The 55,626-nt window shown below is 63.8% G+C and carries 58 protein-coding genes (2 of these 58 running past the window's edge); 11 read left to right on the plus strand and 47 right to left on the minus strand.

What is annotated here, in order from left to right:
- The 14 genes from AAHK20_RS01065 to AAHK20_RS01130 all read right to left on the minus strand — a co-directional run.
- A protein-coding gene (locus tag AAHK20_RS01065) for a phage tail protein (protein WP_449179574.1) crosses the window boundary here: on the minus strand, positions 1-763 show its 5' portion. 626 nt of this gene lie to the left of the window's left edge; the window shows 763 of its 1,389 coding nt (coding positions 1-763); its start codon is at positions 761-763; the stop codon falls past the left edge of the window.
- 21 nt (positions 764-784) lie between these two features.
- Positions 785-2,677, minus strand: coding sequence for a hypothetical protein (locus AAHK20_RS01070; protein ID WP_449179575.1), 1,893 nt, complete (start codon positions 2,675-2,677; stop codon positions 785-787).
- 299 nt (positions 2,678-2,976) lie between these two features.
- Positions 2,977-3,225 carry a phage tail assembly protein gene (locus tag AAHK20_RS01075; RefSeq protein ID WP_449179576.1) on the minus strand — a complete coding sequence of 83 codons (249 nt, stop codon included), beginning with the start codon at positions 3,223-3,225 and terminating at the stop codon, positions 2,977-2,979.
- 229 nt (positions 3,226-3,454) lie between these two features.
- On the minus strand, positions 3,455-3,979 hold the full coding sequence (locus tag AAHK20_RS01080) for a phage major tail tube protein (RefSeq protein ID WP_449179577.1): 525 nt from the start codon (positions 3,977-3,979) through the stop codon (positions 3,455-3,457).
- Positions 3,980-3,981: 2 nt separating this feature from the next.
- Complete coding sequence (locus AAHK20_RS01085; protein WP_449179578.1) at positions 3,982-5,409, minus strand: phage tail sheath subtilisin-like domain-containing protein; 1,428 nt, start codon at positions 5,407-5,409, stop codon at positions 3,982-3,984.
- Positions 5,410-5,429: 20 nt separating this feature from the next.
- Entirely contained in the window at positions 5,430-5,642 is a 213-nt protein-coding gene (locus tag AAHK20_RS01090; protein WP_449179579.1) for a hypothetical protein, read from the minus strand.
- Positions 5,639-6,106, minus strand: a complete 468-nt coding sequence (locus tag AAHK20_RS01095) for a Gp37 family protein (protein WP_449179580.1) — start codon at positions 6,104-6,106, stop codon at positions 5,639-5,641. The genes AAHK20_RS01090 and AAHK20_RS01095 overlap by 4 nt, the downstream gene beginning before the upstream one ends.
- A 241-nt stretch (positions 6,107-6,347) precedes the next feature.
- Positions 6,348-6,785 (minus strand): hypothetical protein, encoded by a 438-nt coding sequence (locus tag AAHK20_RS01100; RefSeq protein ID WP_449179581.1) that lies wholly within the window; start codon positions 6,783-6,785, stop codon positions 6,348-6,350.
- Positions 6,786-6,805: 20 nt separating this feature from the next.
- Positions 6,806-7,147: a hypothetical protein gene (locus AAHK20_RS01105; protein WP_449179582.1), complete on the minus strand. Its 342-nt coding sequence runs from the start codon at positions 7,145-7,147 to the stop codon at positions 6,806-6,808.
- On the minus strand, positions 7,144-7,722 hold the full coding sequence (locus AAHK20_RS01110) for a hypothetical protein (RefSeq protein WP_449179583.1): 579 nt from the start codon (positions 7,720-7,722) through the stop codon (positions 7,144-7,146). Before AAHK20_RS01110 ends, AAHK20_RS01105 begins: the two co-directional genes overlap by 4 nt.
- The gene (locus AAHK20_RS01115) at positions 7,719-8,408 is read right to left on the minus strand and encodes a transglycosylase SLT domain-containing protein (protein WP_449179584.1); all 690 of its coding nucleotides are present in this window, start codon (positions 8,406-8,408) and stop codon (positions 7,719-7,721) included. Before AAHK20_RS01115 ends, AAHK20_RS01110 begins: the two co-directional genes overlap by 4 nt.
- On the minus strand, positions 8,409-8,756 hold the full coding sequence (locus AAHK20_RS01120) for a putative holin (protein ID WP_449179585.1): 348 nt from the start codon (positions 8,754-8,756) through the stop codon (positions 8,409-8,411).
- A 96-nt stretch (positions 8,757-8,852) separates the two neighbouring features.
- A complete protein-coding gene (locus AAHK20_RS01125; protein WP_449179586.1) occupies positions 8,853-9,590 on the minus strand; it encodes a DUF1496 domain-containing protein in 738 nt (245 codons plus the stop codon).
- A gap of 15 nt (positions 9,591-9,605) precedes the next feature.
- A complete protein-coding gene (locus AAHK20_RS01130) occupies positions 9,606-10,037 on the minus strand; it encodes a helix-turn-helix domain-containing protein (protein ID WP_449179587.1) in 432 nt (143 codons plus the stop codon).
- A gap of 128 nt (positions 10,038-10,165) precedes the next feature.
- Between AAHK20_RS01130 and AAHK20_RS01135 the strand changes: the two genes are divergently transcribed.
- From AAHK20_RS01135 to AAHK20_RS01170, 8 genes are all read left to right on the plus strand, one after another.
- Positions 10,166-10,405, plus strand: a complete 240-nt coding sequence (locus AAHK20_RS01135) for a DNA-binding protein (RefSeq protein ID WP_449179588.1) — start codon at positions 10,166-10,168, stop codon at positions 10,403-10,405.
- 228 nt (positions 10,406-10,633) lie between these two features.
- Positions 10,634-10,945: a helix-turn-helix domain-containing protein gene (locus tag AAHK20_RS01140; RefSeq protein WP_449179589.1), complete on the plus strand. Its 312-nt coding sequence runs from the start codon at positions 10,634-10,636 to the stop codon at positions 10,943-10,945.
- A gap of 52 nt (positions 10,946-10,997) precedes the next feature.
- Positions 10,998-11,924 (plus strand): DUF3102 domain-containing protein, encoded by a 927-nt coding sequence (locus tag AAHK20_RS01145; RefSeq protein ID WP_449179590.1) that lies wholly within the window; start codon positions 10,998-11,000, stop codon positions 11,922-11,924.
- Positions 11,925-11,927: 3 nt separating this feature from the next.
- Positions 11,928-13,733: a DDE-type integrase/transposase/recombinase gene (locus AAHK20_RS01150; RefSeq protein ID WP_449179591.1), complete on the plus strand. Its 1,806-nt coding sequence runs from the start codon at positions 11,928-11,930 to the stop codon at positions 13,731-13,733.
- Positions 13,727-14,926, plus strand: a complete 1,200-nt coding sequence (locus tag AAHK20_RS01155; protein WP_449179592.1) for an ExeA family protein — start codon at positions 13,727-13,729, stop codon at positions 14,924-14,926. Before AAHK20_RS01150 ends, AAHK20_RS01155 begins: the two co-directional genes overlap by 7 nt.
- A 1-nt stretch (position 14,927) precedes the next feature.
- Positions 14,928-15,233: a hypothetical protein gene (locus AAHK20_RS01160; RefSeq protein ID WP_449179593.1), complete on the plus strand. Its 306-nt coding sequence runs from the start codon at positions 14,928-14,930 to the stop codon at positions 15,231-15,233.
- Positions 15,234-15,314: 81 nt separating this feature from the next.
- A complete protein-coding gene (locus AAHK20_RS01165) occupies positions 15,315-15,665 on the plus strand; it encodes a Mor transcription activator family protein (RefSeq protein WP_449179594.1) in 351 nt (116 codons plus the stop codon).
- 131 nt (positions 15,666-15,796) lie between these two features.
- Complete coding sequence (locus AAHK20_RS01170) at positions 15,797-16,696, plus strand: LysR family transcriptional regulator (RefSeq protein WP_449179595.1); 900 nt, start codon at positions 15,797-15,799, stop codon at positions 16,694-16,696.
- A 14-nt stretch (positions 16,697-16,710) separates the two neighbouring features.
- Here the strand turns inward: AAHK20_RS01170 and AAHK20_RS01175 are convergent, their stop codons facing one another.
- From AAHK20_RS01175 to AAHK20_RS01335, 33 genes are all read right to left on the minus strand, one after another.
- Entirely contained in the window at positions 16,711-17,274 is a 564-nt protein-coding gene (locus AAHK20_RS01175) for a 4-hydroxylaminobenzoate lyase (RefSeq protein WP_449179596.1), read from the minus strand.
- 203 nt (positions 17,275-17,477) lie between these two features.
- Positions 17,478-18,812, minus strand: coding sequence for an LLM class flavin-dependent oxidoreductase (locus AAHK20_RS01180; protein ID WP_449179597.1), 1,335 nt, complete (start codon positions 18,810-18,812; stop codon positions 17,478-17,480).
- A gap of 86 nt (positions 18,813-18,898) precedes the next feature.
- Entirely contained in the window at positions 18,899-21,265 is a 2,367-nt protein-coding gene (locus tag AAHK20_RS01185; protein ID WP_449179598.1) for an eCIS core domain-containing protein, read from the minus strand.
- Positions 21,266-21,353: 88 nt separating this feature from the next.
- Positions 21,354-23,045 carry an eCIS core domain-containing protein gene (locus AAHK20_RS01190; RefSeq protein ID WP_449179599.1) on the minus strand — a complete coding sequence of 564 codons (1,692 nt, stop codon included), beginning with the start codon at positions 23,043-23,045 and terminating at the stop codon, positions 21,354-21,356.
- A 4-nt stretch (positions 23,046-23,049) separates the two neighbouring features.
- Positions 23,050-25,872, minus strand: a complete 2,823-nt coding sequence (locus AAHK20_RS01195) for an eCIS core domain-containing protein (protein WP_449179600.1) — start codon at positions 25,870-25,872, stop codon at positions 23,050-23,052.
- A gap of 59 nt (positions 25,873-25,931) precedes the next feature.
- Positions 25,932-28,220, minus strand: a complete 2,289-nt coding sequence (locus AAHK20_RS01200; RefSeq protein ID WP_449179601.1) for an ATP-binding protein — start codon at positions 28,218-28,220, stop codon at positions 25,932-25,934.
- Positions 28,207-28,716: an aspartyl/asparaginyl beta-hydroxylase domain-containing protein gene (locus AAHK20_RS01205; RefSeq protein ID WP_449179602.1), complete on the minus strand. Its 510-nt coding sequence runs from the start codon at positions 28,714-28,716 to the stop codon at positions 28,207-28,209. The genes AAHK20_RS01200 and AAHK20_RS01205 overlap by 14 nt, the downstream gene beginning before the upstream one ends.
- Positions 28,717-28,730: 14 nt before the next feature.
- Complete coding sequence (locus AAHK20_RS01210) at positions 28,731-29,528, minus strand: hypothetical protein (protein WP_449179603.1); 798 nt, start codon at positions 29,526-29,528, stop codon at positions 28,731-28,733.
- A 15-nt stretch (positions 29,529-29,543) separates the two neighbouring features.
- Complete coding sequence (locus AAHK20_RS01215) at positions 29,544-30,245, minus strand: hypothetical protein (protein ID WP_449179604.1); 702 nt, start codon at positions 30,243-30,245, stop codon at positions 29,544-29,546.
- Positions 30,246-30,257: 12 nt separating this feature from the next.
- Complete coding sequence (locus AAHK20_RS01220; protein ID WP_449179605.1) at positions 30,258-31,205, minus strand: hypothetical protein; 948 nt, start codon at positions 31,203-31,205, stop codon at positions 30,258-30,260.
- Between the two features lie 81 nt (positions 31,206-31,286).
- Positions 31,287-34,511, minus strand: coding sequence for a hypothetical protein (locus AAHK20_RS01225; RefSeq protein ID WP_449179606.1), 3,225 nt, complete (start codon positions 34,509-34,511; stop codon positions 31,287-31,289).
- Complete coding sequence (locus AAHK20_RS01230) at positions 34,508-35,332, minus strand: hypothetical protein (RefSeq protein WP_449179607.1); 825 nt, start codon at positions 35,330-35,332, stop codon at positions 34,508-34,510. The genes AAHK20_RS01225 and AAHK20_RS01230 overlap by 4 nt, the downstream gene beginning before the upstream one ends.
- Positions 35,329-36,378, minus strand: a complete 1,050-nt coding sequence (locus tag AAHK20_RS01235) for a phage tail protein (RefSeq protein WP_449179608.1) — start codon at positions 36,376-36,378, stop codon at positions 35,329-35,331. Before AAHK20_RS01235 ends, AAHK20_RS01230 begins: the two co-directional genes overlap by 4 nt.
- A gap of 7 nt (positions 36,379-36,385) precedes the next feature.
- Positions 36,386-37,531 carry a hypothetical protein gene (locus tag AAHK20_RS01240; RefSeq protein ID WP_449179609.1) on the minus strand — a complete coding sequence of 382 codons (1,146 nt, stop codon included), beginning with the start codon at positions 37,529-37,531 and terminating at the stop codon, positions 36,386-36,388.
- Positions 37,528-40,626, minus strand: coding sequence for a baseplate J/gp47 family protein (locus AAHK20_RS01245; RefSeq protein WP_449179610.1), 3,099 nt, complete (start codon positions 40,624-40,626; stop codon positions 37,528-37,530). The genes AAHK20_RS01240 and AAHK20_RS01245 overlap by 4 nt, the downstream gene beginning before the upstream one ends.
- A 51-nt stretch (positions 40,627-40,677) precedes the next feature.
- Positions 40,678-40,911 (minus strand): hypothetical protein, encoded by a 234-nt coding sequence (locus AAHK20_RS01250; protein ID WP_449179611.1) that lies wholly within the window; start codon positions 40,909-40,911, stop codon positions 40,678-40,680.
- Positions 40,912-40,925: 14 nt separating this feature from the next.
- Complete coding sequence (locus AAHK20_RS01255) at positions 40,926-41,318, minus strand: GPW/gp25 family protein (RefSeq protein ID WP_449179612.1); 393 nt, start codon at positions 41,316-41,318, stop codon at positions 40,926-40,928.
- A gap of 3 nt (positions 41,319-41,321) precedes the next feature.
- Complete coding sequence (locus AAHK20_RS01260; RefSeq protein WP_449179613.1) at positions 41,322-41,735, minus strand: PAAR domain-containing protein; 414 nt, start codon at positions 41,733-41,735, stop codon at positions 41,322-41,324.
- A gap of 19 nt (positions 41,736-41,754) precedes the next feature.
- Positions 41,755-42,381 (minus strand): phage baseplate assembly protein V, encoded by a 627-nt coding sequence (locus AAHK20_RS01265; protein ID WP_449179614.1) that lies wholly within the window; start codon positions 42,379-42,381, stop codon positions 41,755-41,757.
- The gene (locus tag AAHK20_RS01270) at positions 42,378-43,421 is read right to left on the minus strand and encodes a phage late control D family protein (protein WP_449179615.1); all 1,044 of its coding nucleotides are present in this window, start codon (positions 43,419-43,421) and stop codon (positions 42,378-42,380) included. Before AAHK20_RS01270 ends, AAHK20_RS01265 begins: the two co-directional genes overlap by 4 nt.
- Positions 43,414-44,058 (minus strand): CIS tube protein, encoded by a 645-nt coding sequence (locus AAHK20_RS01275; RefSeq protein ID WP_449179616.1) that lies wholly within the window; start codon positions 44,056-44,058, stop codon positions 43,414-43,416. Before AAHK20_RS01275 ends, AAHK20_RS01270 begins: the two co-directional genes overlap by 8 nt.
- Entirely contained in the window at positions 44,058-45,512 is a 1,455-nt protein-coding gene (locus tag AAHK20_RS01280; RefSeq protein WP_449179617.1) for a hypothetical protein, read from the minus strand. The genes AAHK20_RS01275 and AAHK20_RS01280 overlap by 1 nt, the downstream gene beginning before the upstream one ends.
- Positions 45,512-45,970 carry a phage tail protein gene (locus tag AAHK20_RS01285; RefSeq protein WP_449179618.1) on the minus strand — a complete coding sequence of 153 codons (459 nt, stop codon included), beginning with the start codon at positions 45,968-45,970 and terminating at the stop codon, positions 45,512-45,514. Before AAHK20_RS01285 ends, AAHK20_RS01280 begins: the two co-directional genes overlap by 1 nt.
- A gap of 1 nt (position 45,971) precedes the next feature.
- Positions 45,972-46,226: a DUF6760 family protein gene (locus tag AAHK20_RS01290; protein ID WP_449180040.1), complete on the minus strand. Its 255-nt coding sequence runs from the start codon at positions 46,224-46,226 to the stop codon at positions 45,972-45,974.
- Positions 46,148-46,534: a hypothetical protein gene (locus tag AAHK20_RS01295; RefSeq protein WP_449179619.1), complete on the minus strand. Its 387-nt coding sequence runs from the start codon at positions 46,532-46,534 to the stop codon at positions 46,148-46,150. The genes AAHK20_RS01290 and AAHK20_RS01295 overlap by 79 nt, the downstream gene beginning before the upstream one ends.
- A 60-nt stretch (positions 46,535-46,594) precedes the next feature.
- Positions 46,595-47,047 (minus strand): phage tail protein, encoded by a 453-nt coding sequence (locus AAHK20_RS01300; protein ID WP_449179620.1) that lies wholly within the window; start codon positions 47,045-47,047, stop codon positions 46,595-46,597.
- 78 nt (positions 47,048-47,125) lie between these two features.
- Positions 47,126-48,775 carry a phage tail sheath family protein gene (locus AAHK20_RS01305; protein ID WP_449179621.1) on the minus strand — a complete coding sequence of 550 codons (1,650 nt, stop codon included), beginning with the start codon at positions 48,773-48,775 and terminating at the stop codon, positions 47,126-47,128.
- Positions 48,776-48,798: 23 nt separating this feature from the next.
- Positions 48,799-49,374 (minus strand): peptidase associated/transthyretin-like domain-containing protein, encoded by a 576-nt coding sequence (locus AAHK20_RS01310; RefSeq protein WP_449179622.1) that lies wholly within the window; start codon positions 49,372-49,374, stop codon positions 48,799-48,801.
- 10 nt (positions 49,375-49,384) lie between these two features.
- Entirely contained in the window at positions 49,385-49,996 is a 612-nt protein-coding gene (locus AAHK20_RS01315) for a Pvc16 family protein (RefSeq protein ID WP_449179623.1), read from the minus strand.
- Between the two features lie 6 nt (positions 49,997-50,002).
- Positions 50,003-50,920 (minus strand): hypothetical protein, encoded by a 918-nt coding sequence (locus AAHK20_RS01320; RefSeq protein WP_449179624.1) that lies wholly within the window; start codon positions 50,918-50,920, stop codon positions 50,003-50,005.
- 29 nt (positions 50,921-50,949) lie between these two features.
- The gene (locus tag AAHK20_RS01325; protein ID WP_449179625.1) at positions 50,950-51,555 is read right to left on the minus strand and encodes a hypothetical protein; all 606 of its coding nucleotides are present in this window, start codon (positions 51,553-51,555) and stop codon (positions 50,950-50,952) included.
- A gap of 11 nt (positions 51,556-51,566) precedes the next feature.
- Positions 51,567-51,968, minus strand: coding sequence for a hypothetical protein (locus AAHK20_RS01330; protein WP_449179626.1), 402 nt, complete (start codon positions 51,966-51,968; stop codon positions 51,567-51,569).
- Between the two features lie 82 nt (positions 51,969-52,050).
- Positions 52,051-52,485, minus strand: a complete 435-nt coding sequence (locus AAHK20_RS01335; protein ID WP_449179627.1) for a hypothetical protein — start codon at positions 52,483-52,485, stop codon at positions 52,051-52,053.
- Between the two features lie 438 nt (positions 52,486-52,923).
- On the opposite strand from AAHK20_RS01335, the gene AAHK20_RS01340 reads away from it, so the two are divergent.
- From AAHK20_RS01340 to AAHK20_RS01350, 3 genes are all read left to right on the plus strand, one after another.
- Positions 52,924-53,853 carry an ABC transporter ATP-binding protein gene (locus AAHK20_RS01340; RefSeq protein ID WP_449179628.1) on the plus strand — a complete coding sequence of 310 codons (930 nt, stop codon included), beginning with the start codon at positions 52,924-52,926 and terminating at the stop codon, positions 53,851-53,853.
- Positions 53,850-54,611, plus strand: coding sequence for an ABC transporter permease (locus tag AAHK20_RS01345; RefSeq protein ID WP_449179629.1), 762 nt, complete (start codon positions 53,850-53,852; stop codon positions 54,609-54,611). The genes AAHK20_RS01340 and AAHK20_RS01345 overlap by 4 nt, the downstream gene beginning before the upstream one ends.
- Before the next feature lie 235 nt (positions 54,612-54,846).
- Positions 54,847-55,626: the 5' portion of a sensor histidine kinase gene (locus AAHK20_RS01350; protein WP_449179630.1), read on the plus strand. 819 nt of this gene lie beyond the right edge of the window; 780 of the gene's 1,599 nt are visible here — the first part of the coding sequence; it begins with the start codon at positions 54,847-54,849; its stop codon lies off the right edge, out of view.

A 55,626-nucleotide genomic window follows, 5' to 3' on the forward strand; every position in this document is an offset into this window, starting at 1 on the left:
CTTTGTGGACCGCGTCGAGCGATCGGCTCCCGGCTTTGATGAGCGTGGCCGCATCGGGCAGCTTGCTGGTGAACGCGGACAGCGTCGGCGACAGCTTGGCGAGAGGCTCCGTCGCACGCTGGACGCTCGACAGCAGATCGGGCACAACGCTAAGCGCGGCGCTCGGGTTCTCACGCATCTTTTGCGCGACGCGCACGGCGTCCCGCGCCACCGCGATGGCGGCGCTGCCCTGCTTGAGGAGCGTCACCGCCTGCTGCACGGCGGCGCGCAGCGCGGCGTGCGTGGCGGTGCTCGACGCCACGGCAAGCGTCCCGCTTGCCGGCTGCGCAAGCGCCATGGCAGGCGGCACCTTTGGCTGCACGGCGGGCGGCGGCAGCGGGTGGAGCTTGTCGCCGACGTATTCGCGCAGGGTGATGCTCGCCTCCAGGGAGACGAGCGAGCCTGCTTGATCGGTCTGACGGCTCGTCGCTTGCAGCGCGGTCAAAACGAACCAGCCTTTGTAGTCGCCGTTGCCGAGTGAAAAAGACATGGCCTCGTGTGACGCCAGCGCCTTGCGCAGGCGCGTGAGTTCCACCTCGGGGTCGCAAAACCGCCGGTGGAAAGAGAGCTGGATGCGTATTTCGTCAAGCGTGTCGCCAACGAACTGCAAGCGCGGCTTGCCCTCGATTAGCGCATGTTCAGCGTATTGGCTGCCGTATTGCGCTTCATAACCGCTCCAGTAGGCGATGAGATCGAATTTGATCTTGCCAAGAATTGCGTACATATCGAATCCCTTTGTTTAGGCTCAATGGACGTATGCCGTGCGCATGCGCTGGTCGACTACGCGCTCGATCAACTTCTGCAATTCGAACGTCGAGAGCTTCAGTGCTTCGTTCACCGCACCTCTTGTTGAAGCGTCCGTGACATTGATGGTCGGACTGAAGTTGATCGTTACCGGCGCCATTGCCGGAGGACAAGCGCACGCAGCGTCGTTCCCTTGGAAGGATGATTTCGTGCGACCGGGTACAGATGCGTTACTTGCCGTGTTGACGACTGCGGAGCGGCGTTCAGTTGGATTTTCCGGGCGATTCGCCGGAACATTCACCTGCGAAATTGGTTGCGCGGTTGTTGCAACGGGCGTAGGCGCCGGGACTGGACTGAATGGAACTCTGATACGGTTTCGGAGCGCCTCTTTCTCTCTATCACGCTCGGCCATATTGATTGCGGGATTACCGCTGCGCACCAGAGCTTGCTTCGCGTCTTTCTCCGCGTTTTTCCCCGCAAAAATGTCAAGGCCAGTAGTAGCTGCCGAACCAGAAGTCAAAAACGACGAGGTATCGATAGGATTGTCGAGATGAAGACCAAGAGATTTGAGCGAATCTTCTACCACTTGTGGATCAACTGGTTTCTTTTTCGCTAGATCTCTTTCTCTCGGTGCAGGAACTATCGTAATTCCCGAACCCATGTCGGGGGCAAAAGGGTAGCCGTAGGCTATTGCGGGATTACTAAGGGTTTCCAAGAACGTTGCCCAGCCGAAACGCACAGTCTTCGCTACTTCTTCTCTCCACTCACGAGCCCTGTCAATTTTCTCAAGTGTCGGAACCGTGTCAAAGACAAGAGGATAGCCGTAGACCATTTGGGGATGGTTGATAAGGTTTTCCGAGAACGTTTCCGAGGACGTTTTCCCGAACTGACGCCAACCCTCATTAATTCGCCTCTTCCTTGCATTCGGACCATCGCTCAGTTTGAAGTCGCGCTCAAACGCACCCTTGCTGTCCTCATTTGCTATGTTATAGAACTGTTCGAGTTTGTCCGAATTGTTAGTCAGTGTGCGTGCAAACGCCGTTGCTAGAATCTGATCACTCCCCACTCCTGGAATGCCGTCCCATGGAACAGCATTCCCCCCCTTCTTCGCGGCGTAAGCAGCAAGGAGCTTAGAACGCGCTTGCAATGGCGTCATGGTCTTGGTCAATTCAGCCAATTCCGCTTCGAGATTGATACCTACCTTAGCGTAATTCGCCGCCACTGCTTCTGACGAAAACAGAAACGTGAAGGCCTTGACACGTTTCTCTGCCAGGTCTTTTGATATGCCGTCTTGACTAGCTAGTTGGAGCGCCGCAGCGGCGTCCAGGGCGGCAGCCTCACCCTTCAAGTTTCGTCCTGCCATCAACGGCATGATTTCCGCCGCTGGATCAAGCATTTCTTTGAAAGAGAACGAACCCATGCCGCCCTTTCCATGCAGGGCGTATACCTTCTCTAAGGTAGACCTGGCCTGTTCATTCGAAATGTTTGGGTTGGCGCGGATCAACGAAAACAGAAAATTCCCCACACTTTCCCGGCTAGCACCCGTCGTCTCGGTAACTTCGGCGATGATGCTCGTAAGGGCTTCTAGCCTTTCTTTATCGAGAATAAACGCCTCGGCTCCCTGCGTCGCCATCTTCACGACGTCGGCAAAGTTTTGACGATACTGCCACGCGATTTTTCCAAATACATTGGCCAACGACTTCATCTGTTCGTCAGTCCAACCTGTATTTTTCTTGATTACGTATAAGTCATCTTGTACATCGTAGGTCAAGCCGCTCGTGAATTCATCCCAGCTTTGCGTTGGTTCGACGACCATACCCGGAACGGCATTGGGGTTCTTCGCAGCCGCCAAAGCCGCCCCTGCTGCAGCTCCTCCAATAGCCTGTACTACCATTTCGCACCCCCACCAGACTCAGCGCTTACGACCTGAACTAACGCATCGCAGCCGTTCATCATGACAAAACTCCTTCGCTGACATGCAGCGGATGAAATTGAATACGGAAAAAAAGTCAGCGGCCGTCTCCGCTCACGCGGAACGACCGCCAACTAGTTCATGTCTCGCCGTGTTCGCGCCGTATCTGCGCGGCTGCTTCGTCTAGCCATCGCAAGAAGTCTTCGACGCTCAGTGCATCGATTTCACTTGGCTGAAACCGGAACCATCGAGCCAGCGCCGCAGCGCCGACCCATATATCGTTAGGCGATACCCAAGATGTCCAGAAATCGACGCTTCACCGTTTGGTAATCCGCCGCATCCATCTCTTCGAGATCCTCAGGAATCATATCGACCACTCTCGCTACGCCGAGACTCTCCATGCGCGCCGCATCCCCCTGCGATTGCTCACTAATCGCCTTGATATCGCGCACTTTCAATCGGCGCAGCGTAAGCGTCGTGATTTCCTTGCCGGCAGCAGTCTTAAACGGAAAGTTAAGCTTGAGTTCCATCGTGTTCCCCTTCGTTGGTTGATGAATGGTTGCGATGGAATGAGTGTCGGCGATGCGCGCTTTTGCGGCTTTTAGCGCAAATGAAAAAAAAGCCCGCTACAGGGGAGTGAACCTGTAGCGGGCTTGCAAAGCCTGACTCGCGAGTCGCGAGTCAGGCCGCAAAAACCGGCTTAGGCGGATTGCCGCCGCAGCCGGGTTGGGGAGGCAATGGGTATCGGTTGGGTATCGCTTAACCGCCAATGATCGAGCGGTAATCGCTCATCATGTCGTCGCCGTTGACGCGGAAGATGTTCGACATGTAGTCGAGTTCCAGCACGTCCTCGCCGTCGATCACCTGCTTGATGTACGTCGCCGCGAAGCTCGACGCGAAGTCGGCGTTCTCCAACTGCTTGTACGTGCCCAGCGGGTTCTTCTTGAACATCACCGTCAGGTAGGTGACGAGGCTCACCTGCTGGCTGCGGCCTTGCGCGCCGTAGGTCTCGATGCTCGAGCGGCATTGCAGCTGCACGGCGCGAAACGGATTGGCCACGGCGGACGCCACGTCCTTGTAAAGCGAGTTCCACTTGATCTCGCCTTCGAGCTTGTCGAAGCCCGCCGGCAACTCGATCTTGCCGATCATGCCGAGCGCCTTGTGCTCTTGCATGATCGCCGAGACGTCCGGCAGCTTCACTTCATCAGCGCGGCCCAGCAGCGAGGCGCCGTTCACATAGATGTTCGCATTCGTGATGCGGTTGATTTCAATCTTGCCTGCCATGCTTAGTTACCTCCCTTCAGGGTCAGCAGGTATTCCGAAGTAATTTCGGTTTCGAACGTGAGGCGCTCCAGCGGCGGCGGCACGGTGTACTTGTAAGAGATCAACAGGTGACCGTTCGCCATTTCCGTCTCCGGATTGCGCGCCGGATCGAACCACGCCTTAAAGCCCAGCAGCGCACCGTCGCCGATCAGCTTGCGGCCATAGCCGTTCACCGATTCCACCAGCGAGTCGATGGTCGCCTGGTTCAGCGGCATGTCGATGTACTGCTGGCTGAAGTAGCGGATCGATTCGTTGATCACGTCGCCGGTGCGGCGCACGTTCTCGAAGTTGCGCATGTGCGAGACGGTCGGCCATGCCGCCGTGCGGTTGCCCCACAGGCGGAAGCCCGAACCGAAGCTCGAGAACACCGTCGTGATGCCCGCTTCGTTCAGCAGGTTCACTTCCGATTGCGGATCGTCGATCATCGCCGAGAGCTGGCGCTCCACGCCGATCACGCCCGCCAGTTCCTGGTTCGAGCTCGACCACCAGAAGCCATTGTCGAGGTCGACCTTCGCGCGCAGGCCCGCGGCGCGGCTCGACAGTGGCTCGAGGCGTTCGGCGTCGAGCGCGGAATCGTAGACCTTCACGTGCGGATAGCAGAGGCGCGCGCGGTCGCTGGAGGTGTTGAAGTTGATCGTGCTGTTCGGGCCGCGGCCTTCGAGCACTTGCGCGAACGTCGTGCCGATCGGTGCGTCGACGTAGGCGATCGCGTCAAGCTGGTCGGCGACTGAGATCATCTCGGCAGTCACCGCGCTTTGCGTGCAGTACGCCGGCGCGAGCAGGATCTTCGCGAAGAAGCCGAAGCGGTTGTAAGTGTCCTTCAGCGCCTTCAGGCCGGTGCGTACACCAGCGGCGTTCACTGCGCCGATGATGTCGGCGGCGGTGACTTTCGAGGGATCGAGGCCGGTGTAAGTGACATACACAGCTGCCGTGCCGATAGAACCTGTCTTGATGCGCCGCACTTCGCCAGTGCTGGCATCGACGGTATAGTCGACACCTTGGACGAAGGTTTTCGTCCGCGCGTTGTCCTGCACGGTGACGTTCGTCAACCAACGCAGATCGAGCTTGAAGGTCTCCGCTCGATCCGAGAAATAGACACCCTGGATGCCCTTGGTGTGCGTGTGCTTCGCCGGGTCCAACACGTTCACCACAATCACCGTCCCCGCGCCATGCGCATAAATCGCGCTCAACGCCTGCGGAATCGTGAAACCCGCCGCTTGCGGCCCAAACGCCGCCGCATCCTTCTCCGACAACACCAGCGTCGGCTCATTGACCGGCCCCATCGGCGCCGTGCCGATAAGGGCGATCACCGCGCTCTTCACCGTGCGCACCGGCCGCGGCCCGCGCTCGACTTCGATGGTCTCTACGCCATGCAGATAATTTGCTGCCATGCTCTATGCTCCTTCGGCGCTTACGCCGCGTCTTGATTCGTCGCCTGCGCGCTCAGGAGGCCAAGCGCGAGCAGGGTTTGCGTGTATTCGTGCTGCTCCGGCATTTCCACCTCGCTCTCGGGGAACAGCATGATTTCGTATTCGGTATCTCCCACGCGCAGCGTGACGCCGCTGATGGGGCCGTGATAGCGGTAGGTGGCGAATGCCTGGGCATCGGTTGCGCTTGTATTCATCGCGTTTCCTCGTAATTGACTACAGTCAGATTTGCTTCAGGGGTGATGTCGGCCTCTTCGACCACGACGGTCTGCAAGGCGAACTCGACGGCGTACTGCAAGAGGCCCGCAGTCTCGCCAAGGTACTTTTCGGCACTCAGCAACGCCGCGCGGCAGTCCGGCGCGCGAAAGCCCGTGACGCGGCGGCGCACCCGGTCGAGCTCATCGAGCGCCGCGCCCGGCGCAGCGTCGCCGCGAGTGAACACGTTGACGGTGAGCGCAACGGTGCGGGGCTGCATCACATGCCCGGCGTCGACACTCGGGGCGAACGTGCTGCCCACGTATTGCACGAACAGGCCGCCCTCGGGATGCGAGGCGGCGGCGGCGTTAAGGGGGCCGGGAACGAATGCAGCTTGCTGCTTGAGCGCACTACCTTCGTTCAGCCGGCCGATAACCGAGTCGATGATTTGCATGAGCGTGGCCATCAGCGGCTCCTTGCGAAAAAGGCGCAGGCCGTTGCAGGCCGAGAGGCCAGCGCTTCGATGCGATGAGAAGAGGGAGTGGTCGTGAACATGCCGTCATCTTCGGACGGCGCGCGGCGCGGGGCTTTTAATCGACTTTAGAACTGCCCGCGCGAGGCTTCGCGAACCAAGGCCGCACACGTTGCGCGCGCGACCGAAAAGAACACCGGCGTAAAGCCTTTATAAAGCTTTACGCCGGCCGCGTTCAAGGGTTCCAGTACCTGATGGGACGCGCGATGCCCGGCGCGCAGTCGACCGTGTATTCGACGATGTCGATGCCGTGATGCGTGAGATCGCTCCACCATCGCCCCGATGGAGATTTGTGCAGCCGCACGAGCGCGCGCGCCGCAAGGTAGTCGAGCTCGAGCCGCACCTCGATCGAAGTGACGTCAGGATAGATCGAGCGCATCGTCACTTGCACGATGTCTTCGGGCACCGCCTCGGGCCGCGAGTTGTAGACCGTGAGCAGCAGATACCACCGCAAGCTCTCCCTGCGTGTCTTCGCGCGTTCGCACGCGGCAGCGATAGCGCATTCGCAGCTTTCGCCGCAGGGGTCGCCGGGGTCGGCGTGAGCCTTCTCGCCGTCTTCGGCCCCGAGAACCTGCTTGGCAAACACGTCGCGCATCCCGCGAGCCGCGTTCATAAAACCATGTCCATCGAACTTCATCGTTGTGTGTCTTTCATTTGCAGATTCTCGATCTTGAAGGCGACCGTATCGAGCTTGGCTTCGATCACGGTCTGACTGCGGACGTAGTCTTCGCGGCGCACGTACTGGATGGGAAGATCGGCCTGAAAATGCAGGAAGTCGCGTTCGAGCCGCTTGATGGTCTCGCCTTCCTTCTCGACCTGATTGATCAGCGTATCGAGCTGCGCCTCCTGCTTGCGGTCGCGTTCGGACTGATGGCGCTCCATCTGCGTGAGCAACACCTTGCCCGCTGCGAACAGCAAACCGATGAAGGTGCCGAACAGCGAAATCAACTGCCAGAATTCGATCAGCACGTTCATTGCGATACCTCCTCTTGCACCCAGGCGAGCACGCGGTTCAACTGCGCCTCGATGCCGCGGCAGCGCTGACCATAGTCGATGAGGTGGGCGAGGACGTCGCGTTGCCGTACCCCGGAGTCAAGGGTTTCGGCGGCGCCGGGCGCTCCATCAGCGACGGCGGCAGCGTCGGCTTCGGGCAAAGGCCCGGCGTCGATGGCGGCGTTGTACACGCCGACAAAGCCAGCGGTAAACACGCAAGCGGGAAGAGGGTGCAGCGGCGCATCCGGCGCCGGTCGATAGCTATCGGTGACATGGTCGATCCTTCGTTTGAGATCCTGGGCTTCGCTCGCGTGACGTCTGCGTGCTTCGAGCAGTTGGGCCGCGAGCGACGCGGCATAGTCGTTCAACGCCCGCTCGCGCTCGCGCGCGGCTAAGGCTTGCGCGGCTTCCTGGCGCGCCAGCGCCGCGGCGCCTTGCGCCGATGCGTGGCGATAGCCCGCGTAGTAGCCGGCAAACGTTCCAGTGATATCGACCGCCACGACGAGCGCAATCAGAACGGCGACGCGGGGCGGCACTGAAAACGGCAACAGCTTCATGCGCACACTCCCTGGCCGAATCCCGCCTTGACGTAACGCGGCTCGAAGGTCCGCAGAATCACCTGCGGGTAGCCGCGGTTCTCGCGAAACGCGGCTGCGCTGCGCCCGGCGTTGAAGCGCTCGACGTGATCGAACCAGACCAGACGATTCGCGCCGCTCGCGGCGGCGAGGCGGCGGTCGCGATTGACCCAGCCGAGGCCGCCGTTGTAGGCAGAGAGCGTCATCGCCATGCGCTCGCAGGGCGACGCGGCCTCGATCCGTTCCCAGAGGTAGCGGTCGTAGATCACGAGCGCGCGCAGGGCCCAGCCCGGGTTCAGCGGGCGCTTGGTTGCGGCGCAATCGGGCTCGCTGGCCGTCGCGGCGCAGCTCGCGAGCGACGGGTAGATTTCCGCGATCCAGCGCGCAGTGGCCGGCATGAACTGCGCCATGCCTTGAGCGCCGACCGGGCTCACGGCGTCGGCGCGCCAGCGGCTTTCCTGATGAATCTGCGCGGCGAAGGTCGCGACAGGCGCGTTGAGCCCCCACGTCGCGCGCGCGTTGCGGATCAGTTCGGCGCGATAGCGCAGCGCGTTCTCGGGCACGGATGCGCCCGCTTGCGCATACGCGCCCGAGAACGGCGCGAGCCACGCGACGAGCGTCACCCCCGCGAGCCTGGCAGCCCGCGCATGAAGCAGAGCAACGCGCATTTACAGCCCCAGTGCGACGCCGATCACCACGCCGGCGACGATCAGCGCGCGCCGCAGCAGCGCCGCGGCGAACACGGCTTCGCAGCCCGGCACGATCGGAAAGTCGGCATGGTTGAGCGGCTCGTCGGTGCCGTCGCGCCAGTCCTTGCGCAAATAGCCGTCCGGCCGCGCATAGGGAAAGAGCCCGCGATCGAGCCAGTAGGCGACGACCGCGGCAAGACTGATGAGACTCAGTTTGTAGAGCGCAACCGGCAACTGCTGCGGAGAAACGAGGGCGATCGCGCTGGCGAAGAGCAGGGCGGCGGCGATCCAGCCGGTCATGCGGGGATAGTGTTTGATGAAGCGCATTGGCGTCTCCGTGTTGAAGATGCCGCGATGTTGCGCCGCACGCGCGCAGCGGGCTATTAACTCCCTTTAGATTCGGAGTCGGGCGCAACGCGTGCGCTATTTACTGCGGATCTGATCGGCGACAGCGATGCGCTGCCACTGTGGATGCCCGTCGTAAATGGCGGCGCACTTGAGCAGCATGCTGTCGCTGTCGATGACGCTGCCAAGTCCATACGGCTTGCCGTCGAATTCGCAGACCGCGAGCCGCGCCTCGACGAGCCGCGTTACGTTGCGCAGCTTGTACGTCTGGTAGCCGAGCAACAGCATAGTGAACATCGCGGCGCCGGCCACGAGCCACGCGCGAATCGCGCGCCGCTGAGCGGCGGCGGTGTTCGCCCGCGCGCTCCGATAGCGGGTATCGGCGCCGGCTTCACGGCCTTCGGCATCGCGCTCGGCGCGGCCGTGTCCGAAGGTTGTCATGCCCGCGGCGAGCATGGCGTTCTCGGCGAGCAGATCCTGAATGCGCTCGTTGGCGAGCGCGAGCCTGGCGCTTTGCTCCTCGCAGGCTTTGCGATGTTGCGCGCGTTCGAGCAGCAATTCGAGGATCGTCCTGGCCTGATCGCGATGGCCGATGCACATCGATTCCACGTTCTCGACACCGATCACCCGGTAGACGAATTTCCAGGTCTGCCAGGCCGGTTCGCCGAACTCCGCTTCGAGCCGCTCGACGAGATAGCCCAACGCACGGCGCTCGCTATTCGTCAACAGGCGGCCGTACGAGTAGTGGTGGTTGATGATGTCACGGCCCGCCACCTCGCCGACGGCCCCCTCGAAAGCCTGCTTTACCGCGTTCATTGCCGCCTGCCGCGCCTACTTCTTCTTGACGATATCCCGGCCGGCAATATCCCCGGTGGGCGCTTGCTTGAACACCTGCAGCGAACCTTCGACCTTTTGCTTTTTCCTCTTGGCCGCAGCGCGTGCGGGCGTTGCCTCGTCCGGCGGCGGCGAGCCGAGCACGAACGCCAGCATGCGCTTCCTGGTGGCGGCATCGAGGCCGCGAAACCCCTCCAGCAGCACCGTCTCGTCAGCGGCAAGCGCCGCGGGCGAACGCTCGCCCGTCACGATGTACTGGACGTCCGCGCCGACTCTCGCGATGGCGGCAAGGTAACCCGCTTTCGGTTGCGTCAAATTCTTTTCGTAGTCGATCTGGCTCTTCTTGGTGGTCTCCGCCAGCCCGGCAAACGCCGGCTGAGTGAAGCCGAGCCGTTCGCGCTCTTCCTTGAGACGCTCGCCTATGGACACAAATTATTCTCCATACAAATTGACAGGTAACGATTTTGTTACCATAATCAATCCACACCGTCCCGCTACGAACGGCAACTCAAGCGTCACTTTGATCGGTGACGCCGCTACTCTTTTAGGAGCCTGTCATGCAACTGCGCACTGCGACCGAAGCCCGCGCTGAGCTTCAGTCGAAAGGCGTGTCGATTACCCAATGGGCGATCGCCAATCAATTTTCTCCCAACCTCGTATTCGAGGTGCTCGGCGGCCGCAAAAAATGCTTGCGCGGACAAGCTCATGAAATCGCCATCAAGCTCGGTTTGAAAGCCGGAGAAATCTGCAAGGACCCGGCCTCCGCCCTGCGGCCTCTAACACGCCGCCGCGCTTAATGCACGCCTATCAATTCCCTTTCGGCTTTGGACAATGCAGCCTGCTCGCTGTCTTATCCCGCGCGGCTTCATTTCAAAGAACCCGATTATCCGCTTTTCGTTCGCTGTCCTGCAAATCTGTTTCACAGTCGGATAAAAGAAAATGAATATCGGACTAAATTCGAGAAAAAATTGGATTGCAATTGGTCATAGAGATTATGGATCCCGCAGGCCATGCCGGGGTCGCTCATGACCGGCGCTGCCTCGACCATCAAGAGCGCGGAGAAGGTGCTCGACGTGCTGGACGTGCTGCTCAGCCATTTCGCGCACGGACTGACGCCGGGCGAGCTCGCGCGCGCCACGGGCCTGTCGCCCTCCAACATCACGCGTTACGTCACGACGCTCGAAGACGGCGGCTTCGCCGAACGGATTCCCGAGACCGGGCGCATCCGGCCGTCGGTCAAGCTCGCCCAGCACGCCGTGGCAATTCTGCGCAGTCTCGACGGCGCGCGCCAACGCATCGACGAAATGCAAAGCCGTCTCGCCTCGCAATACCTCTAGGTCCCGTTGACGTCATCAACAGACCTGCTTCGTCAAGAAAAGGACACCACCCATGGCACGCAAATCCTTGCCACGCCCGGCTCCGGCCGGCGACACGCTCATCGCCGAGCAGCCCTCGCTCGCGAGCGCGGCCAATCAGTTGAGCGCGCATTCCGCGGCCATCGCCGAGCGCTTCGGCGACGGCTTGCCGTATGACCGAGCGCGCATCGTCAACGAAGCTCGCTTTTATATGGCGCAAAGCGCCGAAGCCATGCTGGAAGCCGGCAAGCGCCTCGTGCTGCTCAAAGAGAACGAGCCGCATGGCGAGTTCACGCGCATCGTAGAGGAGCAGCTCGGGCTTGCGCCGCAAGTGGCGCGCCGCATGATGCAGGCGTCGGTCAAGTTTCTCGGCCCCGACTTCGGGGGCGCAAAACGCTCGACGTTGAGCGTTCTCGGCAAGAGCAAGCTCTACGAGCTGATGGTGCTCGACGACGACGAACTCGACGCGCTGGCCGACGGCGGCACCGTCGTCGGCCTCGAGCAAGACGACATCGACCGCATGACCGCGCGCGAGCTGCGCCTGGCGCTGCGCGACGCGCGCGCGAACGCGACCGCGCAGGCTCGCGTGATGACCGATAAGAACGCCAAGCTCGACGAGCTCGCGGCGGCGCTCGCGAGCCGCGCGCAGCAGATCGAATCCGCACCGCCGGACCCGGCAGGCGAGCGCTTGCGCGCCGAAGCGAGCACGCTCGCATTCGAGGCCGAGGCGGCGTTGCGCGGCAATCTGCGTAACGCATTGCGCTCGATGACGGCGCATGCGCAGGCGCACGGGGCGGCGCACGGCGATTTCATGGCGGGCCTGCTCTGCCAGATCGAGTCGGCCCTGGGCGAACTGCGCGACGAGTTCGACTTGAAGCGCGCGCCCGGCGGCGAAGCGGCCCCGGACTGGCTCAGCGTCCCGCCGCCGCTGGCGGCTGCCCTTGAAGCGACGGAGTCGTAAGCGATGAATGCTGTGCTGACAGAACGGCTCGTGGCAGTCGTCCATGCCGCGCGCCGCGCGGGACACGGCCGCAAGGGCGAGATCTACGCGGCGGCGTGCAGGGAGCTCGGCATGTCCCTCGCCACGCTCATGCGCAAGCTGAAGACGGTCGCGCTGACGCCGCCTCGCAAGCGCCGCTCCGACGCGGGCCAAAGCGCGCTCACGAAAGCCGAGGCAAGCCTGATCTCGGCGCTCGTGATCGAATCGGCGCGCAAGAACGACAAGCGCCTCTATGCGATCGGCGACGCCGTCGCCACGCTGCGCGCGAACAGCATGATCCGCGCCGAGAGCGTCGATGCGGCAACCGGCGAGATTCGCGCGCTCTCGGATAGCGCGATCCAGCGCGCGTTGCGTCTTTACGGCCTGCACCCCGACCAGTTGCTCGCGCCCGAGCCATGCGCCGAGCTGGCGAGCCGTCATCCGAACCACGTCTGGCAGATCGACGCGAGCCTGTGCGTGCTTTACTACCTGAAGCCGTCGGCGCAGGCGCGGGGCAACGGCCTGCGCGCGATGGCGCACGACGAGTTCTACAAGAACAAGCCGAAGAACGTCGCGCGCATCGCCGCCGATCGCGTCTGGAGCTACGAGATCACCGATCACGCGAGCGGCTGGATCTACGTCGAATACGTGATGGGCGCGGAGTCGGGCGAGAACCTCTGCTCGGTGCTCATCAACGCGATGCAGGAGCGGGGCGGGGCCGACCTGCTGCACGGTGTGCCGCGCATCCTGATGCTTGACCCGGGCTCCGCCAATACGGCCGCCATGACGCGCAACCTGTGCCGTTCGCTCGGCATCGAGATGGCCGTCCATAAGCCGGGCAATGCGCGCGCGACGGGCCAGGTCGAGAACGCGCGCAATCTGATCGAACGCAAATTCGAACCGGGTCTCAAGTTCCAGCCGGTCAACAGCCTCGACGAACTGAACGCGCTCGCGAAGAAATGGCGCATGCATTTCAACGCGACGGCCGTACACGGCCGTCACGGCCGCACCCGCAGCGAGGTCTGGCTGCGCATCCGCGCGAACGAGCTCGTGAAAGCGCCTCCGGTCGAGGCGTGCCGCGAGCTGGCGGTCGCTCAGCCCGAGCCGCGCAAGGTGAGCCCCAAGCTGCGCGTGTCGTTTCGCGGCGTGGAGTACGACGTTTCTTCCGTGCCTGGCGTGCTGGTCGGCGAGACCTTGCGCGTGACGCGCAACCCTTGGCGCGACGACGCGGCGCAAGTCGCGTGTGTCGACGCAAGCGGTCACGACATATTCCACGTCGTGCCGGCGGTCGCCAAGGATGAATACGGCTTCGCGCTCGACGCCGCGACGATCGGCGACACCTACGCCCGTCCGATCGCGACGCAAGCGGTACACGCGCGCAACGCGCTCAAGCGGCTCGTCGCCGAACCCAATGCGCCGGCCGGCAAGGCGCAGGACGCCGCTGCCGGCGCGCGCCTTGCCAAGCCGCTGCCTTTCGGCGGGCGCCTCGCCCCGTATCGCCATCTCGACGATGCGACGCTGCCGGCCTACCTGCCGCGGCGCGGGACCGCGCATGCACTTCAGGCGCCCACGCTCACGCACGCGCCGCTATCGGTGGTCGAGGCTGCGCGCCGCTTGAGAAGCCAGCTGACGGAGCAGGGCGAAGCCGGCCTGTGGCAAGCGCATCACTTCGAATGGCTCGCAACGCGCTATCCGCACGGCGTGCCCGAGACGCAGCTCGATGCGCTCTTTGACGAGCTGATCGGCCTCGCGATGCCTCGTCTTGCCGCATCGGGAGACGCGCGATGCTGACCCTCAAGCACGTGTTGCGCCGCGTCGGCTGCCGGCAAGCGGACCTCGCGGGCCATCTCGGACTTTCACAGGCGGCCGTCGCGCAGATCGTCAATCACGGTGCGTGGCCCAAGCGCATCGACACGCGCGAGCTGCAGGCGCGCATTCGCGACTTCCTGCGCAGCCATGACGCTGTGAGAGACAGCGAGCTGGCCGGCCTGTTCGAAACCTCGGAGCGTACGGCGGCGAGCCAGGCCGCCGCCCAGCCGGTGATCGCCGAATCGCCTGCTCCCATCCCCCAGGAGGAATTCATGCTGTTGCACAAACAAACTTTGCAGACGGCCACGCGCAAGCACTTCGGGCTCTTTCGCGATCCGCTGCACGAAAGTCCGCAATCCCAAGACGATCTCTTCGTGAACGCCGACATCCGTTACGTGCGCGAGGCGATGTTCCATACGGCCATGCATGGCGGCCTGCTCGCCGTCGTGGCCGAATCGGGTGCGGGCAAGACCACGCTGTTGCGCGACCTCGAAGACCGGCTCGCACGCGAGCGTCAGCCGGTGATGATGATCCGCCCTTACGTGCTCGCCATGGAAGACAGCGGCCGCCGCGGCAAGGCGCTGACGACGGACCACATCGTCGACGCGATCATGGCCGCGATCGCGCCGCTCGAACGCCCGCGCCGCTCAGCCGAAGCGCGCTTCGCTCAATTGCATCGCGCACTGAAGGCGAGCCGGGCAGCGGGCTTTCGTCACTGCCTTGTCATCGACGAAGCCCACGCGCTGCCGGTGCCGACGCTCAAGCATCTGAAGCGGTTCTTTGAACTTGAAGGCGGCTTTGCGCGTCTGTTGTCTATCGTGCTGATCGGTCAGCCGGAGTTGAAATTGAAGCTGTCCGTGCATCACCACGCGGTGCGCGAAGTGGTGCAGCGCTGCGAGCTGGTCGAGCTCGCGCCGCTCACCGGCGCTGCGCTCAACGAATACCTCTCGTTCCGTTTCACGCGCACCGGCAAGAAACTGGGCGACGTGATCGACATGAGTGGCATCGACGCGCTGCGCGAACGCCTGACCTTTGCGCGGGCGCGGCGGGAGCGCACGGAGACGGTCTCGATGCTGTATCCGCTCGCGATCGGCAATTTACTGATCGCGAGCATGAATCTCGCTGCGGAACTGGGCGCGCCCCACGTCACCGCCGATGTCGTGCGGAGCGTGTGACATGCATGCCGTCGCAAAAGAAAGCAAGCGCTGCCGCGTGCTGACCGAACGCATGCGCGAACGGTTATCGGCGGTCAACTGCGCGACACGCGCGTTGCGGGCGATGGGCTATCGGGTCGTGAGGACCACGATCGATGCCGATCGCGAAGGCCCGCCGCTCGTCGAGGTCTCGAAGGGTGTGCGCCGCATGACCGGCAAACCGCTCTCGCCATCGCCCGCGCAGCGGCTCGCCGGATGCACCGAGGCGAGCGTGCGGCGCCGCGTCAGCCGCTTCATGGACGTGAGCGTGTTGTGGACCGATGGATGAATGGCCGGAACGCAAGCCGGTCGAAGCGAACGAAGCGAATACGAAGCCCGGCTCCGAGGCCGGGCAAGGAGAAACGATGAAATGAAAGGCGAGTTCAAGAGCAAAGGCCCCGAATTGCTGGTCGATCTGGCGCAGCACGTGGCGTTCACGCTGGCGGAGAGGCTCGGCCTCGACGCAGGCAAAGCCGAGCAGGCGGGGCGGGAAGTGGCGGACCGCATGGCGGCGCATTGGGGCGGACAAAACATCTACTTCCCGATGGGCATGTCGTACAAGCTGTCGCAGCGCGACCGGCAGATCTACGACGAATTCACCGGCGCCAACCACAGCGATCTCGCGCGCAAGTACGGGGTATCGCTGCAGTGGATCTACAAGATCGTGAAGGCCGTGCGACAGGAGGAAAACGCCAGCCGGCAACGACACCTGTTTGGATAGCGTGGCCTTTGCGAGGCGTGAAAACGTTTTTCCGGGACGCCGCCCGGCGAGCAAGGCTGTGGTGTAGTTTATAGCTCGCGGGGTGGGGTGATTATGGCGGGGGCGATCATAGAGCCCGGCAGGGAGGAACGATGAGTATCGAACTATCCGACATGAGGTTTTTCGTCGAAGCGGTGCGGCATGGCAGCATCACGCGAGCCTCGCTCGAACTCGACATTCCCAAGTCTTCGGGGAGCCGCCGCATTACCAGGATGGAGAAAGAGTTGGGCGTGCAACTCGTCAAGCGCACCACGCGCAAGGTGAATGCGACGCCAATCGGGAAGGCCTACTTTGACCGCTGCGTCCTGGTCCTCGAAGAGGTCGCGCGAGCCGAGCAGATGGTCAGCGATGAACGCTCGACGCCGGCGGGGCGTCTGCGTGTTGCGATTCCGGCCGAACTGGGTGCGCAGCGCTTCGCCGCATGCTTTGCCGAATTCATGCAGGCCAACCCCGGTATTTCGATGGAAGTCGAAGCCGGGCCGGGCAGCCGTCTTGTCGACGTCGTCGCGAGCGATGTCGACGTATGGATCAAGACGGGCGACGTGCCGGACTCCAGCCTGATCGTCCGGCGGCTGGGGGTGCTGGCGCGCTCGCTGTACGCGAGTCCCGCGTATCTCGAGCGTCACCCCGCGCCGACGCATCCCGAACAGCTCGACGCTCACGAATGTCTGTTGCTCGGGGACCAGCCTTACTCCCTCGAACCGTGGTCGTTCACGCGCGGCAGCGAGCGCGTGAGCCCCGAACCGCCTAGCAACATGTGGGTGAACAGTCTCGCGGTTCTGCGCCAGTTGACGGTTTCAGGGCTGGGTCTCGCTGTCATGCCGGACCTTCACGCGCAGGGCGACGTCGAGCGCGGCTGCCTGGTCAAGGTCATGGCCGACTGGGTACCCGAGCCGATCGAGGTCAATCTCCTGATGTCGCACCGCGAACTGCTGCCGGCGCGGATCCGGTCGTTCGTCGACTTTATGGTGGGCAAGGCGCGTGCGTGGTAGCGCGGTAGGGCGGTTCAAGCCGCCGCGCCTCGATACAGGGGCTCGACGTCGTACGCAATTCTTCCAGCCGGCAGGAAGAAGAGCGCGATGACAGCGCCACCCTTGGCTTCCGGATAGTGGTGGCTGCCGGGCGAGGGCGCGGTCCAGCCGCCATGACACCAGCCGTTCGGACCCGCGAGCGCTGCGCCTTCGTCGAGCGGCACGACCATGTTGAACTCGCCATACGGGTGCGAGTGATAGTCGCCGCGGAAGCTGCCTTCGGGGTTGTGGTGGGCGTTGTCCGTGCTGTCCATCAGCACGGCTGTGATGCTGAAGAAATACGTCGCCGCGCAAGGCTCGACGAGTCGCGCGCGGCGGTAGCGCGGGCCGGCGATTTCGACATCGGCAGCCCAACCTTCCTTCACGCCGATTGCAATCAATCGCGAGAGGTTCTGATACAGCTCGCTTCTAACGCCGTACTTCGTGTTCAGCCAGTGCTCGACCTCCGCGCCCGCGGTCATGTCCTTGATCTCTTGCAGAAAGGGGAGACAGAGGGCGATGAGTTCGTCTTTGGCACTGGCGAGTTGAGGGTGAGACATTGCGGTTCCTCCTTGGGTTGATCGTCGTGCTGATCCGGCATGTGGAGCGTCGCGCTCATGCCGGATACGCTCAAGTGCAGCGTGATGACGATGCCATGCCCGTGCGGGCCATTGAAGGAGGGTGTTGGAACACAGTGATGCATGGCGTGCACAAGTGGGGTACTTCGGTCGAGTGCCGCGCTTAGCACCCAACCAACTTGCCGCTACTTCCCCGCAAACCGATTCCCCGGCCTCGCCAATCCGAGCTTGTCCCGCAGCGTCCCACCCCGATAGCCCGTTTGCGCGATCCCTCGCCGCTGTAATTCCGGCGCGACTTGCTCCGCAAAATTCAGCCACTCTTCCGGCAGCACCGGAAACATCAGATTGAACCCATCGCAAGCGCCGCCTTTGAACCAAGCTTCCATTTCGTCGGCGATATCCTGCGGGCGGCCCGCCACCATCGGCACCGCTCCGGCGTTCGAAAGCTTGCGCGCCACCTCGCGGATGCTCAGGTTTTGCTGCTTGAAGGCCTTCAGTCTTGCGAGGTTGCTGCGCTGACCGTCGTAAGTCGATTCATCCGGGAGTTCCGGCAGCGGACCGTCGATCGGGAGATGCGAGACATCGGTGCCGCACCAGCTCGAAACCAGATCCACCCCGAAGCGTTCCGGCACCAGCGTTTCGAGAAACTCACGCTTTTCCTGCGCTTCTTCACGCGAGCCCGCTACGATCGGCAGGATGCCGGGGAGGATCTTGAGACTGTCGGGCTCGCGTCCATGATTGGCGAGAAGCGCGTTCATTTCGCGTCGATAGCTCACGCCGTCTTCGATGGTGCGCACGACCGCAAAATGCAGGTCCGCGTGCTTCGCGGCCAGATTCTTCCCATCACCCGACGAGCCCGCCTGAACGATCACCGGGTAACCCTGCGGCGGACGCGGAACATTGAGCGGGCCGCGCACCTTGAAATGCTTTCCTTCATGCTCGATGCGATGCACTTTCGAGGTGTCGGCGAAAAACCCGCTGGCCTTGTCGAGCAAGACGGCGCCGTCCTCCCAGCTGTCCCAGAGATCCTTGGCGATTTCGAGGAATTCAGTCGCCCGCTCGTATCGATACCCGTGCTCGATATTGCCGTCACGGCCGAAATTCATGGCCTCTTCGTTCATCCCCGAGGTCACGACATTCCAAGCGGCGCGTCCCATGCTCAGATGGTCCAGCGACGCGAATGCGCGCGCCGTGTTGTAGGGCTCGCTGTACGACGCGGACACCGTGCCGATGAGACCGACGTCCCGCGTCACCGCTGCGAGCGCGGACAAGAGCGTGATGGGCTCCAGCCTCGCGTTCGCGTAGTGCGCCACGTTGCTCGGGAACGTATCCCACATCGCCACATGATCGGCGATGAACATGGCGTCAAAGCGGGCTGCCTCCGCGGCTTCCGCGAGTTTCCGAAAGTACGGCAGCCCGAAAATCTCGAGCCCGGGCGCGGTGGGGTACCGCCACGACACCCGATGGTCGCCCTGCGGATTGAAGAAAAATGCGCTCAGTATCATCGTGTCGCGTTTCATGCCTTCTCCATCGGATCTGACGAGATAGGCTCAAGCCTAACTCCAAAACGATGGCGGCATGGTTTCGCGCTTATTGCCCGCCAGTGCTAAACGAGCGACGCGAGCCGCGCGATGAAGTTTTCCTTGATGTCGGTATTGGCGCGGATGACGCCCATCACCAGCCGTATCTCGTACGGGTGGGCGAGCACGGTGGCGATCTGCGCTTTCATCCTGGGAAGGGAGTCGGGGCCGGCCTTGGTCAAGGCGATCGCGGCCCGGCCGAAGTCCGTTTCCTCCAGGCCCAGTTTGGTCAGGGCATGGAGCACCTGGAATTGGAATGCGCTTTGCACCCCCGCGTTGAAGTCCAAGGTCTCATAGATCGGGAAATGCCTGTTCTCGACCGCCTCGGAAAGCGAGTAATTGCCCGTGCTCAAGGTGAATGGCATAGCCCGCTTCTGCAGGGCGTTCATCACCGGCGCCGGCACGCCGTCGGCGATCACAACGGCGACGCGGCTGTCCTTGTTCGGAATGGTCTCCGCTCGCTGCTTCTCTCCGCTGAATGCTTCGCCCTTGCTCCATACCCACGTCGCTTCCGCTTGGGGAATCGGCCCGCTTGCGGCAGGCTTCAACTCGCCGTAGAGGCCGATCACGATGGAGAACGTCTCGCGTCCCGCTGCGATGGCGCTCACCGTCGAGACCCAGCTTTTCACGGACGTGCGCTGGTTGGCGTAGCCGATGTAGATCTCGGCGTCCGCATGCTTGGCGAGCAGGCCCAGCAGGATTTTCGAAGCCAGGCTCGTCTCGGCGAATGCCGCCAGCACTTCGTTCAGTGGCTTGGAGATACGCGTATCGCTCGCGTTGTAGAACGCCCCCATCTCACCGTGCCCCATGCCCATGAAGCCGTGATGGAGCTTGCCGGAGTGATGGACGACGTTGCTCTTGTCGTGGGGGGCCCGCACGGCCTGTCCGCCGCGGTAAGTCAGCGTGCCGTACTCGTAGAGGCGCAGATTGCGCAGGGTGCGCTTGTCCGCTGTGAAGCCCGCCATTGCGTCGAACGTCGTGGTGATGGACGACGAGGGGGAGGGCGAGGACGACGAGGAGGCTTTTGAAGCCTTGGATTCCGTCTTCGGTTCCGGGGGCGGAAGCACCGGATCGGACAGCGGCCCTTCGATGATGAAATCGCCCGGCTTGGCGTGTTTGCGCATCTGCTCGGGCGTGATGAAAGGAATGCTCTTGGCGAAGGAGGTGCCGCCGCTGTAGGCGTCCTTCTCCTGTTTCACGCCGATGGCTCGCAGGCCGAGATTGCTGAGCATGGTGACGGCGCGCACGACGAAGGCCGTGTCGCCTTGACCCATTGCGCTCTTGCCGATCACAAAGAAGGTGGCGTCGCGATTGGAGCGGAGCACGGCTAGGTTGCGCTGGAATTCGGGCATCGCGTTCATGCCGGCATTCAACTTCTCCGCACGCTCCATCGCCGCCGTTTTGAGATCGTCGGACATGAAGCGACTCGTCTTGGACGGCGGCCGGTACGCGGCTCGTTCCTGTGCGGCGCGGTCGATGGCCGCACGCCTTTTGGCGGCGTTCATCATCTCGTCCAGCGCGGTCACCATGCGCTCCAGCGCGCTGACGGTCTCGTCGTTCTCCACCTCGCCGCTCGTGTAGATGGTCTGGTAGATGCGTTCGGCCTCGTCGTAGAGCGGGAAGAACTCCGGCGGCAGGCGCGGCGGGATCGACGAACTGTAGCTAAGCACGTCTTCGTAGTGATCCAGTGCCTCGTAGATGAAATCGAGCCGCTCCCATTCGGTGTCCTTGACTTCCCTGACTCGCTGCACGACGCCGCTGCCCGGCATGGCGGGGCGCCCGTGCGGCCCGTTCGAGTAGTGCAGGCTGCCCATCGCCATGAGGCCGCCGCCGGGCGGCTTGCCCGCCTGAACCACGGACTGCAGGATCGGCGTGGAGGACGCCGTGCTCGCCTCTGGCGCGCAAGAGGGTGCAGGAGAGGGCGCAGCGAGCACGGCATGACTCCCCATCGCATCCGCCTCGCGCTCGAGCGCGACATCGTCGTTCACATCGACCCCTGCCAATTGCATGCTTGGCCTGACCCGGCCTTGTCTTTGCTGCACCACGTGCCACGCCTCATGCGGCAGATGCTCGTCTTGCCCCGGCGCCAGATGAATCTCGTTGCCGCGCGCGTAAGCCAGCGCATTCAACTGCGCTGGCTTGCCGGAGTTTCGATGGACCACCACGTCGCTCATATCCATCCCGGACAGCGCTTCGATTCCGGCGCGCAACCGCGATGGCAGGCCGTGCGAGTTGTAGTGCATGGCATCGGTTTGCAGCGGCGCCAGATGGGCAGGCTGCGCGGATTGGATCCCGTCATTGTCGGTCCGATGCTGCGCGACGCGCTCCGGCACGCGCTCTTTCGAACTTGTTTCTTGCGTCAAAGCGCGTCGCTGCGGCAAGGCTTTGCTCATCGGGAAAGTCTCCAAATCGGCACGGCCAGTTCGGCACGGCCAGTTCGGCACGGCCAGCATCGGCCCGGCCAGGCTCGGCCCGCTCGGCCTATGCCGCGCTTCCATTCGCGAGCGCCTCGTAGATCCGGCGAATGGCATCGCTATCCTTGACGATTTCGATGGCGCTCTCGTCCTCGGAATCGGAGACGTCGACGTCGGACTCGACCTCCATATCCAGCACGCTCTTGTCGCCCGCGTGTCCTGTGAATCTCTTTAGCTTGGCAAGCCTCGTTTCCAGAAAGTTGACGAGATTGATCAAATACTTCTCCGCCGCATCGACGGCGTCGATGAGGATGCCGAGCTGGCGGATGGACGACTTCGACACCCATCCGTAGCCGGTGTTGTCGCCGAGCAAATCCCCTTGGCCCGCATGCGTGAAATAGGCCTGGCAGGCAAGGCAGGCGACCTTGGTTCCGCCGATTTGCTGAATGATCAGCTTGGTGTCGCGGATGCTTTGTAGAATGGCGGACTCGGCGTGTATCTCTTCCCGGTTGTTCGGCACGACAATCCGCTTGCCCGAGTTGGCCCGGGAGAATTTTCTGGCGCTCGTGGAGGACAGCCGTTCCGGGTTTCGCTTGTTTTTCGTCAGCACGTGCTTGGCGATTTTGCGCTTGACCGTATCGGCGTCGTCAGTGAGGTCGACCTTGATGTCCGCTTCTTGGAATTTTTTATTGAGGTAGTATCTCTTTCGCCGTGGCGAAGTGAACTTCTTGGCGATCTTCTCCAACCCGTCCGCTCTTCTGGTGACGCTGACGGCGCGGATGTTCGTCTTATAGTAGTCGCCCAGCGTGCTCGAGCCGGCTCCGATCTTGTTGTTGGCGTTCTGGGTATTGCCCGATATGTAGATGGACTCGGCGGCATCCAGGGCCGACTTGACCAAAGCGGTTTGAATCTCCGGCGTGACATTGCTCTTTTGCTGCGCGTTGACGTACTCCTTCACCAATGAACTGAAGTTCGACAGCCGGGCATCGGTTTTCGAAATGTTCAAGTTGTCGATGGTTTGCATCTCCGAGATCAGCACGGCCGGGTTCATCGGAGTGGTCGACGAGTCCGTGGCGAGCGTGGCCTTGATGTGATAGACGGTGGCGATTTTCTGATTGGCCTCCGCTATTTTTTTGTTCAGTTCGAGCATGGCCTGGTCGAACTTCGCCTTGTTGGCGGCCTTCTTTGCCGCGTCGGTTTCCTTTTTCTTTCCTGCCTGAACGACGGGGCGAATGGCGTGCGTGCGGGATGCCGCGCTCAACTGGGCCGGCGGCAGGTCCGAAGTCCGGATGGCGCGGCTTCCCATCGCGTCCGCCTCGCGCTCGAGCGCGGCATCGTCGTTTACCGTGACGCCCGCCAATTGCGTGGTGGGCTTGACCCTGCCTTGCCGCTGCTGCACGACGTGCCACGCTTCATGCGGCAAATACCGCTCTTGCCCCGGCGCCAGGTGAATATCGTTGCCCCGCGCGTAAGCCTGCGCCTCCAACTGCGCCGGCTTGGGGGAATTCCGATGCACCACCACGTCGCTCATATTCATCCCCGACATGGCTTCGATTCCCGCGCGCAAGCGCGACGGCAGGCCATGAGGGTTGTAGTGCATCGCATCGGGCGGCAGCGGCACCAGATGGGGAGGCTGCGCCGCCTGTGTGCCGCCGTCGCCGGCTTCAAGCGGCACGGTGTGCGTCGACAGGCGAGTCCGACGGTCCTTCGAGTGTGTCGCCGGCGCCAAGGCGCGCGGTTTCGGCAATGCCTTGTTCATCGTGTCACCTGCGCGTCGGTGATTTGTACCGCGGCTTTTTCTTGCGCGGCTTCGAGGGCGCCGAACTTTCGTCATCGCTGTCTTCGTGGAGCGCTTCCTTGGGCGGAACAAAATGACCGTTGACCGAGGGCTGGTGCCAGAAGAGCGCGATGTACATCCGGTCGTTTCCGTGGCCGATCGTGTCCGTCCGGAGGTAGGCGAGGTTCTCGAGATCGAATATGTCCACCACCAGTTCCAGGTCGCGTCCCGTGATCTCGCACAAGGCGTCGATCAGGCCGGGAAGTTCGTCGACTGCCGTATTGGCTTCGAACGTGAGCCCGGCGTCGCCGGCGGCGGTTTGCAGGTTTTGGGTGCTGATGCCGTAGCGAACCCGCAGGGTGTCCCACAGGCACTCGCCGGTATCGCGAATGCCGGGTGCATTGGGTGCATAGACTCTCCCGTTGTGGGCTGCCTCGTCCAAGCCGAGCGGAACCGGCGGGGCGCGCGAGGTTAGCCTGTCCAGCCCTTCATCCCCGAGGTCGCCGAATATTTCGGTGTAACGCGAGCGCCAACCGCGTGGACTCCGAGTCCTGCCACTGATGATGTCGCCTACCGGCGTGTCGTTGTAGAAGGCGTCCAGCCTTGTTCGCTTGCGACTGAGCGATTCCTCTCCACCCTTCAGCAGGCGCAGCCGCTTGCGTATTGCCGCTTCCTCTTCGCGCAGTTTCTCGACGAACTTGGCGAACGCTGTCTTGAACGCGATGGTGTTCGCCCTGAGACTTCCGTGTTGTGCGAGAAATGCCTGCACGGCGCCGTAGGCCGGGTTGTCCTTGCCGACGCTCTTCAATTTGTCTTTGACCTGTAGCGGGCTTCTGTTGTTGAGCAGCTCCTCGAAAAAGAGCCGCTCTGTGCGAAGCGTCTCGATGCGCCTTTCGATGTTGCTGATCTTGCCGCTGCGATAATCGGCCTCCTTCGAGATCGCGTCGAACCTGTCCTTGTAGTGTTTGTTGAGGCGCTTCGTTCTGATCCTGACTCCTTTCTGGAGACGTCTGAACTTGGTCTTGTTGGCCTCGTCCTGCTCATCCAGCGCTTTCTTCTGCTCCGTCAACTTGACGAAAGTGCCAAAGGTGTTGGCCGCGGTCCTGCGTTTGACGTTGGCTTCGGCCAGGGTATCGTCGGCATCGAAGAGCTCGTCGTCGGTTCCCGGGTCCGAGGAGATGTCGCTCGAGCCCTCGTCGAACGATTCGGCATCCTCGTCATAAGGCAGGTGCAGGTGCTCCCGCGCATATTTCTGGCCCCCTCCCTTGGGGATGGAGGAATATTCCCCGCCTTCGATGGCGTCGAAGAAAGACCTGTTCAAGTGCGGCCGCCAGGCGGCAATCCGATCTTCCGTTGATCGAGGCGCGGTGGAGGTGGACGGTTCGGCTTGCGAAAGATCGTGGGCCCCGCGCAGCACCTTCTGCGTGATCTTGTAGACGGCTTTGTAGGTCTCATCCGAGAACACGGAGTGTGCAAGCGGCCGGTTGACGTCGATCGGCGCGGGGAGGGCATCGTACAGGCTCGCGCCTGAATCGAAATCCGGATCCCTGGGCACGATCGAGCGCAGATTTTGCGCGGTCCTCGAGATGATCAACTTCGTCTGTTCCAGAAGCAGTGCCCGGAATTCGTTCTCCGCCTGATTCGCGGCGCTCGACGTGTCCTTCAGCGCGGGGTGGTTGAAGCTCTGATACTTGAGCAGATGCTGGACGACGAGTTGCAGATCGGCATTCAAACCCGGATCGAGCACCGCGCCGGGGTTGCCGGGATTGAAATTTTCCAGGGCAGCCGCGATGGCGCGCTTGATGTGCTCCGGTTCGTCGACTTGCGCCAGGGCCTGTTGAAGAAAGTCGTGCAGGATCGCATAAGAAAGATCGCTTCTCGTGTCCGATCGCAGTTTCCGGTGGAACACCGACCGCTGCGGCGGAAAATTGGCGCCCGCGTTGGTGCGCGTATGGACGCGCCGGCCTATGGATTCGAAGGGAAACGTCTCCCGTATCAGACCATCGGTGATGAGCCGTTTGAAATAGTCGTCCTCGAGTTCGCCATGGTCGCCGGATGTCGCCAGCTCCTGGATCGCTTTGATGAATTCCGGGCGCGTCATTTTCGGTTCGTCGACGTCCTCGGACAGCGTGTCATAGAGTCTCCCCGCCAACTCCTCGGCCGCCTCCTCCGAGTCGACCGGCGTCTCCTCATAGGTGAACACGCCCTGTATGACACCGGCGCCCACGCTGCGCGTCGAGACCCGAAGCGCTTGGGCTGGCGTGGCGAGCGGCTGCGCCTCGCTCCAGCGTAGCGCGGCCGCGCCCATGCGGTCGGCTTCGCGTTCGAGATCGGGATGGTCGTTGACGGGGGTGTCGCCCTTCAATTGGAAGGTTGGTCTCACGCGGCCCTGAGCTTGCTGGGCCGCATGCCAGGCCTCGTGGGGCAAGTGGCGCTCCTGACCGGGCGCCAAGTGGATCTCGGCGCCTTTGGCGTAGGCGTGCGCTTGCAGTTGCGCGGGTTTGGGCGAGCGGTAGTGGACGCGGACGTGATCGAGGCTTACGCCCGAGAGCGCTTCGACTCCGGCTTTCAAGCGCCGGGGCAGGCCCGTGCGATTGGCGGGCTTTGCGTCTGCGGCGAGCGCGCCGGCGGCGCTTGTCGACGGGGGCGGCATCGAGCCGGCCACCTGCCGTTGGACCACGCCTTGGGAATAGCTGTATTCGCCCATCGACACCAGGCCTGTTCCGCCATCCGCCGGCTGCGCCGCGGGCGCGGGCCGCTCGGCCTCCGCGCGGGCTGGCTTCGACAAGGCGCGCTTCATGATCGGCATGGCGGCGCTCCGTGGACCGATCGCGCATCGTGGGTTCGCAACGGGGGCAATCGCATGGGCTACTCCTCCTCGCCCCAATTGAAGTCACCCGCGCTGAACACTTTGCCGAGCTTGTGGTACTCCCGCTCCGTCGCCTGCAGCACGTGCCGGTGCGCGACCGGCAACCCGTCGGCCGCCGCGAGAAACGCGGCGCCGATCGCGATGTTGTTGATGTTGCCGCCGGCGAGCGGCGCCTTCTCCGCGAACAGGTCGAAGTCGATGTCGCCGGCGAGCGGCGTGGCGGCCGGAAAGGCGTTGCGCCAGAGCCGCAGGCGCTGTTCGCGGTTCGGGAACGGGTACTCGATCATGAATTTGAAGCGCCGCATGAACGCCTTGTCCATGTTCTGCAGCAGGTTGGTCGACAGGATCACGATTCCCGGATACGTTTCGATCCGCTGCAGCAAATAGCCGGTTTGCAGGTTCGCGTAGCGGTCGTGCGCATCCTTGGTCTCGGTGCGTTTCGAAAACAGGCTCTCGGCCTCGTCGAAAAACAGCACGACGTTCATGGCCTCGGCCTGGTCGAACAGCTGCGCGAGCTGCTTTTCGGTCTCGCCGATGTATTTGCTGACGACGCTCGCCAAATCGATCCGGTAGAGGCTCAGATTGAGTTCGTTCGCGATGATCGACGCCGTCATCGTCTTGCCGGTGCCCGACGGCCCGTGGAACAGCACGCACAGATTGCGGCTGTTGTGATGCTTGCTGTCGAAGCCCCACGTCTCGACGACCTGATGGCGGTTGCGCGCGTAGTGCAGCACCTCGGCGAGCGTGCGCCGCGTGTCCTCGGGCAGCACGAGATCGTCGAAGCGGTAGGCCGTTTTCACCTCCTGCGCGACGCTCAATTGCTCGCGGCGGCTCTCCTCCCGGCATGCTTCGAACAGCAATTCCTGGGCGCGCCCTGCGTCTGGATTCACGAGCGCGCGGCTCGCGGCATCCTTGACGGCCGTGACGATCTGATCTTCCGTGAACGGGTACAGGTTGACGAGCTGGTCGACGGTCTCGTCGTCGACTGCGAAACCTGACGAAGCGAACGCATCCAGGTGACGCTGCCAGATCCGGCGCCGCAGCCGCGTGTCGGGGGCCGTGCTCTTGATGAGCACGGGAATGGCGCGATGTTCGCGATATCGATGCGCAAGATCGGCGATGCGGCGCGCCGGGCCGTTCAGGACGGCGACGTAGCGCTGGCTGTCGAGGAGCGTATGGCAGACGTCGTCGAGCAGGTCGTCCGCGCTGTCTTGCGAACTGAGCTGGGAACTGAGCCACTGGCAATGCATGAGCACAAGCACGCGATTGGACAGCAGCGCGTCGCGGCACAGCATGCGCAGGCGGGCGGTCAGCGCCGCGCGATTGCGGCCGCCGTTCACATACGCTTGCCACAGCGCGCGGCCGTCGAGCCGCATCGCGCGCATGCCCGCTTGCCGGAAGGCGGCGGCGCAGAGGCTTTCTTGCATGACCGGGTCCGGGCCCTGGAGATGCAGGACGTAGCTCGTCGGCTGCGCGTCGTGCACGGCGGCGCGGGCGAGGAAATGCCCCAATTGCTGCTTGATGGTGTCGTGGACGAGATGCTCGTCGAGTTCGAGCGTGCCGTCGATCGCTTCGAGCGGCTCGTCGAGCCGCAATTGCGGCGCCGCTCGCGCGAGCAGGTAGGCCGCGATGGAGGGCGACAGCCGATAGCTGCCCGCGAGCGTGCCGAGCCGGCTGCCGGCTGCAAGCTCGACGAGGTCCCAGTTGCGCAGCGGGGCATCGCTCATGAGCCTTTCCTGGACGTCGAGCCGCGTCGCCGTGTCGCTGCCGCTAAGCGATGCCGCGCTGGCGAGCGGCACGACGTGCTCGCCCGTCGCCGCGGGCGGCGCGGGTGGAACGTCGGCGAGCGCCTCCAGAATCGCGCCATAGCGCGCATCGAGTTCGAGCAGCAGCGCGCAGAGCAACAGGGTCTGGTCTTGCCGGTCGAGCTGGAAGAGCAGAGTGAGATGAACCCACGGCAGGAACACTTGCGCGTCGACGCTGGCGGCGCTGCGCGCGGCGAGGTGCTCCCACTGTCGTTGCAGTGTGGCGTCGAGGCGCTCCATTGCGCCTAGAAGCTGCGCGTCGGGCCGGCGCTGGCGGCTCGCCTGACGGTACAGCTCGGCGAGCCGGTCCGCGGGTTCGGGCGCGATAGCGCTCGATGCAGCGGCGCCCGACGCAATGGCGCCCAACGATTCCATCATCTGCCGCTGCAGCAGAGCGCGCTCGATCATGCTGTCGCCGAGTTGACGCAGCGCTTGCAGCAGGTCGAGGTTGTCCCGGTAAGGGACGGCGTCAGCGGTGCTCATCGGCGCGGAACCCGGGTGGTTTGACGAAGTCCGCGAGCAGCACGAGCCGGTCCGAATCGCCGCGATTCCAGGCTTCGTGCTCGACCGTATCGTCGAAGATCAGGCACTGGCCGGCAATCCAGCGCCGCACTTCGCCGCCGACGCGCAGCCCGCAATCGTGCGATGCCCGTAGCGCCAGATGCAGCCGCAGCACCTCAGTGCTGTACCCGACGTGCGGTTCGATTTCGGTACCCGGCGCGAGCCGCGAAAAGCCTGCCGTGCGCAGCCCGGGAATCGCTTTGACGAGTGCAGCCGTGCGCGGGCAGAAAATGCAGTTCTCGACGATCGGCTTATCCGCCAGATAGAGGCCGTACACGTCCCAGCCATGGTTGTACAAACCCGTTTCAGGCCAAGCGTCGAATTCCTGCCCCGGCAGCGCCAGGCATTCGTCGAGCACGTCTTGCCAGTGCGCCATGAGGCGCGCGGTGAAGGGGAACGTCGAGGGTTCGAGAAACATGGATGGCGCCTCCGTCACCAAAACAACTGCCATTCGTCAGCGAGCCAGACGCCGTGCCCTTGCAGCGTGATGCGGTAGTCGCCGGGCGTGACAGGGAAGCCGCGCGCCTGGTGAAAGCCCGTGCCGGAGTGCAGGAACAGCGTGCCGGGGCGATAGGCGACGAAGCGCGTCGCGCTCGTTCTCAGGCGTTCCAGCTGGCCGGCGCGGTCGAGATGCGCGAGGTCGTCGAGCCCGAGCGGCCACAACTTCATGCCGGCGCCTTCGCGCGGCAGGCAAAGCGGCAGCGTGAAGGAGAGCGTCGGCGGGTCGTCGGCCGCGCTTTCGCCTGCGAGGCCGAGCGCCCGGTGCGCCGTATCGACATGGATCGGATTGCCTGGAAAGCCGGCGCCGTCGCGCCGCGTGAACCAATCGCCGTGCAGCACGTCGTGCTCGGCGCGTGCCGCGAATTCCGGGTGCGCGCCGAAGATATGGAAGCCGGGCAATGCCGCGCCGTCGAGCCAACTCATGGGCTGCCCGAGATGTTCGCCCAGCGTGGAGAGGAGCTTGTCGTATAGGTCGGCGAAGCAATCGAGCAGAAGCGCGTTGTATTGCCGTGCGAGGTGCTCGTAAGGCCGCGCCGGATTCGATGTGATGTCGTAGTAGTTCGTCGCGCCTAGCGTATGGAACGGCAGGCTCGCGTGGCGCGGCAGCCAGAACGCCTCGAGATCGAGCACGCGCTCGGCGAGCGCCGCGCCTTGCTCCGCCGTGATGACCGGCAACTCGCATTCGAGTGCGTCGGCCGTGCCCGCTTCGAGGTTCGCATTCCTTTCCATCGCGCCTCCTCGACGCTACCAGTAGAGCAGGATGTCCTGCCCGGTCGTTTTGATGCCGTGGCCTTGCAGCGTGACGCGCTCCAGATCGCCGTCGCAAGCGAGCACGGCTTGGTGCTGAATCAGTCCGTCGTGCACGACGAGCGTGCCGCTGCGATAGGGCAGAAACTCGGGTTCGTCCGCGCCGCGCGGCCAGAGCGACAGGCCGCTGCCCGGCGGCGTGCTCAAGGGCAGGGTGAAGCTGAAGAGGTCGTCGTCGGAAGGGGTGTGCGCCGGGAATACGTCCCGGTATTGCAGATCGCGATGCACGCTCGCCACCGGCAAACGGAACGCCGGATGCGGCAGATAGATATGGAAGCCCGGCCGCGCCGCCTCGTCGGTGACGCGCGCCGGCAGCCCGAAATGCGCGGACAGCGCGGCCGCGACCCGATTCAGCAGCGGCCCGAAATGCAAGTCGATGAGCGCGTTGCTGTCGCGTCGCAGCGTCTCGTTGCGATAGACGTGCGAACCTGCCGCCGCCGCGCAGTCGAGATAGGCCGCGAGCCCGAGCGTGAAGAACGGGGCGAGCGGATGCCGCTGGCGCCAATGGCGCCGCAGCAGCATCACGCGCAGGACCCAGTCTTCGCAGCCGGCTTCGTCGAACAGCTCGAACGTCGTCGGCCCCGCAAGGGACGCGGTTGCATCGATGGCGGGCATGGCCGCACGCATCGCAACGGACATCGCCGCTCAGCGCTACCCGTGCGACCCGTCGCCGACGATCCGCACCAGCGCGCGCGTCAGCAAGCGCCGCTCATTGACGCTGAATTGCGTGTCGAGCGCCTGCTCGGTGTTGTCGAGGAACAAGCCGATGTTGCGGTTGATGAGCGCGAAGTCGTGGCGGTTCGCATCGTTGTCGTTGATCTGCACCAGCGCGCGCACGCCCGCTTCCAGAAGGGCGCTTTGCGCGGGCGTGAAGTGCGAGCCCGTGAGCGCGCCGAACGTCGCGACGAGGGCCTGCATGTCCGCCGGCGCGACCCGGTTGTCGGCCCGCTCGCCGGGCGGCGTGGCGGAGCAGACGATCTTCTGCAAATCCTGCAGGAATTGCTTGCGCTCGCTCGCGCCGCTTTTGGGGTTCACCGCATCGCCGAGGATCTGAGCCAGATCCGTGACGCGCGCATCGATCGCCTGCTGGGCCGACGTCAGCATGTCGCGCTGCACCTTGCCGGAGCCGAGATCGGCGCGCAGCGCGGCGAGCGCGTCGGCCATCGGGCTCGCGCGGCGGGCGGACACGCGTTGCTCCGCGCCTTCGCCGTTCTCGGGAATCCAGTAGAACTCGACCTGCGGCGCGGGCCCGACCTGCCCGTTCCAGGTCAGCGTCAGCTTCCAGGTTTCGCCCCCGCGCACCGGCATCGTGAACGATCCCGGCACCGGGATTTGAATCGTCTGCACGCCTTTCTTTCCGCCTTGCACCTGGTAGGTATAGGCAAGCCCCGTCGCGTAGACGAAGCTCGTCATCGTGCCTCCCGAATCGTAGGTGGAGCCCTCGAGCGTGCCGAGATAGTTGACCGTGACCGACGGCTGGCCGACGGTCGCCATCACGAAGCCGTCCACTGTCGCAACCTGGGTGAAGGTCCCATCGGACAGGTCGGCCTGGGTGTAGGCCGTGCGCGGGCCGAAGGTCATGTCTGCAAGGTTTGTCATGATCGTGTCTTCCTCGTGAGTAGCGTTTCGAAGGTTGCCGTGACTAGCTGGGTCGTCCATCGTTCAAGGCCGCGCCGGCAACTAAGTGCCGGCACCGGGCGCCGACCCGTCGCCGACGAGGCGCACCAGCGCCCGTGTCAGCAAGCGCCGCTGGTTGGTGTCGAACTGCGTTTGCAAGACCTGCTGTACGTTGTCGATGAAGAGATCGATGTTGTTGCGGATGAGCGGGAGGTCGTGCCGGTTGTCGTCGTTGTCGTTGATCTGCACGAGCGCGCGCACGCCGGCCGCGAGCAGGCCTCGCTGCTCGGGCGTGAACTGGCGGGCCCCGCCGCCTGTCGCGCGCTCGAAGACATCGATGAGGCTCTGCACGTTCGCGGCGAACTCGGGCGACGTCGAGCTGTTAGGCGCGGCTTGCGGCGAGCAGACGATCTTGCCCAGCTCCTGCATGAAGCGCTGCCGGTCGTCGGCGTTGGCGCTCATCCCGGTGGCGTCGCCGAAGATTTGCGTGAGATCGTCCATGCGCTGCGAGATCGCGCGTTGCGCACTCTCTTGCACGCTCGCGCGGATGCGTCCGCTCGCGAGGTCGTCGCGAAGCTGGTCGAGCATCGCGCCCATTCCGCCGCCCGCGGGAGCCGCGGGCGCCGCTGCCGCCATGGCATGCATGGCGGCGGGCGGCGCGCCGAGCGGTATCCAATAGAACTCGACCTGCGGCGCGCCGCCGAAGTCCGTGTTCCAGGTCAGCGTCAGGTCCCATCGCTCGCCCTTTTTGACCGGCATCGTGAACGAGCCGGGCACGGGGATCGAGTAGGTCTTGTGCGATTTCTTGCCGCCCGTGTCGTATTTGTACGCGAGCCCGGTGGCGTAGACGAAGCTCGTGGGATTGCCGTTGGCGTCGTAGGTGCGGCCCGATAGCGCGCCGCAATAGTTGGCCGTGTAAGTCGGCTGGCCGACGGTCGCCATGACATAGCCGTCGGTCGCCGCCGTTTGCGTGAAGTAGTTGCCGTTGGTCAGCGCCCAATTGCCGTAGGCGGCGCGCGTGCCGATCATCTGCACGGTCCCGTCCACGGTGACGCTTTGCTCGACCGTGAGGTTCTGCGTGATCAGGTTGTTGACGTCGACCTGGCTGGTGGTGAAGTTCACGTCGCCGTTGACTTGCAGGGCGTAGCGCTGGTCGACGTTGCCCGGCAAGGTGTTGATCGCCACCGTGTTCGGCGAAGGCTGGTCGGTGTTCGCCGTGACGACGAGCGCCGGCGTGGTCTCATCGTACGTCTGGCCCGCGTTGGCGCCGATATAGGCGAGCATCGACGGCGACACGTAGAAGGCCGACGTTGCCGCGGCGAACGAGCTGTCTTTCGCCAACGGCTCGCCGTTCGGCAGGCTCAGCGTCATCTTCGTTTGATCGGTGACCTCTTTGACGAGCAGCGTGTGCGCCATGTCCGGGTTCGGCTCGAAACGCTTGATGACGATCGCGCCGCCGACCGTCACCGTGGTCAAGAAGTTCGCGCCTTTGCCGATGACAGTGGTGCCGTTCGAGTTGATCGGCGCCTCTCTGTCCTCCGGCGTGTCGCTGCCCGGCGCCAGATACTGGTATTTCGTATTTGTCAGCGGGATCGGAAACTGCTGCTCGACTTCGAGCGTGTCGTTATCGATGACCTTCGCAATCACGCCGATCTGCTCGATGAGCTTGCCGATCGTGATGGAGTCGCCCTCCGAGATCTGATCCTTGAAGGCCGTCTGATAGCCCTCCACGACGCCGTCGCTGAGCGAAGTAATGACCCCCTTGCCGACGAACGCCGGGCCGGCGCCGACGGAAAGCGAGGCGAGCGGGTTGGTGTTGAGGATGCCGACGTTGCCGTCGTTGTAGTAGAGGTTGCTCTCCAGCGCGCCGACCGTCTCGCGCGTCCAGTAGCTGAGAATCGGCAGATTCTTGAGCTTCGCGCCGTTGCCTTCGAAGCTTTGCGCCTGCACCGTGCCGCTCGCGACGACCGTGCCCGTGCGGATCTGCGAGTCGATGGTGAGGTTTGCTCCCTGGATCTGCCCGCCGATCGTGAGCGCGTCGCCCCGGATGGTGCCGTTGACGTCGAGCGTCGCGCTCGGATCGCGGTCGATGAGCGCGATCCCGACCTGACGCGCGGGCGTGATCATGAGGGCGCCGCGCCCGCCTTGACCGGTCCCCGTCTGCGCTAATGCTTGCTTGCCGATGCCGACCGTGCCGTCGACGCTCAGGTTGAAAAACGTGTTGCTGGCGCCATCCGAAAAGCTCGCGATCGTCGAGCGGATATACGTGTACGGGATCGTATCGAGCGGCGGGTCGAAGGCGAGATTCACCGTGACCTGGGACTTGCCGGAATCGACTGTGACGATGGTGCGCCGCTGCGAGACGCCGAATGTCGCGACGCCGCCCGTCATGGTCTGCACCGGCGGATCGGAGATCAGCACGTCGCCGACGTTGAAGAACGGCGCGACGGGCTTCGAGATCGTCACCAGCGTGCCGTTCGAGGTCAGCGTGCCGGCGCCCTCGAAGGTGATCGATTTGACTTGCAGGTTCGCGACCGGCTGATCTTCGCCCACACCGAGGTTGCCGTGCGTCGTCGCGTACCCCGTGAAGTCGGTATGCGTGGCGTCGACTTCAAGATAGACGGCCTTGGCTTTAACTTCCTTGCGGGCGCGCAGGGTGGGGTAGAGCTTGCTGTCGTTCGCGTTGGCAAGACTGGCGAGCGCGCCTTGGGGCTGGCCGCCGCGCGGGTTGCTGAATACGCCCGCGCCTTCCGTGATCAACGTGACGGCCCCGAGCGACGAACTCACATAGCGGCGCGCGGCGCCCCCGGATTGATAGTTCAGCGAATTGATCGCGCCTTGAGTGGAAAAGCCGATCACGGCGAGCAGGATGTTCAGCCCCGGATCCTGCAGATTGCGCACGTAGCGGATCTGCGGGATTTCGACGATGCGCTTGTAGCCGGCCACGCCGGTCTGGTCCTCGTAATCCGAGAAGACCTGGTGGTAGTTGATCGTCAGGAAATAGGTGGCGCCGGCCACCACGTCGGTCAGGGGCACGACTTGCGCATCGAGCAGGATGATCTGCCGCCCGAGGCTGTCGATCGCCATGCCCGCGCGCACTTCGACCTGATTGGCGCTCGTCGCCTGATCCCAGACGACCTCGAGCCCCGTCGCGATGCCATAGGTGTAGAGGCTGCGGTTGTTCAGGCTCTGGATCGTCATGTGGTACTGCTGCTCGCAGACGAAGTCCTGGGTCTGCAGGGCCTCGCCGGAGAAATAGTGCGGGCGCTGAATGAGGGGCGTGCTCATGACAGGGCGATCCAGTTGACTTGTGCGCTCGGCGTGCCGTCGACGCGGGTTTGCAGCGCGGTCAGCGTGAGCATGAACTGCGCCGTGCCGACGTCGTGGATGGCGACGGCGTAGGGTGTGGCGCCCGCGACGGTGGCGACGACGCGCGGTGGCATCGTGAAGGCGGGGCTCCCGTCGGGCAGGTAGGGCACCACCTCTGCCTTCGTGCTGTCTCCCGGCTTGAGCAGTGAAGTCGTGTCGACGATCTTGGTGCCGTGCCGTGCGCCGTTTAGATCAGGCGCCACGCTCTCCACCTTGACGTTGGCCGGCGCGATCACGATGGGCAGGCGGCTCGTCACGCCGACGCGGCTGTCGGCGATGCTCTTGATGACGGGCGGGTTCGTCGAATCGAGCGTGACGGTCGCGAGAATCACGCCGTTGGCCGGGCCGTTCTGCGCCGGGCCGTTCTGCAGGACGGCCGCCGTATTCACGACACCCGGCTGCTGCGTCGGCGCGGGCTTGGCCGGATAGACGAGGTAGAGGCCATACGTGTCGCCCCTGTCGGAGGCGGGCGTCATCCGGTTGCCGCTGCCGTCGGGAAAGATCAGGAAGTCGCCGAGCGAGTCGATCGCGGCGCCGCTCGCGACGACGAGCGTGTTGTTCTCGAGCGTGACGGCCAGGCCGCTCAGCACGCCCGGCGTGTAGAGGAACCGGTTCTGCCACGTGATCCAGTTCGAGTAATAGCTGGCCTCCAGCGTCATGTTCTGCGCCGTGAGGAACATGCCGTCCGAATAGCTCAGACACAGCGCGACGTCGGCAGGAATCTTGGGGGTGTCGCTCATTGTGTGGTTTCCGTCGATGACTTTTTAGAGGTCTTACCCGGCAGGCCAAGCAGGGTGTTTCTGCCGAGCGTGGCGGCGTTGCACTGTTGCGTGGCCGGCGTCGGCGCCTGAAGCTGCAGGCTCGGCACGATGTCGATGTCGAAGTGCGTCCCGGCCGGCTTGATGTTCATGAGCAACTGCTCGATTTGCTGCCGCAGTTGCAGGATCTGCTGCACGTTGCCCTGCGTGAGGACGAAGTTGGCGTCGGCCGCGTTCGGCAACGTGATCAACACGTTGAAGAGCCACGGGAAGTAGGCCGACACGACCGGATCGCCGCTCACGTATTGATCGCGCACGACGAACGTCTTGGCGGGATCGTCGTTGACGGTAATGCCTGGCGGAGCCGGGTTGCTGACGGTGACCGTGACCTGGCCTTTGATCGGCGCCGTCCCGGCCGGCTGCCCGCCCACCGGCGCCTGATACGTGATGCCGGTGATCGTGAGCGGCAGATCGAAGATCAGATTGACCACGAAGCCGAGCCCCTGTGGCGTGCCGCGCATCCGGTACAGCGCGAGGGCCTGCGCGAGCACCGTGCGCTTCTTGTCGATGCTCCAGGCGTTGTCGGGCGTGAGGTCCACCCAGCCCGAGAGCCAATTCAAAAAACCGTTCAGCCAATCCTCGACGGCGCTGGTGGGCGTGGCCGCCGCACGCGGGCTGCCCATGAACGAGGCGGTCGGATTGGCGGGCGTGGGCACGCCGATATAACGGTCGAGATCGGTGAGGATGGCTTTTTTCTGCTCGGGCGGCGCGCCCGAAATCGGCGGAATGAACGCGGTATCGGCCGGGTCGAACAGGAAGGAGAAGCGCGGGTAGAACAGATTGCCGACGACCTTGGCCGCGAGCAGTTCCTGAATGCCGCGCTGGCCGTCGAGCGTGCCGTCGTCGATACCGGTCAGGATCTTCTCGAAGATCTTCAGGTAATGCGCGAGAAACGACGAATCCGGCCCGCTGTAGATCGCGGGCAGAAAACGCAGGTAGCTCGAACGGTCGGGCGCTGGAGTGCTCATGCTGGGCTCATGTCGGGCGCGTGGTGGCGGTAACGTCGAGGCAGCGCAGCTGCGGCAGCCCCCGGTAGAGCATGGCGGCGTTGCCGCTCGGCAGCGCCGCGAGCAGCGTGTTCGCGCCGAGCTCGGCCATCTCGTCGAGCACGATCGTCGGGTCGTACGTGTAGTCGAACGTCGCGATGGCGTCGACGCCCGGCACGCTCAGCACGAGATGGCGCAGGTCGTCGGCAGTGGGCGCCTGTCCGTAGGCCCAGCCGTCTTGCCCGGCCGGACCGCCGGAGGGCAGCAGATAGGCGTAGAGCAGCGTGAAGAGGGCGTCGAGCGTCACCGGCAAGAGGGTGTTCGGACTGCACTGGATCGCGAGCGTCAGATCGAGCGGCGTCAGTTCGGCGGGCTCGACGCGCACCGCATTGCCCGCGATCACGCGCGGCTTCAGATAGACGCTCACCTGGTGCAGCAGCGTCTCATCCGCGGTGGTCGTATCCGCGGGCTGCAGCAGCAGGAGGCGGCGCGCCGTGTCGGTCGAATCGCCGTATTGGTGGTTCGGATACTGCGGATATTGGTACTGCCATGGCGCATTGCTGAGCACGTACGCGACGATGGCTTGATCGCGCGACTGTGCGTAAGCGCGCTGCACTTCGAGCGGCACAGGCGGAGGGGGCTGGTGGTTTTTCTCGGCGGCCTGCTTTTGCTGCTCGTATTGCGCTTCGATCATCCGGTTCGCCTGCTGCGCGAGCAGCTCGACGTTGGGCAGCGTCAGCGCCAGATAGGGCTGCTGCAAATAGGCCAGCACCTCGCGCTGCAGGCTCGCCTTGGTGACCGGACGGCCTTGCTCGATCGCCGCGAGCGAGGATTCGAGCGCCAGAAAATCGTAGTCGTAGTTAGTGACAGCGGCCAAGCTGTACGCCGTGACGTTCGTGCTGAAGGCGAGGCCCAGCACCCAGCGCAGGAAGTTCTCGTCGGTCTGCGTGGGGATCTGATTCGCCTGATAGAGCAGCGATTCGTCGAGCCAGGCAAGCAGCTGCACGAGCGTGATGCCGGGATCGGTGTCGTTGTAGTCGGTCCAGAGCGTGGTGTAGCGCGGGATGCGGCGGATCAGCTCGCGCACGAGCTGGTCGTAGGTTTTCGTATCGAGGTTCGGCAGCTCGAACGTCATGGCGCCGCCCCTTGGTAGAGCAGCAGCGACATCTGGCCGGCCACCGGCAACTGGTCGGGCGCGAGCGCGATATTGCCGTTCTGCTGGCCGTTCAACGCGACGCCGAGCACGGCAGCGACTTGCGGCAGCCCGCGCAGGAACCGGTTGATGGTCTGCGCTTGCACGGGCTGCCCGAAGCGCCAGCCGCCTTGCGCGGGGCCGCCGAACACGGGCTGCAAGAACGCAACGAGCTGGGCTGCCAGCGTTTCGCGCAGGGCGTTCAACTGATCCGGCGCGCAGGTCACCGTCAGTTGCGCGGTCACGTCGATCGTCACGTAACCGGCCGCTACCGTGTCGATGCGCGGCGCGAGCGGGGCGAGGCAGCGCGCGCGCACATAGGCCGCGACGTCGGCGAGCAGCTCGGGGGGGACGTAGGGCGCCGGCGCCGTGCTTTGCGTGATGAGCGCGATGCGGATCATCGTCGGCCCGGTCCGCTCGGGCGTCTCGAACGCGTGGGCCTGCGCGACGTCTTGGCACGCCTCTGCCGCCAGCGCTTCAATGTCGCTGAGCTCGACCGCATAGCCATTCGCCTTGACGAGCGCGGGGCCGGTCAAGTCGATGGCCGCGGGCGTGTCGCCGCTCACGCCGCTCAACGCCGGCGCAGGATTGGTCACCGCCTCGATGTTGTTGATGCCGGGACGCAGCAGCGTCAGACGGTTCGGCGCGACGTTGCCGGCGAGCCCCTGCGTGTAGTCGTAGCGCGCGGCGACGATGTTGTTGTAGCCCGCCGGCGGGATCATGCCGTTGTAGCCGTCGCCGAACGTGATGAGGCCGTTCTGGTAATCGAGCGTATAGACGCGATCGGTCGGGCCGCTGAGCGACAGGTTCTCGACCTGGGTCCACGGCTGGCTCACCTGAGCCGAGTCTGCCGCGCCGGCAGGGTCCTGCTGCTCGGCCGCGTCGAGCGCGGGTGTTTCGAGTACGCGCAGATCCATGCCCGGCAGCGCGGGCGTGTAGGTGAGCGCGAAGGTCTGGGCCGGCTGGCCGTTGCTCGAACCGAGCACCTCGTCCTCGACGGTGGTGAGGTTGCTGCTCATCACCGTGTTCGGATAGAGGCCATAGACGCGGATCGTGCGATCGACGTGCGGGTTCTCGACGCGAAACCAGTAGGCCGTCTCCGAATAGAGCGAGGCGGGCTGCATCGGCGCCGGCACGATGAAGCTCACGATGCCGGAGCGCGAGAGGCCGTAGGTGCCGTCGTCGACGGCGAGCGGCTGCCAGGTCGCGCCGTCGTGGTACTGCCATTGCAGCTTGCCGCCGGGAGCCACGCGCTCTTGCTCCAGATAGAAATAGAGACTGAGCCGCGAGCCGAGCGTCTCATCGCCGAAGCCGTCCGGCGCGAACGCGAAATAGAAGCCGGTCAGGATCGCGTCGACGGGCTTGTAGGGGCTGTACAGGAAGCGCGTGAGCTCGAACGCGTTGTAGCTCCAGTAGCGCGCCGGCTTGCTCGCATAGCTGTAGCCGATCGAAAGCGAGCGGATGTACGGCGGATAGTAGTGAGCCTCGTTGAAGCGATACGCGAAATTCACGCCCTCCACGTCGTTGAGGTAGGCGGTGACGCTGGCTTTTTGCTCGGGCGTGAGCATAGGAAGGCTGTCGATCGCGATGGCGACGTTTTCGGTCACGAAGCCGCCCGCGCTGCCGTAGCCGCCCGAGATGATCTGCACGCGAATCCACAGTCCCTCGCCGCCGGCGACTGTCGTCGCGCCCATCTTCGGGCACAGGAACTGAACGATCGTCGGCCCGTTCGCGTTGTTGCCTTGCAGGTTCTGCGTCGTATCGACGAATTGGTACTGGCTGACGTCGGCGAGCGTCGCGTTGAACGACTGCCAGGCCGAGCCGTCCCAGAACTGCCAGTAGAGGACCACCGGAAACTGCACGGCGACGCTCGCGAGGTCGAGCGTGAGCGTGACGAGCGCGCCGGTGCGCGCGAACACGCTGTCGCTGCGGAGGTAGAACGCGTCGTTGACTTGCGGCGCTTGCCCGAACGGGTACGCGCCGTTCGCGAGATCGACCAGCACGACGTCGTACACGGCTTGCTGCGCCTGGATGCCGTCGCCGCGAAACGTGCATTGCAGGCCCGTGATGACGGGCAATTGCCGCGCGAGGGAGGACAGCACGCGGGCCTCGGGGCCGGGCTTGACGAGCAGCCAGTATTCGGGCACCTGATCCGATGCGGCGAGCGACGAGTCCGTGAAGCTCGCGCCGGGGTCTTCCTGTGCGTAGATTTCCTGCACGAGCTGATCGATCGTGAGCGGCGGCGCAACGAGCTTCTGGTCGATCGTGATGTCGATCTGCGTGCCGTCGATCGATGGCTTGATCCGCGCGGCAACCGGCCTCAGCGCGCCGTCGAACCATTGCGCGAAATACTCGCCGTAGAGCTGCTTGCCATACAGCGTGATGACGATTTCCTGCAGCGCCGGGTCGGGCTTGAAGAGCTCGGCGTCGCCCATGATGAACCAGTGCCCGAGCGGCTCCTCGGCCAGGTCCACCTGCTCGCCGGCCACGAAAATCGGCGTGCTTTGCGCGGCGGTGCCGGTCGCGGCGGCGGGGCCGAGCACCGGCATGGCGTCGATGTATTGGTCTTGCGCCGGGATGATCGTCATCGCCGCGCATAGCGTGGCCGGCACGACCAGCAGGTCGCCGTTGGTCTGAAAGCGAATGTCTTGAGCGTCGAAGTCGAGCACGGCGGTTTGCGCCGGCACGGGCTGCGCCGGCTGCTCGGCGCGCAGCGTGAATTGCAGCGGCGCTTGTGCCGCGAGCGGCGGCCGCAACGTCATGCCGAGGAATTGAAAGAACGCCTGCCGCCGCTGGTAGGGAATCTGGTTTTCGATGCTCGCGGTATAGGCGGCCAACTGCGCGAACAGATTCAGCAGCGTGAGCCCCGGGTCTTGATCGATCGCTTGCGCCGTGGCGACGGGGTCTTGTTGCGTCGACGGGTCCTGCATGACGGGCGGCCAATAGCCGCTCCACTCGGGCGTGTAGGTCTGCGCGAGTTCGAGCGCCTGTCGATAGAACGCGGCGGCGTCGCGGAAGTCGAGCGTCGGGTCCGTCATGGATCGGGTGGCTCAGTGGGTGCGGTCAGTTGGCGTGCTCGTCTGGCACGGTCACTTGGCGAGATGCAGCGCTTGTTGATCGATGCCCGCCGCCTGCGTTGCATCGCCTTGCTCGCCGCGCTGCTCTTGCAGCATTTCCTCGAGCACCTGTATGGCGCCGCTGATTCTCAGCATCGTCTGCTGTAGTTCATTGCGCTGCGCGTCGAGCCGCTGTAATTGCGACTGCCCCGCCTGGTAGTTGTCTTTGAGTTCCTGGAGTCTGCGGGTGAACACGTCCTTGTCCATGACGGCTTCCTCGATCATTTCAGGTAGAAGGGGTACACGAGATTGTCGGGCTGGTTGTGGCTGCGAATCACGTAGTCCACCGAAATAAGCAGGCAGTTGGGCTCGCTCGGCGAAATCGTGACCGCGACGCTCACCGTCTGAATGCGCGGCTCCCAGCGATTGAGCGCCTGGGTCACGTAGAGCTGAGCCAGGCTCACGGCCGTCGCGTTGTTGGCGGCGAATACGAGCTCGTTGATCCGGCAGCCGAACTCCGGCAGCATCACGCGCTCGCCGGGCGCCGTCTGCAGGATGATCAGCACGGCCTGCTGGATGTCTTGCGCACCGGAGGCGAACTTGACCTTGCCGCCGTGCGTGGCGACGGGAAACGACCAGCCCTGGCCGAGAAAGTCGCTGGTGTTCGCGGGCATGGGCTAGCCGATTCTCACGGTGGACAGGCCCATGACCTGCACCGTCGGCGGCGGCGCCTGCGGGCCGGCCGGCGGAATGTCGTGACAGGTCTCGCAGAAGTCGCCCATGCGCGCCGCGGCGCGCCCGTTGATGCGCACGGTCATGCTGCCCATCACGACGCGCCCGAGGTTCGTCGGCGGCACCTGGAACGTGCCTGTGGTCGGAATGTGCGGTGGAATGTTCTGCGCCATCGAGCCGACCGTGGCCGCCGGCCGCGAGTTGATGCGCACGTTCACCGACGTGTTCATCGTGATCTTGCCGTTGAACGGAAATGGCTGCGGCGTCGGCACCGGGCCGCCCGGGCTCGGCACTAACACGATGTGGATGTCGGCGGCGTTGACGATGCTGTCGCCGAGCTTGGCTGCGCCTTGTCCCATGATCGGGCTCCCTTGCAAGTCAGTTCAAGTCGATCATCGTGGCCGAGAGCTTCATGCTCTGGCCGCCTTGCAGCTGCATCGACGCGCTCGTGAGCGCCGCCTTGACGCTGCCCGAGGTGTTCTGCACGGTCACCTGCGCGCCGCGTATCGTCACGTTGCCTTTCGCGCTGATGTCGAGATCGCCCTCGCTGGAGAGCGTGATCTTGTTGTTCGCGGTATCGATCTCGATGCGGTTCTTGTTGTTGTCGACGATGACGATGCTGCCTTTGCCTTGCTGCGAATCGTCGAACATGATCGTCTTGCCGCTCTTGGTCTGAATGACGCGCACGTCCTGTTGCTTCGCCTTCTCGACGGGCGGCTTCTGCGCGCCGTTCCAGAGGAAGCCGAGCACGTACGCGCGGCTCGCGTCGCCGTTCGCGAAGCCGAGCAGCACGGCGTCGCCCTTTTGCGGCAGAAAGAACGCGCCATAGCCGGGTCCGGCATAGAAGCTCATGATCTGCAGCCAGTCCGATTCGATCTTCGTGCCCTTCAGGATGAATTCCACGCGGATGCGGCCGAGACCCGCCGGGTCCTGCGTGTCGCTGACCGTGCCGGGCGTCACGCCAAGCGACAGGCTGTCGAGCGAGAGCGCTTCTTCGGGTGTCATATGCCGGTCCTCCGCAATTTGAATTCGGTCTGGTAGCCCTCGTCGACGTCGAAGGTGTGCACGCTCGAGGTGACGTAGTAGATGCCGTTGAAGCGTTCGGAAAGCCCGCTGATCCTGACGTTCACGCCGGCCACGAGGTCCGGGTCGCCGAGCACCGACGAGCTGCCTTCGATGAATTGATTGAGGTTGCGCTGGTACTGCGCGGCCGAGACTTTTTCGAGCGCCTGCTGCGTGCCGATGTTGGGGCGCTCGTAGCTGACCTGCGAGCTCGGAAAGTCTTCCGCGAGCTGGTAGCCGGCGGCCTTGCCACCCATCTTCTGCTGGTTCGTGGCCGACGCGGTGACGGCCGTGAGGACCCGGTTCGAGGCGACGTCGTAGCCGGTGACGGTCACCTTCTTGCCGAGCGTCGGCACGCGCAGATTGAGCTGCAGGTCCGACACGTCGACCGGGTAGTTCAGCGTGCGCACCGGGCTCGCGCCTTCGGCGCAGGGACGGAACACGAGCGTCGACTCGCTCATCATCAATTCGTAGTCGAGCTGCGAGCAGCGCAGCATCAGGAAGTCGTAGTTGGTCAGGTTGTTCTGCAGCACGTAGTCGTTGATGACGCCCGTGTTGCCGGAAAGCCGCGCCTTCAGCCCGGTCTCGTTTGCGACCTGCGCGACGATGTCGTTGTCGCTGAGCTTCTGGAAGGTGCGCGTGCGCGTGCCGAATTTGAGCCAGTACATGCGGTCGAAGCCGCGGATCGTCGCCGTCGAGTAGGCGCTGAAATGCGGCTCGATCGCGGTGATCTGGCCGTCGACGAGCTGCTTCACCGTATCGATGCCGAGCGACACCGTGATGGCGTCGCCGGGCTGGAACATATCGAGGTCGATGTCCTGCCAGCGGCCGGCGGACGAGACCGTGTTGAGCGTGAAGCTGAACATCGTCGGCACGTTGATCTCGTTCTCGACGCGCACGCTGCGGATCGCCGCCGCGACCGAGGTCGGTAGCGCCTTGCGGTTCTTCATGATGCGAAAGCCAGCGGTCTTGATGCTAGGCATTGGCCGCTCCGTTGAACGTTTCGCCGTGCGTGTCGATGATCACGAGCATGCGGCCGATGTCTTCGCGCGTCGGGAAATTGAGCGGATCGTAGATGCCGTTGTTCTCGGCGATGAGGCGCCATTGATCGGGGTCGCCGAGCGTTTGCTGCGCGATCAGATAGAGGCGGTCGTTTTCGCGGACCTGCCAGAGCTGCCGGCAGTTGAACTTGCCCTGGGAGTGCTGATCCTCCTCGACCGTGAGCACCGATTTGAAGGTCACCGAGAGCTCGGCCCGCACGGGCACGCCCGAACTGAGGAACATCGTGAACTTCTGGTCGAGCTTGCTGATCATGCCGACGAAGAGCGGCCCCGCCCACGTGAACACGACGACGGGCGGGTCGCGCCGCTCGCCGTTGCCGACGGTCGGCTGCGTGAGCGCGGCGATCTTGCTCGTCTTCGTGCGCACGTCGATTTGCTGCTCGTAGGTGTCGAAGAACAGCGACACCGTGAGGTCGTCGTCTTCGACGCGCTGAAACTGGATGTTCGAGCCTTGTCCCTGGAGCACGACCGTCTTGTTCAGCGACAGCTCGGTCGGGTTGTACATGACGGGGATTTCCTCGCCCGTCTTCTGCACGACGATCTTGGCCATTTCGAGCATCAGCGGCTCCCTTTGCGGTAGCGCTCGACGTTCGCGCGCTGTTCGAGCGTCGCGTGGATCTGCCGCGCGAGCGTCTGCATGATCTTCGAGGAGAGCAGGGCGTCGGAGACGGCGGTGCGGATCTGCTGCTGTTGATGGCCTTGATGCAGGATTTCGCGCACCACCTTCGTTTGGACGGTCCGTTCGATGCGCTCGATTTCGCGCTTCATGTCGGCTGGGCGCGTGTGGGGCTGCTGGCGATAGGCGAGCGACGCGGCGAGCGGCAGCGCCTCGCCGTAGCGGCCGAGGCGCGGTGCGGCGTTGACGGCCAGTTGCACGAGGGCGGTTTGAAACGTCATGTTCGAAGCGGCAGGCGCGGACGGTAGCCCGGCGAGCACACGACGGAATTCGCGCGTGGTGAGGCGCTGATGCGTGGCGCGCTCGAACGTCGCGATGTGCCGGGCAGTGTGAAGTCGATGTTGTTGCGAGTGCGGCCTGAAGTCGGGCTGTCGCGCGACGATCGTCCCGGATGGGCGGGTGTCTGGCGCGACGGCGCCGGTGCGCAACATCGACCACAGTGTGCGAATGCCGCGCTCGCCAAGCGCGGACGCCGTGGCGCGCAATGGCTGGGCGGCGTCCGGGGCTGAGGGCGGCACGAACATTCGCGGCATCGCCATGGCGCGCTGGGCCGTGTGCGGCACGAACATTCGCGGCATCGCCTTGGCGCGCTGGGCTGTGTGCGGCAGGAACATTCGCAGCATGGCGGACGCGCGCGGGGTTGCCTCTTGCAAGAGCATCCGCAGCATCGCTGAAGCGCGTGGGGTTGCCTCTCGCAAGAACATTTGCAACATCGCCGAGGCGTGCGGGGTCGCCTCGCGCAACAGCAGGTGCCGCTTCGCCGGGATGCGCGGCGTCGCTTCTCCCACGATCAGTTGCAGCTTCGCCGACTTGCCTGGAGCCGTGTCTCCCGCATACGTCGACAGTCTCGCCGAGGAGTACGGCGCTTCGTCTCGCAGCAACATCCGCAGCATCGCGGCGGTGCGCTGGGCCTCGGCTGCCAGCCGCGCCGATTCCCCCGCACGCGTTTTGCCGTCATGCCGCGCATCGCGGACCACTTCGACGCTCCGTTCGCGCACAGCTGGTTGCCGAGCCTGCGACCGCTGGACCCAGCCCGGCGCGCCATGTTGCTCGACGCGCAGCGTCAGGCGATGGATGAATTGCTGCAGCAAATGCAGATGGTGAACGTGCTGCGAGATATGCCGTACGTGCTGCACCGGCTCCGGCGCGCGTGCGGAATGCAGGTAGGCGAGCGCGAGCGGCTCGCCGTCCGCCGCCCCTTGGATTCGCGACCCGGCAAGCCGAAGCCCGCCGCGAGCAGCGCGGCTCTCGAAGAATTCACCCGCCGCGACGAGGCACGGCAGCCCGATAGCCGCGCGGCGCGCCTCGAACGCGAGAGCTTGGATGGCGAGCCGCATCAAGCGCCCCCTTGGCCGCTTTTCTTGATCCCTTCGTGCGCGAGCGTAAAGCCCTGCGTGGCGACGAGGATCTGCCCCGCATCGAGGCTCGGGCCCTGCCATTCGATGGGCCAGGCGTTGTAGAAATTCCAGGTGACGGCGGTGTTGCCCTGATCGTCGAGCAGATAGATCGAGCCGTTGCGGCGCGTGACCTTGCCGCTCGCGCAGGTCTGATACCAGAGCCACATCGGGTCCACCGACGTGATGCCGGCCTTGAGCACGAGATCGGAGTAAGTGACTTGTCCCGGCAGCTTGTATTCGACGTCGTTGACGCCGCCCTGGCGCACGGTCTTCACTTCGTTCTTCGACTGCAGGCCGTCGACGGACGTGAAGCCGCCGACGACGATGCCGCCGATCTCGATGCGGAACCGGTACGACATGAACGGATCGGCGCTTGGGCCCGTGCGGGGCGTGGACATGTCACATTCCCAAATGAAGGCTCTTCTGGCGCTCGTCGCTCATCATGGTCTGATTGATCTTGCTGATCTCATCGCACCAGCGGCGGCGCTCCGCGTGTTCCATGGCGAGGATCTCCCCGTAGGACCAGTGGAAGTGATACGCGACGAACGCGATCTCTTCGTAGAGCTGATCGGGTACTACAGGGAGCGCAGTTTTCCCAGCGGCGCCGCCGCCTCCGCGCCGGCGGCCGGTGCGTTCGGCTTGTCGCTTGCCAATTCGCTCTCGAACTCCCCTGGGTAGTTGAGCCGGTTATAGAGGTTCTGCAGATAGGCGTAGTCGGCCGCGAAGAGATTCTCGATCACGTTCGTGTTGATCATGTCGAGCGTGCCGAGCCGCGTCACCACGCGCGACAGCACGATCACCGCGAGATAGGCCGGGTTGCTTTGCACGCGATGGTCGCGCAGCGGCAGGATCTCGTCGCCGGCCGTCGCGAGCCGCATCACGCCGTCCCGGTGAAGCGTGCCGTCGGCGTCGCGATAGCCGATCGGCAAGGTGAATTCGGTTTCGGTGCTGATGACGTTCATGTTCGATTCCTTCCGTTCGGGATAGATGGGGCAGGGAGGGTTGCAAAGCGCTACGAAGCGCTACGACACGCGGGTCATGTACTGGATCGTCAGCTCGAACGTTTCCACCATGATGTCGCTCGTGCTGGCGTTCAGGCCCGTGCTCTCGTACTTGTTGGGCCACGCGTTGATGACGTTCCAGCGCGCCTTGGCCGTGCCCGTCGCGTCGATGAGAATCAGCGAGATGTTCTTCTGCGCCCCCTTGAACGTGTTCCCTTTCTCCGCGACCTGGGTGAACCAGTTGTAGAGATCCATCGAATCGGTGAGGCCCTTCTTCAAGGTCAGCTTGCCGTAGGTCGTGAGGCCCGAGAGCGAGCGCTTGTAGGTCGGGTCGGTGCCTTCGCGATAGTCGACCGTCTCGACGGTCACGTCGGGAATCGTCGCCTCGGAGAACGACGCCACTTGAATGCCCGAGATTTCCACCTGGAACCGAAAGCCGCGGTAGGGGTTGGTCAATTGCGTCTGCGTCGCCATGGTCACGTTCCGTTGTCGGTTAGCCGCTCGTTTAGCCGGTCATTAAGCCGCTCAGTTAGCTCTTTATGCAGCCGCTCCTCAAGAACCCGAATCCGGGCCGGCGACCTTCTGAGTCATGCGGATGATGACGAACTCGGCGGGATAGACAGGCGCGAGACCCACGTCGATATACATCTGGCCGAGCGCGCGTGTCTCGGGCGGGTTGTTGGTCTCGTTGCAGGTCACGAAGAACGCTTCGGCCGCCGTCGCGCCGAACAGGCCGCCCGCTTGCCAGATCGTCGTCAGGAAGGCCGAGATGTCGCGCGTCACCGCCGCCCAGGTGGTCTGGTCGTTGGGTTCGAACACGACCCACTGCAGGCTCTGCTTGAGGCTCTGCTCGACATAGATGAACAGGCGCCGCACGCTGACGTAGGTCCACTCGCTGCCCAGCGCGGCGAGCGTGCGCGCGCCGTAGATCACGTTGCCGTAGCCGAGCAGATTGCGGATCGCGTTGATGCCGTTCGGATTGAGCGTGTCCTGATCGGCATCGGTGACGGTCTGCTGCACTTGCACGACCGAGGCCAGCAGACCGTCGTTCACGCCCGCCGGCGACTTCCAGACGCCGGCGCTGGAATCCGTATAGGCGTAGCGGCCGAGCGCCGGACCTGACGGCGGGATCGGCACGTTGGTCCCGTCCATCGAGTTGTAGATCGAGACCCACGGGTAGTAGAGCGCGCCGTAGGTCGAATTGATCGCGGGTGGCGCGTTGGCCGCCGTGCCGCCCCCGGTCTTGAAGGTGTTCACCTCCTGCACGGTCTGCCCGAACGGCGGATCCACCGCGTAGAAGAGGTTGCGCATCGCCGGCTGGTCGCAAAAGAGCAGTGCGCTGTTGATGGTCGCGGCCTGCTGCAGCGTGTTGATCGTGTTGCCGCCCGCATCGGTGATGTTGACGGTGTCGGGCATCGCCAGGAGGCTCACGCCTTGCACGGCGCTAAGCGTCTTCCACGCGTCCTCGAACAGCCAGTTGGGAACGCCGCCGTTGTTCAGCATCTGCGGTGGCGCCGCGTTCGTATTGGGCGGACGGGCGCCGTTGGTGGCCGACGCGTGCACGAACATCGAACCGGCGTTGATCGCGTCCTGAAGCTGTGGGTTCAGCGTGTCCTTCGTGTAGCCGTTGAAGCTCTCGAGGACGTAGTAGCTCTTGCCGCCGGCCTGCACCGTGGTCAGGCTGTTCTGCGTGCAATACGCTTGCAGCGCCCCGTTGACGGAGTTCGCCGGCAGGGCGGTCAGCTTGTCCTTGTCGGCGACGATGGCGAGGTTGAAGACCTGCGTCGGGGTCTTCGGGTCGGAGCCGTCCGAGTTGCTGACGACGAAGCCGATCGTGTTGTTCGGCCACGTGCCCGGCGTGACGGCAGTGAGCGTGATGCCGCTCTGCGAGACCGTGGCTGCCTGGGCGTTGTTCTTGTCCTGGGCTCGCACGACGTAGCAGGACGTGCCGCCTTCGGTGAAGAACTCGGAGACGGCCCACGACACCATGCCGTTCCAGAGCAGATTGCCGAACTGGCGCTGGTAGGCGTTCCAGCTCGTGACGAGCGTCGGCACGTTGGCTTTGACAGGCGTCCCGCCGGCGCCGGGATAAATCCCGGTCACGCCGATGAACGCGGGTACCGACGTCGAGGCGCCTTGAATCGTGCGGGCGCTCGGCACCTCTTGGATATAGATGCCGGGGTGGGTGTAGTTGGTCGCCAAGATCGTGCCTCTCAGGGTCTCAGTTAGCGCATGTCCATATCGACGAATTGCGTGGTCGCCGCTTGTTGCGTCACGTGCGTGCTTGCTGTCGTATAGCCGGTCTTGCTGAAGGTCAGGGTCACCGCGGTCTCAGGGCTGAGCCGCCCGCGCAGGGCCAGCGCATAGCGCCCGTCGTAGCGGCCCTGGTCGGACGTCTGCGTGAGCGCTTGCTGCGCAACGCCTCGCCAGTTCGGATAGCTGGCCTCGACCGCGACGCCCGCCAGCGGCTGGTTCGTGGCCGCGTCGCGCACGAGGCCGCGGATCATCGTCGTGCCCGCCGGGTAGGGGTAGAGCGGGCTCGGCTCGAGCAGGCAGGGGACGATCGCCTCGGCGAGCGGCGGCTGGAGCGGCACTGTCAGCTCGACCTGCCGCGTGAAGAACGGGATCGAGATCGTCGTCAGCTGGTAGTCGCCGTCGGCGAGCTCGTTGAACGCATAGAAGCCCTGCGGTTTCGCGAGCGGCCGGCACGGCTCGCCGTTGAGCAGGAAGAACGGGTCAATACCCACCGCCGGAGCGTGGTTGAAGCCGTCGATCAGCTGCACGACCGCGGAGAGCTTCATGGCATCTCTCTCATGGCATGTCCCAATAGTCGGCTTCGGCCTGCGTCACCATGTCGGTTTGCAGCGCGAGCCGCGACGGAATCCGCACCGGCGAGAGCGTGTACATCTTCGTGAGCCGATACGTCTTGTTGGGAAATACGCTCCAGATGTTGCGCAGCTGCTCGCTCGTGTCGATCTCCGGCACGATCTGGATCTGATCGTTGCCGGTGCGCTTGAGCACCGGGTTCAGCCACGGGCCCGACAGCTCGCTCACGTCGTGAAAGAGCTGCATCAGCTTGTCGGCGAGCACCAGTTCGAGTTCCGCCGACTTCGCATACGGGACCATGAGATAGGTCAGGTCGAGCACGAGCGGACTCGGCGTGACGGCAAGCGCCGCAGGCTGCGGCTTGGCTCCGGGCCGGCGCGTGAGGCTCGGCGGCAGATTGCGCAGATACGGATTGATCTCCGTTTGATAGAGATAGAGCGAGAGCTTCGTCTCGCCATCGGCCTCGATCTCGCCCGGCGAATCGAACACGACGGCCGAATCCCCCGAGAGCTCGGCGATGGACGCGCGAATCAGCCGGCTCAGCGCCTCGCTGACGCTGCGCAACACCTGGCCGCTGTCGAGATTGAACTCGCTCATGGTTCTTCAAAGGGTGAACACCGTGTCCGCCTGGCTGACGATCTGCGGCTGCCGGTTGTTGACTTGCGCCAGGATCGAAACCTCGTCGGCGCAGCTCGCGCGCAAGTAGACGTAGTTCAGATCTTCGGGCACCCAGGTGATGTAGGCGTTCATGTAGAAGTCCAGCGTGCCGTTGCCGTTGCCGCCAGAGTTGCCGGAGGCGGACTGTGTGACGAACGACAGCGTGTTGCCGCTGTAGGACATCGACGCCAAGGGAATCTGTCCTTGCTGGCTCGCGAGCAAGACGCCGTTGGTGTCGGAAAAATCGGTCCCGAGCGACCAGTTCACCAGTCCTAGCCCGCGCTTCGTGCTGACGACCAGGTCGATGCGGTTGCCGGCCTGCGCGCCCTTGATCGTGAAGCTGACGGGCCGGAAGTTGCGGTGCGGCGCGAGCAGCACGGCGCTGATGCGGCCGTTGCGCCATTGCACGGGCGCGAGCGAGCCGAAGCTCACCATCACCACCGCCTCGTTGTTGAGCGTGCAATAGCCCTGGACGTAGTCGATGCCCTGGCGGACCTGCAGGAACAGCGTCAGCGTGAAGGCATTGTTGGCCGTGCCGCTGCTTTGATTGCTGTTGCCGGTGCGGATCGACAGCACGGCATTGTTGAATTCGACGGCCTGGATGATGGACTGGCTCTCGGCGCTCGCCGGCGTGACGTTGTAGGAGAAGCCGACGCTGTCGCCCGAGCGCGCGCCGAGCGACCAGGACGCGCCGCCCGTCGTGAACGTGAAATTTAGATTGCTGTTGGCGGCGATGTTGCTGAACTGCATGGTGACGGGAATCAGCGTCCATGGGGGCGCCGCGCCAGCGCTTGGCTGAGACCTCTCGGGAAGGCTGGATGCTGACGGCGCCACGGGCCCCGCCGACGGCGATTCGGTAGTCATGTGCGGTCCTTCAACAGTGAGGTGGAACGTCAGTTGCCCAGATCGATGGCGAACGAACTCAGGCCAATCACGGTGCTGCGATCGTCATTCGATTCCAGCGTGACGCTCGCCCCCGGCGGCAGGTCGACGCGGCCTCGGACGCCTTGCTGATTCGTGCGCAGGTAGAGGGAAATCTGGATTTCCTGCGCGTCCTGATAGGTCTGCAAGTACATTTCCCGCGCATTGACGAGGAAATTGCTCACATAGAGAACCGGATCGACCCGGCTCGAGATCGACAGTCCGACCAGCCGGTCGCCTTGCCCTCCGTCGCTCCAGATCGCTTCCTGATCGGGGCGCAGCGTCAGGAACGCCTTGCTGTTGGCGCGTAGATTGGAGAACGTCAGCGTCACCGGCTTGAAGGTCTCGATGGTGAAGGACCGTTCATTGATCGCCGCCACCGTGTTGGCCAGCACGTGAGCGCCGAGCAGCGCTTTGGCGTCGCTCGGCAAGGCGTTGCGCTCCGCGTCGATGGTCCGCATGGCCGCGGACTCCGGCGCGGCAGCCACGATCGTGCTCGGTGCGGCAGGCTTGGGGCCGCTCGAGGTGTCCTTGGGTGCGGACTTGTCCTTGGCGTCTTTGTTGTCCTTGGTGTCCATGGCTTCCCCGATCAGGACAGCGGAAACGGAATGGAAAAATCGCCGACGGAAATGGAGCCCCTGCTCGAGTACCCGATGAATTGATACTGCAGATTGACGTCTACGCCGCTGAACGGGTAGTTGCCGGTCAGATTCGACCCTCCCTGCTGGATTGGCACGATCACCGCAACGGACTGTTGCGCGCCGCCCTTATTCTTCACCGCCTCGAGCGCAATGCTGGGCTGCCTCTCGTTCGACGGATGCGCGACGATCAGCGAGTTGAGCGCGGCGGCCCACGAGGGCTCCGGCGATTGAATCTGCACTTGCTGATTGGATGACAGAGAAATGACGTTCCCGCCGTACAGCATCAACTGCGCCTTCAAGGTATCGGTGGAGTTGGTCGTGGTGAACGTGAATGCGACGGTGTATTGCATGGACAGTCCCCGTTGTGCCGAAGATTCTCCCAACGTTCGCGCGAGCGCGCGAACGTTGGCCACGTGCTGCAGGAATCGGGTGTTACTTCGGGTTCCAGGAGAACAGCGTGGGACGGGTGTCGACCGTCTGGCCTTCTTGGTCGCCAACCCGGGCCTTGACCTGCACGCCGGGGGCCGACGTGTTCAATTGCAGGTAGAAGGTTCTGATGCCCGGCTGCGCCGCCAGGTAGGTGGTGATCGTGAAGGCGAGCGAGCCGGTGCTGCCGCCGCTCTGGGTTTGCACCTGGACTTGTGCGGGGTTGATGCTGAATTGCGTGAGCGGCAGATTCGCGCCCCCGGCCGATTCGAGTTTGATGCCGCTATAGGTCTGGAAATTCGGGCCCGTGCTGTAGACGACGGGAACGCCGTCGTCCTGCAATAGGATGCCGAGGTTCTGACCAGCTTGTGCGTTGACGACGTCGAACGTCAGCTTCTGGTACTGAATTTGGTCGGAATCGCCGGAGAGATAGTGAGTCATGATGGAAAAACCCCTTCAATGAGAAACGGTTAAACATCATTCCCCGAGGAAATCGGGATTAACGCTTATTCGGCATTGAGATTTCAAAAGCGCGTTTTAATTGAGCCGGCAATCGCGTTCACTCGAGGAGGAAAGGACGCAGCGTGTTGCAGGCAGACGATACATTCTGTTACACGGCAATGCAGCCTGTGAACATTGACAGGTATGAAGAATTAAGTGAATTGCGTGCCGGCGAATAAATCGCCTGTTCGAAATGGCAAAAAATGGGATTTTCGGCGGGTCGATTCTTTCAGAAATAATTCGAAATAAAATCGACATCGAATTGACTTGGAGAATTGAATTCCTTGTCATATTGGCGATTACGGGCGGATCGCGTCTCTTGCCGACGCGCGAGCTGCGATCCGGCAGCTTTTGCCGGCTTCTGCTATCTTCGCGTCCATGCAACCGATCCTTACTATTTCCAATCTTTCCAAGACCTACGCGTCGGGCTTTCAAGCGCTCAAACGCGTGAACCTGGAAATCCATCGCGGCGAAATTTTCGCGCTTCTCGGTCCGAACGGCGCCGGCAAGACCACGCTGATCGGCACGGTCTGCGGGATCGTCCGGGCTACTGAAGGGCGCATCGTCGTGGACGGCCACGACATCGTCCGCGACTACCGCGCGGCGCGCTCGATGATCGGCCTCGTGCCGCAGGAACTCACCACGAGCTCGTTCGAATCGGTCTGGGCGACGGTCTCGTTCAGCCGGGGCCTGTTCGGCAAGCCGGCCAATCCCGCGCACATCGAGAAGGTGCTGAAGGCGCTGTCGCTGTGGGACAAGAAAGACAGCAAGATCATCACGCTCTCGGGCGGCATGAAGCGGCGCGTGCTGATCGCGAAAGCGCTCGCGCACGAGCCCGAGATCCTGTTTCTCGACGAACCGACCGCGGGCGTCGACGTCGAGCTGCGCCGCGATATGTGGGAGCTCGTGCGCTCGCTCAAGGACAAGGGCGTGACGATCATCCTCACGACGCACTACATCGAAGAGGCCGAGGAAATGGCCGACCGCATCGGCGTGATCAGCAAGGGCGAGATCATTCTGGTCGAGGAAAAGGCGCAGCTCTTGAAGAAGCTCGGCAAGAAGCAGCTCACGCTGCAGCTCGAGCGCGCGCTCGCAAGCGTGCCGGAGACGTTGTCGGGGTACCGGCTCGACCTGTCGAAGGACGGCAACGAATTGACCTACACCTACGACGATGCCCACGGCGAGCGCGCGGGCATCCTCGGGCTCTTGAAGGATCTCGACGACGCGCAAATCCGCTTCAAGGATTTGCAGACGAGCCAAAGCTCGCTCGAAGACATCTTCGTCGACCTAGTACGAGAGAAAGCATGAACATCTACGCCATCCGCGCGATCTACCTGTTCGAAATGGCGCGCACCTGGCGCACGCTGATGCAAAGCATCGTCTCGCCGGTCATTTCGACGTCGCTCTATTTCATCGTGTTCGGCGCGGCGATCGGCTCGCGCATCCGCGAGATCGACGGCATCAGTTACGGCGCCTTCATCGTGCCGGGCCTCGTGATGCTGTCGCTGCTCACGCAGAGCATTTCGAACGCCTCGTTCGGCATTTACTTTCCGAAGTTCACGGGGACGATCTTCGAGCTGTTGTCGGCGCCCGTGTCGTACCTCGAACTCGTGCTCGCGTTCGTCGGCGCGGCGGCGACCAAGTCGATCGTGCTCGGGCTCATCATCATGGCGACCGCGGCGCTGTTCGTGCCGCTGCGCATCGAGCACCCGGCCTGGATGCTGCTCTTTCTCGTGCTGACGGCGCTGACGTTCAGCCTGTTCGGCTTCATCATCGGCATTTGGGCCGACGGCTTCGAAAAGCTGCAGGTGATTCCGCTTCTGATCGTCACGCCGCTCACGTTTCTCGGCGGCAGCTTTTATTCGATCCACATCCTGCCGCCGTTCTGGCAGACCGTCGCGCTGTTCAATCCGGTCGTCTATCTGATCAGCGGCTTTCGCTGGAGCTTCTACGGCAGCGCGGACGTGCACGTCGGCGTGAGTCTCGCGATGACGATCCTGTTCCTCGGGATTTTCATGGCGATCGTCGCGTGGATCTTCAAGACCGGATATCGGTTGAAGAACTGACCGGGGCGACGCGTCCGCGCCGTAATTTGAAGCGCCGTCCCTAAGAAAGGCGGCGCTTCTTTCATTTTCATTTCAGTCTGTCGCGTTCGCGGTACATTGCGCCGCATTCCGCGTTGTATTCGTTCGCGCCGCGGCCGTTTCCCGCGCACATCCTTTGTCATTCGCACGAAACGCCGACATAATGTTCCGTCGCCCGTGGACCGCGGGCCGACGTCCAGAACATCTCCACGCGCGCATGAGACTGACGACAAAAGGCCTGCTGCTGATCGCGATTCCGACCGTGTTCGAATTGGCGCTGCTGACCGGGCTCGTCAAGGCGCAGGCGCAGGCCGAGCAAGCCGAGGCGTGGGCGCTGCACAGCAAGGACGTGCTGCGCCAGACGAGCGCGATCCTCGAGCCGGTGCTGGTCGAGTCGGTGCGCGTGCGGGGCGCGATCATCGAAGGCGACCGCAATTATTCGACGCCAATTTCGCTGTGGCTCGACCTCGACCGCAATATTGACCACTTGGTCGAGCTCGTCGCCGATAACCCGCTGCAAGTCGAGCGCGCCGGGCAGATCCGCCAGACCGCGCAGGAATACCGTCAGTGGTCGGATCGCGCGCAGGATCTGCTCGCCACGGGGCGCCGCGCCGACATGCTCGAACGCTTTCGCGATCAGGCGACGACCGACGTCGTCGACCGCTTCCGCACGCAGGTCGCCGCGTTCCAGAGCGCCGAGCTGGGCATCGACGCGCAGCGCTCGGAGGATGCCGAGGCGGCGCACGCGCAGCAGCAGATGCTGACGGTCGCGTCCGTGGTGGGCTCGCTGATCGTCACGGCGTGCGCCGTGTTCGTGTTCACGCGCGGCGTGCGCGGACGGCTCGCGCTGTTGTCGGACAACGCGCGGCGGCTCGCCGATAACGAGCCGTTGAGCCCCGTGCCCGCCGGCAACGACGAAATCACGCAGCTCGACGAGATGCTGCGTGAGACGAGCCGGCGTCTGCTCGAATCAGAGCGCTTGCAGGCGCGCTTTCAG

The organism is Trinickia camelliae, from assembly GCF_053525655.1.

Bases quoted from the DNA above. Each gene is read 5' to 3' on its own strand.
- AAHK20_RS01255 (WP_449179612.1), bottom strand. From the start codon at position 41,318: ATGCCCGCGAACACCAGCGACTTTCTCGGCCAGGGCTGGTCGTTTCCC.
- AAHK20_RS01260 (WP_449179613.1), bottom strand. From the start codon at position 41,735: ATGGGACAAGGCGCAGCCAAGCTCGGCGACAGCATCGTCAACGCCGCC.
- AAHK20_RS01325 (WP_449179625.1), bottom strand. From the start codon at position 51,555: ATGGACACCAAGGACAACAAAGACGCCAAGGACAAGTCCGCACCCAAG.
- AAHK20_RS01335 (WP_449179627.1), bottom strand. From the start codon at position 52,485: ATGACTCACTATCTCTCCGGCGATTCCGACCAAATTCAGTACCAGAAG.
- AAHK20_RS01170 (WP_449179595.1), top strand. From the start codon at position 15,797: ATGAGTATCGAACTATCCGACATGAGGTTTTTCGTCGAAGCGGTGCGG.
- AAHK20_RS01100 (WP_449179581.1), bottom strand. From the start codon at position 6,785: ATGAACGCGGCTCGCGGGATGCGCGACGTGTTTGCCAAGCAGGTTCTC.
- AAHK20_RS01145 (WP_449179590.1), top strand. From the start codon at position 10,998: ATGGCACGCAAATCCTTGCCACGCCCGGCTCCGGCCGGCGACACGCTC.
- AAHK20_RS01280 (WP_449179617.1), bottom strand. From the start codon at position 45,512: ATGCGGCTCGCCATCCAAGCTCTCGCGTTCGAGGCGCGCCGCGCGGCT.
- AAHK20_RS01120 (WP_449179585.1), bottom strand. From the start codon at position 8,756: ATGCGCTTCATCAAACACTATCCCCGCATGACCGGCTGGATCGCCGCC.
- AAHK20_RS01155 (WP_449179592.1), top strand. From the start codon at position 13,727: ATGCTGACCCTCAAGCACGTGTTGCGCCGCGTCGGCTGCCGGCAAGCG.
- AAHK20_RS01230 (WP_449179607.1), bottom strand. From the start codon at position 35,332: ATGAGCGACACCCCCAAGATTCCTGCCGACGTCGCGCTGTGTCTGAGC.
- AAHK20_RS01275 (WP_449179616.1), bottom strand. From the start codon at position 44,058: ATGCTCGAAATGGCCAAGATCGTCGTGCAGAAGACGGGCGAGGAAATC.
- AAHK20_RS01320 (WP_449179624.1), bottom strand. From the start codon at position 50,920: ATGACTACCGAATCGCCGTCGGCGGGGCCCGTGGCGCCGTCAGCATCC.
- AAHK20_RS01195 (WP_449179600.1), bottom strand. From the start codon at position 25,872: ATGCCGATCATGAAGCGCGCCTTGTCGAAGCCAGCCCGCGCGGAGGCC.
- AAHK20_RS01095 (WP_449179580.1), bottom strand. From the start codon at position 6,106: ATGGCCACGCTCATGCAAATCATCGACTCGGTTATCGGCCGGCTGAAC.
- AAHK20_RS01345 (WP_449179629.1), top strand. From the start codon at position 53,850: ATGAACATCTACGCCATCCGCGCGATCTACCTGTTCGAAATGGCGCGC.
- AAHK20_RS01225 (WP_449179606.1), bottom strand. From the start codon at position 34,511: ATGAGCACGCCCCTCATTCAGCGCCCGCACTATTTCTCCGGCGAGGCC.
- AAHK20_RS01340 (WP_449179628.1), top strand. From the start codon at position 52,924: ATGCAACCGATCCTTACTATTTCCAATCTTTCCAAGACCTACGCGTCG.
- AAHK20_RS01175 (WP_449179596.1), bottom strand. From the start codon at position 17,274: ATGTCTCACCCTCAACTCGCCAGTGCCAAAGACGAACTCATCGCCCTC.
- AAHK20_RS01180 (WP_449179597.1), bottom strand. From the start codon at position 18,812: ATGAAACGCGACACGATGATACTGAGCGCATTTTTCTTCAATCCGCAG.
- AAHK20_RS01220 (WP_449179605.1), bottom strand. From the start codon at position 31,205: ATGACAAACCTTGCAGACATGACCTTCGGCCCGCGCACGGCCTACACC.
- AAHK20_RS01150 (WP_449179591.1), top strand. From the start codon at position 11,928: ATGAATGCTGTGCTGACAGAACGGCTCGTGGCAGTCGTCCATGCCGCG.
- AAHK20_RS01215 (WP_449179604.1), bottom strand. From the start codon at position 30,245: ATGTCCGTTGCGATGCGTGCGGCCATGCCCGCCATCGATGCAACCGCG.
- AAHK20_RS01140 (WP_449179589.1), top strand. From the start codon at position 10,634: ATGACCGGCGCTGCCTCGACCATCAAGAGCGCGGAGAAGGTGCTCGAC.
- AAHK20_RS01075 (WP_449179576.1), bottom strand. From the start codon at position 3,225: ATGGAACTCAAGCTTAACTTTCCGTTTAAGACTGCTGCCGGCAAGGAA.
- AAHK20_RS01265 (WP_449179614.1), bottom strand. From the start codon at position 42,381: ATGACACCCGAAGAAGCGCTCTCGCTCGACAGCCTGTCGCTTGGCGTG.
- AAHK20_RS01070 (WP_449179575.1), bottom strand. From the start codon at position 2,677: ATGGTAGTACAGGCTATTGGAGGAGCTGCAGCAGGGGCGGCTTTGGCG.
- AAHK20_RS01245 (WP_449179610.1), bottom strand. From the start codon at position 40,626: ATGACGGACCCGACGCTCGACTTCCGCGACGCCGCCGCGTTCTATCGA.
- AAHK20_RS01285 (WP_449179618.1), bottom strand. From the start codon at position 45,970: ATGTCCACGCCCCGCACGGGCCCAAGCGCCGATCCGTTCATGTCGTAC.
- AAHK20_RS01160 (WP_449179593.1), top strand. From the start codon at position 14,928: ATGCATGCCGTCGCAAAAGAAAGCAAGCGCTGCCGCGTGCTGACCGAA.
- AAHK20_RS01125 (WP_449179586.1), bottom strand. From the start codon at position 9,590: ATGAACGCGGTAAAGCAGGCTTTCGAGGGGGCCGTCGGCGAGGTGGCG.
- AAHK20_RS01315 (WP_449179623.1), bottom strand. From the start codon at position 49,996: ATGAGCGAGTTCAATCTCGACAGCGGCCAGGTGTTGCGCAGCGTCAGC.
- AAHK20_RS01300 (WP_449179620.1), bottom strand. From the start codon at position 47,047: ATGGCGACGCAGACGCAATTGACCAACCCCTACCGCGGCTTTCGGTTC.
- AAHK20_RS01115 (WP_449179584.1), bottom strand. From the start codon at position 8,408: ATGCGCGTTGCTCTGCTTCATGCGCGGGCTGCCAGGCTCGCGGGGGTG.
- AAHK20_RS01165 (WP_449179594.1), top strand. From the start codon at position 15,315: ATGAAAGGCGAGTTCAAGAGCAAAGGCCCCGAATTGCTGGTCGATCTG.
- AAHK20_RS01110 (WP_449179583.1), bottom strand. From the start codon at position 7,722: ATGAAGCTGTTGCCGTTTTCAGTGCCGCCCCGCGTCGCCGTTCTGATT.
- AAHK20_RS01295 (WP_449179619.1), bottom strand. From the start codon at position 46,534: ATGAACGTCATCAGCACCGAAACCGAATTCACCTTGCCGATCGGCTAT.
- AAHK20_RS01210 (WP_449179603.1), bottom strand. From the start codon at position 29,528: ATGGAAAGGAATGCGAACCTCGAAGCGGGCACGGCCGACGCACTCGAA.
- AAHK20_RS01080 (WP_449179577.1), bottom strand. From the start codon at position 3,979: ATGGCAGGCAAGATTGAAATCAACCGCATCACGAATGCGAACATCTAT.
- AAHK20_RS01330 (WP_449179626.1), bottom strand. From the start codon at position 51,968: ATGCAATACACCGTCGCATTCACGTTCACCACGACCAACTCCACCGAT.
- AAHK20_RS01235 (WP_449179608.1), bottom strand. From the start codon at position 36,378: ATGAGCACTCCAGCGCCCGACCGTTCGAGCTACCTGCGTTTTCTGCCC.
- AAHK20_RS01185 (WP_449179598.1), bottom strand. From the start codon at position 21,265: ATGAGCAAAGCCTTGCCGCAGCGACGCGCTTTGACGCAAGAAACAAGT.
- AAHK20_RS01190 (WP_449179599.1), bottom strand. From the start codon at position 23,045: ATGAACAAGGCATTGCCGAAACCGCGCGCCTTGGCGCCGGCGACACAC.
- AAHK20_RS01090 (WP_449179579.1), bottom strand. From the start codon at position 5,642: ATGAATACAAGCGCAACCGATGCCCAGGCATTCGCCACCTACCGCTAT.
- AAHK20_RS01270 (WP_449179615.1), bottom strand. From the start codon at position 43,421: ATGCCTAGCATCAAGACCGCTGGCTTTCGCATCATGAAGAACCGCAAG.
- AAHK20_RS01105 (WP_449179582.1), bottom strand. From the start codon at position 7,147: ATGAACGTGCTGATCGAATTCTGGCAGTTGATTTCGCTGTTCGGCACC.
- AAHK20_RS01250 (WP_449179611.1), bottom strand. From the start codon at position 40,911: ATGGACAAGGACGTGTTCACCCGCAGACTCCAGGAACTCAAAGACAAC.
- AAHK20_RS01135 (WP_449179588.1), top strand. From the start codon at position 10,166: ATGCAACTGCGCACTGCGACCGAAGCCCGCGCTGAGCTTCAGTCGAAA.
- AAHK20_RS01240 (WP_449179609.1), bottom strand. From the start codon at position 37,531: ATGACGTTCGAGCTGCCGAACCTCGATACGAAAACCTACGACCAGCTC.
- AAHK20_RS01200 (WP_449179601.1), bottom strand. From the start codon at position 28,220: ATGAGCACCGCTGACGCCGTCCCTTACCGGGACAACCTCGACCTGCTG.
- AAHK20_RS01085 (WP_449179578.1), bottom strand. From the start codon at position 5,409: ATGGCAGCAAATTATCTGCATGGCGTAGAGACCATCGAAGTCGAGCGC.
- AAHK20_RS01205 (WP_449179602.1), bottom strand. From the start codon at position 28,716: ATGTTTCTCGAACCCTCGACGTTCCCCTTCACCGCGCGCCTCATGGCG.
- AAHK20_RS01310 (WP_449179622.1), bottom strand. From the start codon at position 49,374: ATGAAGCTCTCCGCGGTCGTGCAGCTGATCGACGGCTTCAACCACGCT.